Raw genomic sequence first — 57,671 nt, 5'->3', positions numbered from 1 at the left:
CTTGCGAAAACTCCACTCATTAGAACTCCGAAATATCTGATCTTGTAGACGTTTATTCCTAGAGTATCAGCAGCTTCAGGATTTTCTCCGACCGCTCTCATTTGAAGACCAAGAGGTGTTCTGTACAGTAAGAACCAGCTGGCAACAACCGCAATTACTGAGATATACGTAAAAGGACTCATAGAGCCGAAAATCTCGCCTATGAAAGGGATACCCTTCAACCAACCTGCGTCAAGGTATGGAACTCTTCCAATGAAATCGGTCTGGCCTTCGTTTCCAAAGATCGGAATCATCAGGAATGAAGTTGTTCCCTGAGCGATTATCACAAGAGCGGTAGCACTAACTATCTGATTAGCCGACCACCTAATACTTGCCCATGCGTGGAACCAGGTGAACCCCGTTCCTATGATGACGGCCATTAGTACACCGATCCAGGCGTTACCAGAAAGTAGGGTGAAGACGATCGAGGTAAAAGCTCCCATGAGCATAATACCTTCAAGAGCGATGTTCGTAACGCCGGTGACTTCGCTGTAAGTGCCTCCAAGAGCGGCGAATATTAAAGGAGTCGCAGAGAGCAAAGTGAGTTTATAGAATAGGGGGTTGACAAGTATTGCGAAGATCGCTTCGATCCAGCTCATATAGCAGTCACTCCTTTCTTTCGCTTCCACAGAATAAGAGTGGAGACAATTCTCTCAGCAGCCACAAGGAAGATTACTATCCCCTGAATGATAGATACGATGTCGTTAGGGATTTGGGCTCTAATCTGCATCGCGTTGGAGCCTGTTCTTAAGGCTGCTATCAGAAGAGCCGCAAAAATTATTCCGATTGGGTGGTTTCTCCCAATTAACGCAATGGTGATACCGTCAAATCCTCTTCCTCCTGTGAGTTCGCCGACGAATCTATGAGGAGGTACTCCAATGAGGTCGACGATTCCTGCCATACCAGCAAGAGCACCACTAATTGCCATTGTAAGAATTATGCTCTTTCTAATACTAATACCGCCATACTCAGCCGCATGCTGGTTGAATCCTACGGCCTTTAACTTGTAACCGATGGTGGTCTTCTCTATCAGGATGTACATTATGATCGCTACAGCAATGGCAATGAAAATCCCAACGCTTAGTTCAGTAGCCTGAACTTTTAGTATTACCGGAAGCTTCGATGCTTCTGCAACTTCCGGACTCTTCGGAGTACCGGAGCCGACCGCCAAGGGTCCGGTCACCATATAGGAAGCAAGGTTAGCTGCAATCCAGTTGAGCATGATCGTTGAAATAACTTCATGCGCTCCAGTGAAAGCTTTCAGAAAACCAGCTATTGATGCCCAGAAGGCACCTGCGAGCATTCCGGCTATAATTGAAAGAGGGATGGCAATAACCGAAGGAATTCCCCCGATATTCATGGCTACTATTGCACCTATTAGGGCACCCATCGTCATCTGGCCTTCAGCGCCTATGTTGAAGACTCCTGCTCTGAATCCGAACCCGACTGCAAGACCGGTTAGAATCAGGGGTGTCATCTTCATAATAGTATCTGCAAGTGCTTCCTGACTACCAAACGCGCCGTCAATCATTATGGAATACGCAGTAATTGGGTTCTTGCCGATCATGATAATAATCACGGAAGCTATCAGGAGAGCTATCAAAACGGAGACGATCGGTACTAGTAATGCGTAGATCTTGCTGGTATTCATCCTTCATCACTCCGTTCCCTAACGACTTCGGCCTTTTTATGCCCTGCCATCATAAGTCCTATTTCCTCTCTGTCGACTTCATCTGGAGTAACTTCTCCCATAATCTCTCCTTCATAGAAGACAAGTATCCTGTCAGAGAGAGAAAAAATCTCATCGAGTTCCATTGAGATCAGAAGCATGGCAATGCCCTTGCCGCGCATCGAAATCAAAGTCTTATGAATAAACTCGATTGCTCCGATATCCAGACCTCTGGTGGGCTGAGAGACTACCACAACTTTCGGTTCTATCGGAACAACGCTCAGTTCTCGGCCCACGACAACCTTCTGTTGATTCCCGCCCGAGAGGTTGCCAGCGAGCATGTTTATGTTCTTTGGTCTCACATCGAAAGCATCTACTACGCCTTTTGAGAATTCCTTTACGTTTCTAAGGTTTATGAACCCCTCTTGAGAAAAGGGCTCTTCGTCTTGTTTACCAAGGATGAGGTTGTAATAGACTGGATACTGGGCTATCATTCCCCTTCTCAGTCTATTCTCCGGGATGTGTGTCAAACCAGCTTCTCTTATTTCAAGCGCCGTTTGATTAGTAAGATCAACGCCACTCAAGTATATTTTTCCTTTCTCAACTTTCCTAAGACCGGTGATCGCCTCGATAAGCTCTGTCTGACCGTTACCTGCTACGCCGGCGATTCCCACAATTTCCCCCTGACGAACCGAGAACGAGACACCATTGACCGTATCTAAGTTTCGATTATCCTTCACATGGAGATCTTTGACTTCTAGAACGGTTTCGCCGGCGCGTTTCTCTTCCTTTTCGACTCTTAGGAGAACTTCTCTTCCGACCATCATGTTTGCAAGTTGTCTGGGATTTGTGTCTTTGGTGTTCACCTTACCGGTTACTTTCCCGAGTCTCATCACTGTCACCCTATCGGTAATAGCCATGACTTCATTTAGCTTATGAGTGATGAAAATAAGCGTCTTTCCATTATCTCTTAACACTCTAAGTATTTTGAAAAGCTCTTCGGTCTCCTGAGGGGTTAGAACGGCTGTCGGTTCATCGAAAACGAGAATCTCGGCACCCCTGAATAGGATCTTCAGAATCTCAACTCTTTGCTGCATACCAACTGGAATGTCTTCAATAAAAGCATCCACATCAACGGCTAGTCCGTACTTTTTAGACAAGTCCGTAACGATCTTACGCGACTTGTTAGTGTCCATGAACATTTTTAAGGGACCGTGCTTCGGTTCTGAACCTAGAACTACGTTTTCAGCGACAGTCAGGTTATCCACCAACATGAAATGTTGGTGGACCATCCCGATTCCTATGTCAATAGCATCCTTTGGCCCGTTGATAACTGTTTTCTTACCATTTATGAAGATCTCTCCTTCGTCAGGAGTATAAAGCCCATACAACTGATTCATGAGAGTAGACTTTCCTGCTCCGTTCTCGCCCACAAGCGCATGTATTTCGCCTTTCTTAACAAAGAAATCCACATGATCATTAGCAACAACGGAAGGGAAGGTCTTCACAATTCCTTTCATAGCTACTGCGATACCTGAGAGATCGAGGCTTTCAACGTAGCTTTCTTCCACACGCTCACCTCCATCGTTCATGATACGAAAGATCGGGAGAGGTCGCTCTCCCGATCTTTGATATCACACGATTGTGTGAATTAATTCCATTACGGAAGGGTTATATCTGGAACAACGAACGCATCGAGCTTCTCTTGAGTATCAGGAACAATAAGCGTTCCGGCTTTTAGAAGACCCTTAAGGAACTCAACTTCGCCGAGAATAACCGGTCCAACAACATCCTTAGTGTAGGTCATCGGACTAATTCCAACACCTTCATCCTTTATTCCGAGTGTCTTTGCTCCGGGTTCGAAAGTTCCGAGAGCGATACTCATAACGGCTTGATAGGAAGCCATGTCAACTCTCTTGACAGAACTTGTTAGGACTCTTCCAGGAGCCATGTAATCCTGATCAACATCGACACCAACTGCAAAGAAACCTTCTCCCTTTTCTGCTGCAGCTTCAATGACACCATTTCCACACGCGCCAGCTGCATGGAAGACAATGTCGGCGCCTTCTGCGAACTGAGCGATGGCAAGGTCCTTACCCTTCTTAGGATCGTTGAAATCCATAGTGTATCCCTGAAGCATGCTTATCGTCTTTCCGTGTATCTCTTCGTAGACTCTTATTCCGGCCTCATAGCCGTAGCGGAATCTTTCAACTGGGGGAATTGGAAGACCTCCAACGAAGCCTACCATGTTGGTCTCTGTCATGGCCGCTACCACATAACCTACCAGGAAAGCTCCTTCTTGTTCTTTGAAGAGATACGTTGCTACATTATTCGGCATGTTCTCAACAGGGTCAATGTCTATGCCTACGAAGTAAGTATCCGGGAACTGAGGAGCAACCTTATACAGCGCATCGGCCATCATGAAGCCAACTGCGAAGATAATGTCTGCTTCCTTTGCTGCGTTTGACAGATTAGGGATATAGTCGGACTGTTCCTTTGATTGTACGACTTCTCTGTCAATTCCCAGGAAGTCAGAGGCCTTGACAATTCCTTCCCAAGTTCCATCATTAAATGACTTGTCTCCGAGCCCCCCAACGTCAGTAATCATGATTACCTTCATTGCCATTACTGGGAGAGCAAACATGAGAATAAGTGAGAACACCAACAATAGTCTTAGTTTCATTCAACAACACTCCCTTTCTTATGAGATAGTAAGATCCATAGAACTGATAACACAATTATACCCGCAAAAACTACCAAAAACAAAATGTTTATCGAAGGTTCAATAGGCACACTCAGCATCGGAGAACCACCTTGGACAAAGAGATTTAGATCGCTCAGGCCCGGGAGCTGTATTAACAGGAATACTACAATTACTGCAAGGTGGATATAAGAGATAACAGGTTTCTTTACAACAAATAGCGTAATCGTCAGCAAAAAAAGAGCAACTACTAGCGCCGCAAACTCTGGAACTCTGTAGACTTTGACCGGGATTGGCAAGGGTTTGCTTTCTAGCAGCGGATCGATTCTTTGATGGTAATCGTCCAAAGCGATGGAAAGCTCAGGTCTTGATCCTAGAGTATCTTCAAGTGAAGTGGTGAAATCCTTTCTCATTGTTTGTCCAGCGTATTTGACAATTGTCTCTGAAGTGGCCAGTAATTTTGAAACGGCATTGGCGTAACCTTTGCTATTTCTGTTGCTGTCTCTTATGAAGCTATTGATATCTTTTGTGAGGTCCTGCAACTCGGATGCATATACGGCCTGGTTCTCAATAGACAAATACTCGCTAAAGGTCGGGGCCGTTACCCTCAATCTTCCGTTGGCATCTATACTGTAGGTCAACCCTGCCTCGGATGAAAAAGAGTTCAGTTTGTTGGTGATGATTATCCTCAGGACTCTTTTCAGAGTGTTCAACTCACTCGAAACAAGTGAGTTCAACTCTCTTGTCTGCAGGCTGATCATCGACTCAGGGGCAAGAAACACATCGTTCTTCAGAGTTGAATAGTAAACTGAATCGTAGAATCCATCGAAACTGTCCATTGAAAGCTCTGTTTGCTCGTTAAAAAGATTAAGGAATGGCAGAATGGCTATGAGAACAAGCATTAGCAGTTTCAAGAGCAGAACTCTGTTTCTCTTTCTCCTATTCATTAGCGAAGAAACGGTCAGAATGAACGCGAATGCAAAGGCGGGCAATGCCACTATTGAATGCAGAGAAAGATCGAAGATGCCAACAGTAATGTTACCAATGAAGAATATGTACAAGGTTTCAAGAATGATGATAGTACCTAACAGATACTTCTTGACAGAGTCGAAGAGAGTGAATCCCAGAACAACCATCAATGCGTAGGCAACAATTCTCAACCACCAGAGATCGATTTTCTTTTCAACGCTTGAAACGAGGTTGGCTGAGAGCTCGTTCCTTATCCGACCCATTATGTTTGTTTGAATGGGTATGATCTTTCTCACTTCACTGGTGATGTCGTTCTCGATTAGGCCGACCGGAGTGAATTGCTTAATTGAAAGCAGCTGGGCGCCCATCTGAATCTTTTCAAAGACTTGAGCCTTTACTTCTGGATTCTCCTCAAGGACGTCCATTAGTTCTCGATACTCAGAGTCATCTGGTTCAGTGCCAAGCTCAAACCCTGCCAATTCTTTCGGTTTCACCGGGATCGACTCCGGGAAAAAGGGAGCATAATCAATCAGAGCCATAGATCTCAGAAGCCATAGCCGGAAGAGTTCTCTCCCAGATGCCATCATCTCAGGACCGGAAATCTGAGCTAGATCCATAGCAGTCTGAATTGCTAATCTGTTTACTTCTTCATCAACAAGAGTGTCCACTCGGTACTCTTTCGAACTCAAGGTCGAGATCGTAGAGTTAAGGGCTTCAAGTATCCTGGTATCTGAAAGACTCAGAATTTCTTGTTCCGACTCTGCAGGAGCGTCTACTGCAAGGTTGAAGGAAGAAAAAGAGTTTGTTATAGTCAGTTCCTCGGGAAACGCTTCAGGTTTGCTCTTCACGAGGCCAAGAGCGAATGCTATCCACTCCTTATAGACAGTCTCTGCCATACTCCTGACTCTTGTCGTGTAGGAGTTGAAGACCTCAAGATATGCCGGCATCTCATTTAACGTATAGGTCTCAAAGGGTTTTCCTGACATGTCTGTTAGAACCCACGCAAGAAAGGCGCTATAGGCTATCCTGTCGTCGTTATCGCGAAAGTCAATGTCTGTGAAAGCTCCGAGATGCCTGGTCAGCAACCCGGCGATAGTCGTTGAACTCTCTTTCTTTTCAATGCTCCCAACCATCTGGAGTTTGTACATCCTGTAGATTGACAGATAATCAAGGTCCTGATTGAGCCTGACAACTTTGGGCAGCTGCGGCTCTTGGCTTACATAATCACTAATGTAATTCTCGAAATCCTCAATGATCACTTTCTGGCTAAAGGAAAAGGAAAGAATTGCGATTACCAGAAACACAATGACCGAGAGTATTCTATTTGGCACTCTACACCTCCAGCCCGATCACTTGTTCAACATGTTCTCAATGGCGTTGATTATGACATTAAGACCGGTAGTGTTCGCGGCCCCGTCAGGTAAAACTATATCACAAAAGTATTTCTGGGGTTCAATGAAACTTTCAAAAGACGGAGCGACAAACTTTCTATACTGTTCTATTATGCTGTCTACGGATCTACCTCGCTCTTTAGTATCACGTTCTATCCTTCTAATAAGCCTTTCATCTGCCGGCGCATCTATGTATATTGAGAAGTCGAAGAGATCCCTCATTTCCCTCTTGAACATTACCAGGAGCCCTTCGACGATAATCAGCGGTTTAGGCCGAAACTCTCTACAGATTCCTTCTTCTCGCCTGTACGTGACCATGCTATAGACTGGAACCATAATGCTTTTGTTCTGCTTAACGGATTTGAGGTGCTGTTCAAAGAGTTCAAAGTCAAAGGCTTTCGGAGAATCGAAATTGAACTCTCTCGGATCAGTTCCGGGATCCAGGTTCTTGTAGTAGTCATCCATCGAGAGAACAGCTGCTCTTTCGTTGAAGTGATTGAAGATTACGTTGGTTACGGACGTCTTTCCGGCCCCGCTTCCTCCGATTATTGAAACAAGAACCATTAAGCTCTTCTCCCTTTTCTGGAAGAACCGAATGTCATATTGAAAGCAAGTGATCTGAATGAGACAGAAATGTCAATTTCCTCATTGCTTATGCCAGGAGGCAGAGTAAGGCGGATTGGAGCGAAGTTGACAATCCCCTTGACACCCGCATTTGCCAATAAATCAGCGATGATTTGGGCCGCGTTCGCGGGAACAGTGATTACACCTATCTCTATTTGCCTTTTCTTCACAATTTCCTCTAACACTTCTGTTGATTCTATTACAAGATCGTTAGGCATTGGAATACCGATTTTGTTTGGATTGTTGTCGAAGAGCGCTTTCGAAATGAAACCGGAGTTCTCAAGTCCGGGGTAGTTGGCCAACGCCATACCGAGGTTTCCCATCCCCACTATACAGGTTTTCCACTTCTTCCTTATTCCAAGGATTTCGCTAATACTATCAAGAAGATGCTTTGTACTATAACCGACACCCCTCTTTCCGAACTCTCCAAAATATGAAAGATCCTTTCTCACTTGACTGGCTTTAATCCCGAGTCTTTCTGCCAGATCATTTGAGGATACGCTTGCCACTCCTGAGATAACCATGTTTTCCAGGCACCTGTGGTATACGGCGAGTCTCTTTATAGTAGGTTTTGGGATTTTTGTGTTATCCATTGCTGATCACCTCCCGGCAGGCGTATTTGTGAAAATTATATCACGGTTATTTACATACATCTTTTGATGGCGCCACTCAGAAAATGTGCCATAGCAACGTGCTATAATTATCCGTAGAATATCCATAATTTCGACTGGAGCGCTTTTTATGGGAAAGAGAGCAAGACTTAATAGCCAGGTAGCATCGGTAGTACTGCTGATAATTTCTCTCTTCCTATTTATAGAATCGCTTTACATTTTTAGATACATAAGAGAATCGCAGTCTACCGAATTTGAAGTCGGTTTTTTCGACCTCTCGTCTCGTCTCAGAATTCTTCTCGGTGATGAGGGGTATGTTCTTGAACCTGGTGAGCATTTGGTACTCAAGATAAGACGAAACGATAAATTGGTTGTTGAGCAAGATCTGCCCGGAAGGTATACGGTTAGGGGCGGAGGCGAGATGGTGAATGTGAGTATTCCACTGGCGGAAGTGAGTGTAAAGTGATGGGAAGCTATAGAGAAACGGAAATGGTCAATCTCGTTGTCTTCGCTTTCGGTTCATACATAGATTACAGGCTTCAGGAAATTCAACCTGTTCTTGAGAAGGAGTTTGGACCGGCAGACTATATATCGAAATCGCTGGATTTCGATAAATACACGTCTTATTATAACGATGAGATGGGATTTGGTCTTAAAGGTAAGCTGCTTTCTTTTAAGAGGCTCGTACACCCTCAACAACTTTCCCTTATAAAGAGAATTACAAACGATATTGAAGAGAAATTTGGACTGGAAGGGAAGAGAAAAGTAAATCTAGATCCGGGCTATGTTCATCATGCTCAGTTTGTTCTCGCATCAACTAAGCATTGGGCGAATCGTATTTATATCGGAGACGGCATCTCTGCTGAGATAACTCTCATTTTCGTCAATGGTGCTTTTGCACCACTTCCATACACTTATCCGAACTATCGGGATCGGGAGTATATTGAAGAACTCATGCGAATCAGGGAGCTGTACCTCTTCAAGAGAAAGGAAAGACTATGAAGTTTGGTGTTCTCTCTCTGGGATGCTCAAAGAATATTGCCGATATGGATAATTTCATAGGCATTATGAGAAGCAGGGGCCATGAGATAGTAAAAGATGCTTCGCGTGCGGATTTACTAGTTATAGACACCTGTGGGTTTATCGACGATGCAAAGAAGGAGAGCCTGGAAGAGATCTTCAGGGCCCTTTCCTACAAAGAGCACAATCCGAATCTAAGAGTACTTGCAGTCGGGTGCCTTGTTCAAAGATATTTCGAAGAATTGAAATCTGAGATCCGCGAAGTTGATGGGTTAGTTGGAGTCACAAGCCCGGCAACGCTCGCTGATCTTATCGAGAGAAACGAGGTATTCTTCATTGGTGAACCTGATGGAGTCTACGAGTACTCCACCAGAGTCGCTGAAAAATATAGTGCTTATGTGAAGATTGGAGACGGCTGCAACAGAAATTGTGCTTTCTGTTCAATTCCCAACTTCAAGGGTTTTGCGGCAAGTCGTACTTCAGAAAGCATAGTTAAAGAGACTCTTTCTTTGGTGCGACAAGGTGTGAAAGAGATCGTTCTAGTATCTCAGGACTGTACGCAATATGGTTTAGATCTGGATGAGGGAGTCACTCTTGCCGGACTTCTCGGTAAATTGAATGATCTTGAAGGAGATTTCTGGATACGGGTTCTTTATCTTCACCCAGATCATGTGGAAGATGAACTGATAGATTCGATTCTCTCGCTTTCAAAGGTGGTAGATTATTTCGATATACCTGTTCAGAGTGGTTCCGATGAGATCCTGAAGAGAATGGGCAGGTCAAAGAACTCTAGACAGTTACGCGATTTGCTCCTTGGAATCAGAGAAAAAGCACCTCATGCTGTGTTGAGAACGACAATAATGGTCGGATTCCCAGGTGAGAGTGAAGCTACATTCAACGAGACTGTCAATTTTGCAAGAAGTGTTAGGTTCGATAGACTCGGAGGCTTTGTCTACTCAAGAGAGGAAGGAACGCCAGCATTCGATAAGAAGCTTACTGTAAGCAAGAATGCGGCAAAGGAGATGCTTGAGCTTCTGCTTGACGAACAGGATCGGATTTCGGCGGAGCGCCTTTCGGACTTTAAAGGAAAGGTAGTTACTGTGTTGCTTGAGGAGAGCGGTGAGAGTTACACGCTGGGAAGAGCATATAACAGCGCTCCTGATGTTGATGGAGTGGTTGTTTTGAAGGGCCATAAGCAGGAAGGAGTTTTCTTGAAAGCCAGAATCACAGATACTTACGAGCATGACATGGAAGGTGTTGTTCTTGATGAACTTGCCTAACATTCTTACCTTGTCGAGAATGGTTCTCGCTTTACCTACCCTTCTATTGCTAATGAGTGGGAATGTCGTCGGTTACTACTTTTCATTCCTTGTCTTCGGAATTGCTTCACTTACAGATTTCTTTGACGGGAGAATAGCAAGAAAGCGTGGTCTCGTTACGGATCTGGGGAGGTTTCTAGATCAGATCTCTGACAAGATCCTTGTTACATCAGTCTTCCTGGGCTTCATGGCGATTTCGAGAGTCAGTCTCTGGTTCCTTTTCATACTGATCGTAAGAGACACGCTTGTCTCAGGGATAAGAATGGTTGCCTCGAGCAGGGGAAAAGTGATCGCGGCTGATGCTCTCGGAAAGGTTAAGACGTTCTCTCAAATGATTCTCTTGGTAATTCTCTACATGAATTTGCTATGGGAATTCCCCTCTCAAGCATTGGTGCTGTGGCTTGAGGTCTTCGTCGCAGGTGTCACGGCAGCGAGTGGAGCCAACTACCTGTTTAAGAATCTAGACATTTTCAAAGGGGGGGAGTGACTTGCGCTCTTTTATCGCAGTTGATACAGGCGACAGGGTTTCCGCTATGATAGACAGTATTTCGGAAAGGCTTAGAAGGATGGGGTTCAAGGCATCATGGGTTCCGGGAGTAAACTCTCACGTTACTCTTGCATTTCTTGACAACATAGAGCCGGAAAGACTCTCTTTACTGGCATCGATGTTGTCGCGTAGACTGAGAGGGTTTCCTTCATTCACTCTGGAAACTGGAGGCATAGGTTACTTCAAACATAAGGACTTGCCAAAGGTTATTTGGGTAGGAATTGAAAGAAATCAGAGTCTCATTAATCTACAGAGAGAGACGCGAGTAGTTCTTGAAGCAATGAATCTGCCTGTTGAAGATAATTTTAGACCGCATTTGACTGTAGGCAGGATGAAATTCAGTCCGCCAATGTGGCGGAAATTCTTGAGTACACTTGATAGTGAACGAGTGATATTTCCTGTTGGAGAAGCCACAATATTCGAATCGATTCTCTCCAGGGAAGGAGCTAGGTACAGAAAGGTCTTCACATGCAGCTTTGAAGGAGGACTGATTGAACATGCTGTCGAAGGATAAGAAAAACGCACTTGATAGAGCAATAAAAGATATCGAGAAACAGTTTGGCAAGGGTTCGGTAATGCTTATGGGAGATAAAGAAGATCAGAAGAGTATAGAAGTGATCTCAACCGGCTCACTTGCTGTCGACATTGCCCTTACAGTGGGGGGTTATCCAAGGGGCAGAGTAGTTGAGGTTTACGGTGCTGAATCGAGCGGAAAGACGACAATTGCCTTGCACGCTATTGCAGAAGTTCAGAGGCGGGGTGGGATAGCTGCCTTCATCGATGCAGAGCACGCTCTCGATATCCATTATGCGCAGAATCTTGGGGTGGATGTTGACAATCTCTTGATATCTCAGCCTGATTACGGAGAACAGGCTCTGGACATTGTTGATGGCCTAATCAGGTCTAGTGCGGTCGATCTAATTGTAGTGGACTCTGTTGCAGCTTTAGTGCCTCGCACCGAGATTGAGGGGGCGATGGGCGAACTGCAGGTTGGTCTTCAGGCTCGGCTTATGTCACAGGCACTTAGGAAGATTTCTGGGAACGTAAGTAGATCGAAGTGCATCGTGATTTTCATTAACCAAACAAGAATGAAAATCGGGGTAGTCTACGGTAATCCTGAAACAACAACCGGGGGTGTCGCACTGAAATTCTATGCTTCGGTAAGACTTGAGGTTAGGAGGGGCAGTGCTATAAGAGAAGGGAACACAGTTCTTGGAAACGAGACAACCATTAAAGTTGTGAAGAACAAAGTTGCCCCGCCATTTCGAGAAGCCAAGGTTGACATAATTTACGGGCAAGGGATCGAGCATGCAAACGAGCTATTCAATCTTGCGGTTTCTGAGAACATGATAGATAGAAAGGGAGCATGGTACGCTTACATGACTCCTGATAATAGTGAAGTAAGCCTTGGGCAGGGCAAGGCCAATGGAGTAGAATTCTTGAAGGAAAACCCTGAGCTGATGCTCGAGATTGAAAACAGGCTAAGGACGAAGTTTGGTTTGCCGCTCCTGGAAGTCAAGAAAGAGGAGAAGGAAGACGACAAGTGATGGGTTCAGATCCAATGAAAGATGCTTTGAGATATTTGAAATACAGGTTGAGGTCAAGAAGGGAAATCGAAGTACAGCTCTTCAAGAAGGGGTATTCTGAGAAAGAGATCAAAGAGGTCATTGAAAAGCTGGAAGAGCAGGGCTTAGTTAACGACGGCATTTTCGCCAGACTCTATGTAAGCGACGGACTGAATGTGCATTACAAAGGCCCGTTCAGGCTTCGACAGGAGCTTCTTGGGTTAGGAATCTCAGAAGAGGTAATTGACGATACAATTAAATTAGAACTGGACAGTTGCGACTTGAAAGAGATTGGAAAAAGAGCTGCGGGCAACACAGAATTGACTGATCCTGATAAGATAAGAAGAAAACTCTACAGAAGAGGGTTTTCCTCTTCGATAATCGATGAGATTATTGAGGAGATCAAAGAGAAATCATGAAGGGAGGGAGCTGGTTTCCTCGAAGGCTAGGTGAAAGGACCAGCGATGAGAAACTATGATGCTACTGATTGGTATAATAGCCGGCCTGGCAGCGGGTATTGCGCTGGCTTATTTTATACTCACCCCTTTGGCTGTGAAGAAGGCAAAGGATGAGCTTGAGCTTCAACTGAAATCCGCAAAACAGGATTCAGAGTCGATAATCAAGAGGGCTCAGGAAGAGGCGGATCATCTTAAGAAGAAGGCACTCTTAGAAGGCCGTGAAGAACTCCACAGGCTTCGTGAGGAGCAAGAGAAGGATTTCAAGAGAGATCGAGAAGAACTGAAGCAATGGGAAGAAAGGATTTCCAGAAGAGAAGATAACATCGATAAAAAGGAAGAAGCTATTGAGAGGACTCGACAACAGTTGGATATCGAAAGGGCTCGTGTTGAAGAGATGAAAGAAGAAGCAGAGAAGAAACTGTTCAGCCTTGCCGACCTTTCGATGGAGGATGCCAGAGAGATAGTCCTGAGGAGAGCTGAAGAAATCTACGAACATGATCTTGCTCAGAAGCTTAAGGAGATGAAAGATCACTACGACGAAGAAGGCAATCGATACGCCAAATGGGTAATCGTCAACTCAGTCCAGCGCTATGCGGCAGATTATACGGGCGATATAACTGTAAGCGCGGTAAGCCTTCCTTCCGATGAGATGAAGGGAAGGATCATAGGCAGAGAGGGAAGGAATATCAGAGCATTTGAGAAGTTGACCGGTTCGGATCTCGTGATCGATGATACACCTGAAGTTGTTGTGGTATCCTGTTTCAATCCTCTTAGGAGGGCGATCGCAAAGATGACACTGGATAGGCTCGTTGAAGATGGAAGAATTCATCCTGCTAGGATTGAGGAAATGTACGAAAAGTCAAAAAAGGAGATCTACAGTGAAATAAAAGAAGCGGGTCAGGAAGCTTTGATGAAAGTAGGTATTCCCTCGATGCACCCAGAGCTTGTCAAACTACTAGGAAGGCTTAAGTTCAGGACGAGTTACGGTCAGAACGTATTGCAGCACTCTGTTGAGGTTGCTCATCTTGCGGCTCTAATGGCTTCCGAACTGGGTTTGAACATTGACAAAGCGAAGAGGGGGGCGATCCTTCACGATATTGGAAAGGCAATTGATCACGAAGTTGAGGGATCTCATGCGATTATTGGGGGAGAGATTGCCAAGAGGTACGGGGAAAAGGTTCAGGTTGTCAATATGATACAGTATCACCATGGTGAGACGGAGGCTTTGACCCCTGAAGCGGTTCTTGTGGCCGCCGCAGATGCTGTATCTGCTTCAAGGCCAGGAGCTAGAAGGGAGTCGCTTGATATGTATATTAAACGACTTGAAAACCTGGAGAACATTGCGACCGGATTCAAGCATATAGAAAAGGCCTACGCAATTCAGGCAGGGAGAGAGATTCGGGTAATTGTAGAGCCAGAAAAGGTTGATGATCTGCTGGCCGAGAAAATGGCCGTAGATATTGCCAAGAAAATTGAAGAGGAACTCGAATATCCCGGTGTTATTAAGGTGACTGTTATAAGGGAACGAAGAAGCGTCTCTTATGCGTCATGACAGATTGACATAGGAAAAGCGGTGATATAGAATTGGAACCAGGTGCCAACGTAGCTCAACCGGTAGAGCGGCTCATTCGTAATGAGCAGGTTGGGGGTTCAAGTCCCTTCGTTGGCTCCAGATGCGCCCTTTACGGGCGCATTATTATTGGTGGTGGTGCAAATGAGTGATTTCGAGAAGGAAGTCCTCGAATTCATCAAGAAATGGGACCTAATAGAAAGTGGTCAGAAAATTCTTGTAGCAGTTTCTGGAGGGAAGGACTCAATGTGTCTTCTCAATGTTCTGATAAATCTTAAATCGGAGCTGGGAATAGACCTCTTTGCCGCAAATCTCGACCATGGTCTTCGAAGGAAGGGACCCGTCGAGGAAGCAGGTATGATTGGCGATTTCTGTCGGGCGCGGTCGGTACCCTTCTTTCACGAAAGACGAGATGTTAATGAGCTTTTGAAAAAGAGGCGCGGTTTGTCGATAGAGTCTGCGGCGAGGGAAGTAAGATATGTTTTTCTGAGAGAAGTTAAGTTGTCTATCGGTGCAGATTTAATCGCCGTAGGGCATAATCGAGACGATCTTGTAGAAAATATCCTGCTAAGAATCGTGAAGGGAACTGGCATGAAAGGCGTGATTGGACTGCGCCCGTTAGGTGGCGATTTGATAAGACCTCTGCTATTCAGCGATATGCAACGTATTATAGATTATGTTACAATTAACAGGGTTACATTTATGGAGGATGAAACCAACTCTGAGGATGATTTTGAGCGCAATTACGTTCGTCTGAGAATCATTCCGGAGCTTAGAAAGATAAACTCAGCACTTAATGAGGCCGTGTGGAGGTTCTTTGAAAACATCAATGATGGATATGCACTGATCCATGAAAGGGTTGAAGAGGTTCTGGAGCAGATCGAATTCGCAGACGGTGTTTTTTTTGTGGAGGCCTTGAAGCTTAAAGAAGTTGAAAGGGCCGTTTTGTTGGAGATGGTGAGAGAGATCGTTTCTATTCTTAGTTCTGACAAGTATCCACCCTCCAGAGAGCGAGTTGTTGCCTTTTTCGATCTCCTGATTTCTAGTAGAGGAGGGTGGACTGTTGAGTTTAGAGAAGATATCAAGGCCTCGAAGATTGGCAGATATGTCTTCTTCTACGGGGGAGAACTTAGATTCAAGCGGATCGAAAGGCAAAGTATAGACTCTCTCCCTTTCAGCCGTGAACTAGAAGGATGGAAGATTTCCCTGGAATGCAACGAAGAAATTCCGGAAGCGATGATCGAAAGATTGGACGGTGCCTTTAATAGCATATGTTCGAGCGATAAGCTCTCCTTCCCTTTGAGCTTGCGGCCGATGGATGAAAGAGACAAGATCATCCCGTTTGGAATGTCAAGAAATAAGAAAGTTATCGATGTAGTTACAGAGAAAGGTTTGAAGGGCTTCTCAAGCAGAATTATGGTTCTTGAAAACGCTTTTGGAGATATCCTCTGGATTCCAGGTGTTGTCACGAGCGAGCTTTGCAGAGTTTGCCCCTCCAGTCTCGACAGCGTAGTTTTTTGCCTTGAAAGGAGGTAGTTCTGTGGATCAAAAGCCCAAGATTGGAATGATTCTCTTCTATGTTGTTTTGGGTATATTCCTGCTAATTGCACTCAGGGGCCTATATCCAACTGAGACAAGTGTTGTAGTTCCCTACACTAAGTTTTTGGATGACTTTAATAATATTATTGATATAGTTGTTTACGATAATGGAAAAGTCGTGTACATAACAGGAGACAACCCCAGAAGATCGCTTGAGACGTATGTCCCCTCTCAGACTCTTATGACTCAAACTTTTCAGAATCACATAGACCGATTGGCGGAGAGAGGAGTAAACATCACATTCGAAAGAGGAAGCGATTCTCTCTTCTGGGTGAATCTTCTTGGAACTATGATTCCTCTCGCAATAATCGTATTCATCTGGTTCTTCTTGATGAGATCTATGTCTGGCCGCAATTCACAGGCCTTCACATTCACTAAGAGTCCGGCAAAGAAATATGTCAACACTGACAAACATGTGACTTTCAAGGATGTTGCGGGAGTTGAGGAGGCCCAGCAGGAGCTAGCCGACATTGTCAGTTATTTGAAGGATCCCTCGGTGTTCACGGAAACAGGGGCAAGAATGCCCAAAGGTATATTATTGGTGGGTCCTCCGGGAACGGGGAAGACGCTCCTTGCAAGAGCTGTGGCCGGAGAAGCAGGGGTTCCCTTCTTCTTCATAAGCGGATCGGACTTCGTCGAACTCTTCGTTGGAGTTGGAGCGGCAAGAGTTAGGGATCTTTTCACTCAGGCTAAGTCTTCAGCGCCTGCGATTCTGTTCATTGATGAAATTGACGCCGTGGGTAGGCACAGAGGAGCAGGACTCGGGGGCGGCCATGACGAGAGAGAGCAGACGTTGAACCAGATTCTTGTCGAAATGGACGGATTTGATGCTAGGACCGGAGTTGTAGTTATTGCGGCCACGAACAGACCAGATATTCTGGACAAAGCTTTGCTGCGCCCAGGTAGATTTGACAAGAAAATCTCAGTTGATCCGCCAGATCTGAAAGGAAGAACAGAGATCCTGAAGATACACATGCGAGGTAAACCTATAGACCCTGAAGTTGATGTCCAGCTGCTTGCCAGGAGAACTCCAGGGTTTGTTGGAGCGGACCTGGAGAATCTGATCAATGAAGCGGCAATTCTCTCTGCTAGAAAGAAGAAGAAGATGATTGGAATGGTTGAACTTGAGGAAGCTATCGATAGAGTTCTTGCGGGACCGGCTAAGAGATCTCGGAGAATAAACGATCGTGAGAAGAAGATACTTGCCTATCACGAACTAGGACATGCCGTAGTCGGTCTGATTCTTCCAAAAGCCTTTCCTGTGCACAAGGTTACAATAATTCCTCGCGGCACTTCGATTCTCGGCTTCACGGAAAGTCTGCCACTAGAGGACAGGTATCTAATAACTAAGTCTGAGCTGATAGACAATATGGCTCAGGCCCTGGGTGGAAGAGCGGCGGAAGATCTGGTGTTTGGCGAGATTACCACTGGTGCTGCAAGCGATTTGGAAAGAGCAAGTGCGATGGCCCGGAGTATGGTCACTCAGTTTGGAATGAGTGAGAGATTGGGACCAATCGCTTGGGGCAAAGAGGAAGAGGAAGTATTTCTCGGAAGAGAGCTCACAAGAATGAAGAACTATTCTGAAGAAATTGCCAGTGAGATAGATTCAGAGGTTAAGACAATAGTTCTGACGTGCTATGAAAGGGCGAAGAGAGTTCTTTCGGATTACAGGAAGAAACTGGATGAAGCGGCCGACTATCTTCTTCAGAAGGAGACGATTTCCGGCAAAGAACTGGCCGAAATCCTGGGACTTGAAACCGGCAACTATTATAGAGATGATATTGAGACTGTAGAGGTTGCTCCTGGGGCGACAGCAGGCGATCCCGAGATCACAAAGGAGTAGAGGTGAAAGCGAAATGTTGGATTTTGAGCGGCTGAAGTCGCTACAAGGTAAGACTTTCACGCTAGCAGTTACTCCGTCGGATGTTTCGCTTAGGTGGTCGGAACGGTATGACTTTGAACTATTGAACCTGCTGTCGACTAGTGGTTTGATGAAGATTATCCATAACTGCGGCCATTCACTGATCTCCGATTTTGAGTCAGAATCGTTGATTTCAGTGGTTTCCGAGACCTTTGTCAGGCATCAGTCTCCGATATTGATGGAAAGAGAGATGGTTGTCAACATAAAGATCGAATCTGTCTCCGACAATGCTGAAGTCTGCTTTTCGGGGTCAGTTACTCAGCTTGGTTCTGAAGCTGGTTCTTTCGAGTTTTCGCGTAAATTCATATCTGCTGATTTTCTCAGGAGAGTTTTTAGTGCGTAAACCGAGAGACAAAAGAAGCTGGAGTGAGTACGAGCAAGTCTCGAGTTTGAAATTCAGAGAGCGGTTTGTTAGGGAAGTAAGTGGATTTGGCGATGTTAGGGTAGCGCTTATTTACCCAAATTCGTACGAAGTAGGAAGTGCAAGTCTGTCTACGCACGTTTTGCTGAGAAAGCTTAACGAATTAGGCAGCGTGAGGGCTGAGAGGTTCTTTTACAATAAGGACTTCCTGAAGTACTATTCTTTTGATTCACTCACGCCGCTTGACGAGTTCAAGATTTGGGCTTTTTCTGTTCACTTTGAGCTTGATTTAATGAACGTCTTTGACATTCTTAATAAGTTTTCTGTTCCACTTAGAAAAGAGGAGAGAAATGAGTTTCACCCGGTGATCATTGCTGGTGGAGCCATGACTTACTTCAATGATAACCTCCTCACAGAAGTTGCCGATGTGGTTCACAGGGGAGACTTAAGTGAGGAGTTCCTTGATGGTCTATCCGCTGTTGACCACTGGATGCACAGAAAGGAGATAATTGCTTCTCTAGAGACGGAACATGTGACTCCTTTCTTTTCTGATGTTCTTGGTGAGAGCGTATTCATCAGTCCCGATTCAGTATTTGGAGACCGGTACCTAATTGAGGTAGGCAGAGGATGCTTTAGAAAGTGCAGGTTTTGTGTGGCTGGTCACAGATACGGAAGACCAAGATTCAGAAAGTCTGATGAGGTATTTGACTTGATGGATTCTGTAGCTGACTTCACGAATAGATTTGGACTTGTGGCAGCAACCGTTACTGACTATCCGGGTATCGATGAAGTAGCCGAACACTGTATTGAGAAAGGGTACGAATTATCAGTTTCTTCTCTTAGGCTCGATTCCGTTTCGGATACTCTAATGAAGTCACTCAGATTGTCCAATCAGAGTATTTTCACTATTGCCCCAGAAGGTGGAAGCCAGAGAATGAGAGATGCCTTTGCTAAAGGAATAAGCAGAGGAGATATCCTCAGCGCTTTGGAGCTAGGCAGAAAGCACGGTTTCCGTAGAGTGAAGATGTACTACATCTATGGAGCCGTCTTTGAAAGGCGTGAGGATAGACAAGAGATAGCCGAGATGGCGTTACAGGCTTCAAGCATGGGTTATACAAGTGTGGTTCTTAGTTTGAACCCTTTGATTCCGAAACCGGGTACTCCATTTGAAGAGATGCCGATGGAGTCTCTAAGCGGACTGAGAAAGTACGAGAAGGAGATCAGATCGGAGTTGTTGGTTGAGGGCGTAAAGCTTGATTTCGAGAGTTTGAAGGAATCTCAAGTTCAGTTTGCGCTTGCGAATATCGATAAGAGTCATTCCCGGGAGCTATTGGCACACGTGGAGCGTGGAGTTGATCCAACACCTATTCTGAAAAAATATGCAGAGGAAGTGAATTCGAAACGGAAGGAGTGGAAGAAGCATGGCAAAGAAGAGTATTCTGGTTGTTGACGATGAGCCTTCGATCGTGGAACTCCTTACTTTTAACTTGAAAAAGGAGGGCTATAACGTCCTGAAAGCATATGATGCTGAAGAAGCGCTTAAGATCGCCGAGGACAATGAAACTGATATGTTCATCGTTGATATTATGCTTCCAGGAATGGATGGGTTCGAACTGGTCAGAAACCTGAGAGCAACCGAAAAGTTCAGACAGACACCTGTTATATTCTTGAGTGCTAAGAGCGAAGAATTCGACAAGGTGTTGGGACTCGAGCTCGGAGCAGACGACTATATTACCAAGCCTTTCAGCGTGCGAGAAGTTCTGGCTAGAATAAGAGCGGTTTTCAGAAGGATTCAGCAGAGCGCACAGGCAAAAGAAGAAAGGCCAAAGAAGATACTTGCGAGAGACCTAGAGATCGATACCGAGAAATACGAAGTAAGGGTAAAAAACCGAATGGTCAGCCTTACTCCTCTGGAATTTGAACTTCTAAGATTCCTGGCAGAAAATGAGGGCAAAGTCTTCAGTAGAGACGTTCTCCTGGACAAGCTGTGGGGATATGATTACTACGGTGACACAAGAACAGTTGACGTCCATATTAGACGCCTAAGAACTAAGATCGAAGAAGATGCCTCTAATCCAAAGTACATAATCACTGTTAGGGGTAAAGGTTACAAGTTCAGAGATCCTGGAAAGGAAGATTGATCCGTTGTTCTATGCTGTCCTCGCTACTGTTGCGGTGATAGCTTTTCTCTTCTTGATTCTGTTCAGGCATGAAAGACAGAAAAACGAGAGATTAGAAGCCGCCAAAAGGCGCTTTGCGGACCTTGTAGAAGTTCCGAGAAGCGCCGAGTTTATTTTCATCTATAAGAAGGTTCAGCAGCTTGTTTCGAGCATTAAAGAGGAAGTAACTTCTTTAAATGCAAGAATCGAAGATCTTGTGACGATTTTTGATAATCTGAGTGATGCCTTCTTGATAGTATCAGAGGATGGAAGGATTGATTACGCTAATAAAGCCGCGCAAGAGCTTTCGAGCAAGAAGCTAATTGGAAGGAAGATAAGTGAAGCGATAGACAATTATTACATTGGCGATTTGTTTGAAGATTCGGTAAGAACTAGAGAGAATCAGGAATCTGAGATAACGATCTACTACCCGAAGAGAACGATAAGAGAGTGTAAGATTATGAGAGTCTCCCTGAAGAACGATGTGAGATATCTCATTCTTCTTAGGGATATTACCAAGGAGAAGGAAGTTGAGGCGATGAGAAGGGATTTCGTTGCCAATGTCTCTCATGAGCTTAGAACACCGCTAACATCTATTCATGGATATGCTGAAACGCTTGCAGAAGATGATCTTGAGGACAAAGACACAGTTTACAGATTTCTTTCAATAATCGAAAACGAATCGGCAAGAATGACAAGATTGATAAACGATTTGCTTGACCTTGAGAAACTCGAATCGGGCGAAGCCTCCTTCAGCAAGGAGGACGTAGAGCTCGGAGAAGTCGTCAAATATGTTATTCGAATTGTCGATCCCCTTGCAGGTGAGAAGGGTGTTACAGTAAATGTTGACGTAGAAGAAGGGATTTTTGTAGAAGGAGATTTCGATAGACTTGTTCAACTTCTTCTGAACCTGATCGATAATGCCGTTAAGTACACCTCCGCTAAGGAGCACGGGCCTAGAGAGATATGGCTAAGATCTTATGCTCAAAACAACCATGCAATGATTGAAGTTGAAGACACGGGTGTTGGAATACCTGAAGACTCTCTGAAGCACATATTTGAAAGGTTTTACAGGGTTGATAAGGCCCGATCAAGAAAGATGGGTGGTACAGGTCTTGGATTGGCTATTACACGCTTTATAGTCGAAAAACACGGCGGAGTAATTTCCCTTGAGAGCGAGTATGGTACAGGAACGATTCTGAAAGTTAAGTTACCACTGAAGAAGGTGTTTAAATGAGAACTTACGACATAATCATCAAGAAGAGAAACGGCTATTCCAACACTAGAGATGAACTACGATCGCTGATACGGGGTTTTGTAGATGGCAATGTTCCAGACTATCAGATGGCGGCGTGGTTAATGGCCGTGTATTTCAATCATCTTGATGCAGAAGAAAGACTTTGTCTGACAGAGATCATGACTGACTCAGGAGAAAAGATCGATCTTTCGTCCATTAGTGGCACAAAAGTCGACAAACACTCTACCGGAGGAGTGGGCGACAAAGTGACTCTGGTAGTTGGACCGATCGTTGCGGCAGCAGGATTGGTTTTCGCAAAGCTGTCGGGAAGAGGTTTGGGTCACACAGGAGGAACGATCGACAAACTGGAATCGATTCCTGGCTTCAAGACTTCACTTGATATTGATGAATTCAAGCAGCAATCAGAACGAATAGGAATTGCTCTTGCTGGTCAAACCGCACAGGTAGCCATCGCTGACAAGAAGCTCTATGCTTTGCGAGACGTTACGGCCACAGTTGATGAGATTTCACTAATCGCCTCAAGCATAATGAGCAAGAAACTAGCTATCGATTCCGATGGAATTCTTCTTGACGTCAAGATCGGTTCGGGCGCCTTCATGAAAGACCTTGAAGAGGCTAAAGAACTTGCGTTGGCGATGATAGACATTGGAAAAAGGAAGGGAAGAACCACGAAGGCTGTGATAAGCGATATGAACCAGCCACTGGGAATCGCGGTAGGAAACTCGCTTGAGGTAGTGGAAGCAATAGAAACTCTTAAAGGGAAAGGTCCAAATGATTTCAGCTCACTTTGCAGAGTGATTGCAAGCCAGATGTTGGTAGTTGGTGGTGTTGCAGACGAAGATGATGCACAAGTAATCGTTGATCGCATGATCGACTCTGGTGAAGCCATCGAAAAGTTCAACGAATTCGTAGATGCTCAAGGAGGGCCAAAGGATTTCTCGGAGAACTATGAGAGTTGTTTTGACAGGGCCGCCCTCATCGAAGAGGTTAGATCTCAGGTGAGCGGATATGTGAAATCGGTTGATGCCGAATCAATTGGATTGATCTGCATGAGGCTTGGCGCAGGGAGAGAACGAAAGGAAGATAGAATAGACCCGGCTGTGGGTTTGAGAGTTCTTAAGAAGATTGGAGACAGAGTTGAGAAGGGGGAAACGATCGCCATAGTCTATGCTAATCAAAGGGATAGGTTTGAAAGGGAAACTGTAGCAATTCGCGATTGTTTTTGTGTTTCAGAGGAGAGAGTGCAGGCTCCTCCGATAGTCTACGAGGTACTGTAGGGAGTGCATTCAATGAGACGTATCCTGTTCATTTGTTTCCTGCTAATTTCATTGGTAACTTCAGCAAAGAATCTGATCTACCTTGACGATAGAGGACAGACAAGGGTCTTCGCCGATGCGGTAGTTGTTGAGCGTTCAATGGATTTCGTAAAACTGGACATAATTGGTGAGTTGATAAGGGGGATAGTTGTTTCTCAGTCTCTTCGCCAAGAAGAGACGATAATGATTCTTCCGTCAGGGATTATCGTCTCACTTTCACATGAGACAAAAAGAGCAACCGTGGAGTTTGGAAGCGAATTTGAGAACTCACTTATTATCAGAGATAGCAAGGTTCTAGTCAACGCAGAGTTGCTTGCAGCTATTACAGACAAATCTTTCTTCAGCGAAGCAGAGGCGCTGATCCTCTATTCTCAGCCGGTAACTGTGAAGGGTATTCAAAACACACAGGAAGCGATCTATGTGACCCTTGATAGAGATGTTCTCCCGGACTTTTTCACAATTTGGTGGACCGGAAGCGGATCACTTGCCCTCACTCTGAAGCCTGCGAAAGTAGATCCATTTCTTTCATACGAAGGGATGTCTGTGACGACCGGGAGGGGATTTGTGAAAATCTCTGCTGAGAAACCGTGGTCGGACGTTGAGTATGAGATCAAAGGAATGACGCTGATTATTAGAGGTAAAAGTGGTATGGGAAGAACAATACAGCAGGAGGCCAGCTTAGATTTCGACCTAAACGTATTCGAGTCTTACTCGGGCGGCCAGAAGTTCACAATGTCTTATCTCGAAATAGACGGCTCGAAGTTCTCTTTTGGAGTTGAACTCGCTAACAATGAAATTGCAGGTCTTGAGAAGGCAACGGATACTCTGAAAAGAAGCGGTGCAGAGATAATGATTAATGGCGGATACTTTGATCAGAATCATAATCTACCAATAGGTCTCCTTGTTCGAGATGGCAAAGTGCTAGGCCTTCCAACTCTCGGAAGACCGGCGATTTACTTCACTGAAGGTGGTGAAGTATATGTTTCAAGAATGGATGTATTCTACACGGCCAAGTTTGGAGACCGTTTTCTTCAAATCACGGGAGTTAACTCTCCGTATAGAGGAGAAGCCGTCTTGTACACAGATGAGTATCGAAACAGTATCCCTGATTTTGATGACTTCACCTATCTTGTAATAAGGGATGGCATGGTTACCAAAAAGGGTTTCGTATCCCGTGTGGAGAAGGGTTCAGATGTGTTGGTTCTTTCGCCATCTTCCGTACAGAAGATAGGGAACAAGGCTTCAGTTGGAGAATTTGTTTCATTTGAGTTGTTGAATTCATATGGGAAGAAGGTAACAGGAGCTGTTGAAGGTGGTCCGATGATAATACATGGAGGCGAGCCTGTAACCAGTTACGAGCGAAACTACTATTCAGCATCTCTACTGGATGTCAGAGCTCCAAGAACGCTTGTTGGAGTCAAAGAAACCGGAGAAGTTGTTTTCATCGTAATTGATGGCTATCAGCAGACTAGCTATGGCTTAACCTTCAAAGAGATGATAGAATTCTTCAAAGACAAGGGATTTGAATCCCTCATGTGTCTTGATGGAGGGAAGTCATCGATACTATCTGTCAATGGTGAAATAATCAATTCGCCGTCCTCGGGAGTGCCTTCTCTTCCAGTAATTATAACTGGATCGCGAAAGTAGACTGAAATAGATTTGGAGGTGGTCAGATATGGACAAGATTCCTGTCGATGCCAAGAGAGACATTACACTAATTGGGCACCACGGGTCTGGAAAAACTCAAATTGTTGATGCGATGCTTTATAACGCTAAGTTGATTGATCGTATAGGCATCCTTGCAACCGATTCTGAAGAAGTTGAAAGAGAGAAGAAAGCAAGTTTCTCAATGGGGGTAACAAGTGTTCCCCACAACGATAGCAGGATATACGTCATCGATACTCCCGGTATGTCGGACTTCTATGCTGAAACTGCAAACGGAATCTTAGTGTCAGAGAACATCGTGGTGGTAATAAATTCTACTGCCGGGATTGAGATACAAACCGAAAGGTTTGGTTCGGTCGCCAAAGAGCATGGAAAAGGGATAATTGCATTCTTCAACATGCTGGACAAAGAGAGGTCCGGTTTCGCAGATACACTCGCCGATCTAGGAGACACCTTTGAGAGAACACCGGTTCTTGTGCAGCTTCCAATAGGCAGTGAAGCTGGTTTCAGAGGTCTGATTGATCTTGTGAAAATGAAGGCGTTCATTTTCGAAGATGGTGGCGTGTTCAAAGAAGAAGATATCCCGGCAGATCTCAAATCGGCTGCCGAAGAGGCTAGAACAAAAATGATCGAGGACATCGTTCAGAACGATGAGGAGCTGATGATGAAGTATCTAGAGGGAGAAACCCTCTCGACAGATGAGCTTACCTCGGCTTTCAAAAAGGCCTATCTTGCAAATGAAGTGATTCCGGTTCTTCTTGGTTCGGCAGCAAAAAATATCGGAATTTCGCAGCTACTCGATTTTGTGATCGAAGTTGGAAAGAAGCCATCAGAGACATCGCCCAAGGCAGCCACACTTCTTTCCGGAGAGAAGATAGAAGTCAACGCTACCGAAGAAGAGCCGCTTGTGGCTTACATTTTCAAGTCAGTCGTTGATCCCTTCGTTGGAAAGCTGACTTTCATGAAGATACTTTCAGGGACACTCAAACAAGGAGACACTTTCATCGTGGTTGATCAAGAATCCTTGGAGAAAGTCGGGCATGTTATGCTTCCCGAGGGTACAAAGGAGATTGAGGTAGATGAGGCTACTGTCGGGGATATCGTCAAGTTAAGTAAGCTCAAGAAGAGCGCTGCAGGTAATACGGTAGCTCACAAGGACAGACAGCTGAAACTCGAATTGCCGGAAATGCCTGAACCAATGATTTCTAAATCGATTCAGCCCAAGTCAAAAGGAGACATCGATAAGATTAGCGGAGGTCTCGCGAGACTTGCAGAGTCCGATCCTACGTTCAAGTGGGAAAACGATCCCGAAACCAATGAAACGGTTATCAGCGGTCTGGGTTCTGTGCATCTAGACATAATGATAGAGAGGCTGAAAAAACTCTTCTCCGTCGATGTCGAAGTAGGAAAGCCGAAAATCGCCTACAGAGAGACAGTGAGAAAGACCGTTGAGGCTGAGTATAAACACAAAAAGCAAACCGGTGGTCACGGTCAATACGGACACGTTCAGATCAAAATTGAGCCTAATGAACGTGGTGCCGGTTTTGAGTTCATTGATAAAATCGTCGGCGGGGTCGTTCCGAAAAACTATATCCCTGCAGTTGAGAAAGGTGTCGTTGAGGCAATGAAAAAGGGCGTGCTGGCTTCTTATCCGGTAGTCGATGCAAAAGTAACGCTTTTCTACGGTTCTTACCACGATGTAGATTCTTCAGATATGTCTTTCCAGATAGCTGCCAGGCAGGCGTTCAAGAATGGTATGGGAGAAGCCAATCCGGTAATTCTTGAACCTTTGATGGATGTCGATGTCTTCGTTCCCGAAGAAGCGACAGGGGATATAATGGGTGAGATAACTTCTAGAAGAGGCAGACCGATGGGCATGGAACCTCAAGGGAAGGGCACTTCGAAAGTCGTCGCTCAGGTCCCACTTGCGGAAATGCTTGATTTTGCTAACAAGCTGAGCTCTATAACTAGCGGAAGGGGCTACTTCACCATGAGATTCAACTCTTATCAGGAGACCCCACCAGATGTCCAGCAGAAAATCATTCTCGAACGACAGAGGGAGCTTGAAGAACAGCAGAAGTAAGGCTTTTCAGATTGACGAAGCGGGGGTTATCCCCCGCTTTCTTTTGAACGGCAGTCAAGCGCCAGATGTCAAAGATTCGAGAGAACTTGGAGGAGACAAGATGCACGTAGGTTATGTGACCTATGTATTGAGACTTTACGGAATAAGCTCATTGAAGGAAAAACGGTCCATCATAAGGCCGATCCTTAGCGACCTTCGAAGAAACTTCAACGCTTCCGTTGTGGAGACGGGAAAGCACGATTCGAAGCTGGAAGCAGAGATTACCGTAAGCATGGTTGCGTGCAAAAGAAGCGAGCTGGACTCTCTATTTCAGTCTGTTTGGCAGCGAATGATCTGGAACGGTGTCGAAGTCTATGGAGAGGAAGGAGAGATCTGGTGATAACTGGAGGTGGGGTATGAAAAGGTTTCTGATTCTAGTTGTTTTCATTATCGGAGCATTTGTCGCATTTTCTGAGCAACTCTATATTTTCAATGGTTTCTCGATTCTTACCGGGGAGGTAGCTTTTGAGAAAGGAAGAGCGGTTATTGAGGTTCCTTATGGTGTCCAGGTTCAACCAGAAACCTTCTCGGTATTTGGGGTGCCTGAGTCTACTACGATCAACTTTGTTCCAGGTGACAGCGTGGAATCGCTATACGAAAGAAATCTGGGAAGACCTGTTAAGTTTGTTTATGAAGACGGTAGAGTTGAGAGACTTGAGGTTGTCTCGCCTCTTCCAGTATTCAGAAATTCATATGGCGAAATCATCGTGAATCCAAAAGGGTATCCTGTTTTCTCCGATGAGTTCAGCCCAAACGCCCGTTTTCTGTTGAACTCCCAGGATAGCTTCAGCGGTCAGTCTTCATTTGCGTATCAAGTTAGGAACAACAGCTGGACCACGAGGTACTCGCTCTCACTTAAGGATTTCTCTCTAACGGGTCTTATGATAGTGCATCTTGAAATGGAAACCGATGAAAACGTGACTCTTGTCTCATCAAATCCAGGTTACGGTTATGCAACCAGGGACATGGCGGCAAAGATGGTAAATGAATCTTACTCAGTATCTCCTGCTACTTCCGATGCTGAGACGAGACTTTACGAGATTTCCGTTCCTCTGAAACGTGGCACCAACTATATCGCGTTTCTCTCCGAACTCTTTTCTGGAGATAAGAGGCTAGTCTTCAGAGCAAGTAGAGGCGGAAGTAGCTTCACCGGAGTTGAAATTGACGTTTATCTGAATGAAGTTCCAATTGATCTTCCGTCCGGCGTCATGGAGGTCTGGAGCGAATCTGTATACTTAGGTTCCGCAGGAATTGGAAATATTGCAAAGGGAGAGAGTGTTGTTCTTCAAAGCATAGCAAGATCAATAGAAGTTTCGGGTAGAAAGACGACTGTGACAACGCTTGGTGATTCAAAGTATAGATATTACAAGAACACTTATTACGTTAGGAACCTTTCCGAGGAGACTGTTACAGTTGAAATTGAAGACTACCTTGGTCAGAACGCCGAACAATTCCACCTGAATTGTGAAGATTGTGATTTCGAGTACATAAAAGAAACAGGTATGTGGACTTACACGGTATCGGTCGATCCAGGCGAGGTAGCGGAGGTAGAGGTTGAATATAGGGTACGATTTGCTAACTGAAGCTGTTCGTGAGAAGGCAGAAGAGACTTGCTCTCCAGAGAGACTAGAACACATTTCGGGGGTCGAGAGATTGGCAAAGAGACTCAGCGTTGTACATAACTCTGACCCTTTTAAGGCAGCACTCGCAGCCTTGTCGCACGATCTCTTCCGAGATGCGGATGGAGATGAACTTATGCGAAAGGCAGTCTCATACGGGATAGAGCCATCAGATATCGAGAGAAACTTCCCAATTCTTCTTCATGGCAAGGTTGCTGCCTGTTTTCTAAATGAAGAGTTCGGACTGCAAGGTGACGTGTTTGAGGCAGTGTACTGGCATGTCAGCGGGATTCCCGGTATGTGTATGCTTGGAAAGATACTTATGATTGCCGATATTAGCGAGGAAAGTAGATCCTTTCCCGAGGCCCTCCAGATTCGTGTGGCGGCCGAAGCAGATCTGGAAAAATCGTTTGTTGACGTGATAAGATTGAAAATAACATGGGCCGTAAAGTCGGGCAGTCTCTTGCTTCCTGAGACTGTGTGGACGTGGAATGAATTACTTGGAGGTGCCAATCATGTCTCTAATTAAGCCAAAGAAACGACGTGGTCCGAAGTTGTTGTGGCTGATCATTGTTATCTTAGTAATCGTTGCTGCCGGTGCCGGTTATGTGTATTTCACAATCAGCTCAGTCAGCGGAAGCGATGAGATGAAGGCAAGTTATGTGGACTATCTCTTCCACTGGCAGGAGGGCAATGAACACGTGTACTACTATTTGAGAACCACTGTGAGCGCCCGGACTTCTGTGGTAACTTTTCCGGTATTTGCAACGATCGAGAACTCCAAAGAGGTCCTTGATCCTCAACTTGGTGCAGAGGCAATGAGATTGGTGCATAGTTGGTTGAACACCAACAGTGACTTCTCATACTTCGTGAATCTTAGTCCTAAGCTGATAAGTGAACTCGCATCGGGATTAGGTGTGAATGCTTCGAATCCCGTTCAGCTAATTGATGCAATGGCATTAAGAGGGTTCAAGTTGTTCGATTACTGGAAGATAAATGGACTTGCAGAAACAGTAAAGGAAAACGACGGTTCCACTACTCTTACATCTAGGGGGATTGCCGTACTTCTCGACAGACTTGGAAGCTCTTCAAGGATGGCGTATCAGCTGGAAACACTAACTCAGTTTCCTTTGAAGATCTCTGTAGGGGTTGGAGGAGAAACCGTTAGCCGTCTATATCTAAAGCCCGATTCTCTTGACAGTGTGAAGAGAGCACTCTCAAACTGATGAAGTCTGTTCACTTTACCCTTGCAACAATTTCGGTTCTTCAGGTCTTTCTCTTCTTCTTCCTAGTTTTTCTGGTTTTCAGAGATGCATACGGTTCTATGACTGGAAGAGACCTTGCGGGAGAGACAGTGCTGATAGTTGGCATAGATTCTGGAGGTAACTCAAAGGCTGCCGTTGGCGGAAGAACTGACTATATTTCCATAGTCTACTTTGGATCCTCTGGAAAACTTCTCTTGAAAAGTATTCCGAGAGATACAGTTATTTCTTATGGATCTGAGAAAAGGAAGATCAATTCACTATACAACTCATTCGGAATGGAGGCACTTATCAAGGGAGTCGAGGAACTCACAGAAAGAGAAATAACCGGTTGGGTAGTTGTTGATTTCAGCACCGTGACTGAACTCACAAGGTTCACCGGTCCTATAAGAGTTGAAGTGAATTCCTTGATGCATCACGATGACTTTCAGCAGGGACTCCACATTCACTTTGAACCTGGAATACACTTTCTTGAGGGTGAAGATTTGCTCAAGTTTCTGCGTTATAGGCAGGCGGATTCTGGGGATTTGGGCCGGATAGAGAGGCAGAGACAGGTGGTGGAGCAGTTCTTGAAGAACCTTGTTAACGCAGGACCCTCAAAGATAGTCGAGATGATTGACTTCTTGCTTGAAAAGACAGATATCAGCATCGACAAGAAGTCTCTCACGGATTTCGCCGTCGGCTTTTTCACTGGACCGAGGTCTGTCAGCTTTGCCCAGATAGACTACTACATAGATGGAGAAGGTCGGATAATACCTACAGGACCGGGAAGTGATGATCCAGAACCTACAAGGGGTGCAAGCTCTTCACCAAAAATTCTTGTAGTCAATAACATTCCTGATTACAGCACTCGTTTCGGAGATTTTGCCGAGACAATAAAAGCTCAGTGGTCTGCTCAGGCAGGCGTGAAGATAGATGCAACGGGTCTAGTTCCAGAAATAAATGGGATTGAAAAGAGAGGTACATATCTCTTCATTAATACTAGAGCAACGGAAATCAGGGAGCTATTCTCTAAGGCTCATGTATATCATAGACCTATAGTAATGGTTACTTCAAGCTTTGGGGGACTGGACTACTACTACGGCCTGATCGATTCGCTTTCTGAAAACAGATTCTACCCGTCCAATTATGATGCTTATGTATTGCTTGGCGTAGGAGGAAAGTAGCTAGATGAGGAGCATTTTCAGGGATTTCACTTATGACTATTTCAGTATTCTAAGCTATCCGAAGGAAAAGTGGGGAGACTTCTGGGCTGCATACAGAGAAAAGCATCCAAGGGTACTCGAAGAATACATGTTCAAGAACAATCTCGATGACAGAACCCTCTCGGGAGAGATTGAGAAACTGGAAAGAAGGGAGATAGACAGACTTTCTCATTATTGGGAAAGTCATGGTCCTATCGAGAAAGGGAGGGTCCTTAAAAATCTTGGAAAGATATCGTCACAGCTTCACCTGGAAAGGGAAGACTTTGTGATCCACATTCTGGGTGCTCTGGGAAAACAAGAGCATCTTATCGTTCCAACGTCAAAGGGAAATGTAGTAATGATAGATCTTCTTCATTGCTGGAGTGAAGGCAACATAAAAGACTTCCCTGCCGTAGCCATGAGGGCATTGGAAGACTTCATAGAGTATTCCGAAATGAACGTTCGCATTAGTATGTCTCTGGAGGAGAAGGTACAGAGATTTGACCGTTTACTCAAGTACATAGAGATGAGCACTAAGGAATGCGGTTTTGATGAGAAGATGACGATTATCTCGAAACTTCTCGACAAGTATGTAGACTACTATAACTGGACAGGCTTCTATCTTTCCGATGGAGATAACTCCCTCATACTGGGACCGTATGTGGGCGAACCCACCGAACACGTCAGGATAGGCTTTGGTAGCGGAATTTGCGGCCAGGCGGCCGAGACGAAGAGTGTATTTCTCATACCAGATGTTTCACAGGAGACCAACTATCTTTCGTGCAGCGCGCGTACCAAGTCAGAGATCGTACTACCCTTGATTGTCGATGAAACAGTCATAGGTGAACTGGATATTGACAGTCATTTTCAAAACAGTTTCAATGATATTGATCGGGAATTTCTAGAAAAAACTTGCAGACTCCTCATAGAAAGCTGAAAGCGCCTATTATTGGGCAATATGGTTTTGTAACGTTATTAAACTATAAATGACATTTTATCTTTGGCATTCCTTCATAGTATCGATGCTACAATAACTTGATTATTTTATAGGAGGGATGCCGTAGTGCACATTACCCCTGAGGTAAGAAAGGCCGCAAGAGAAGTAAAGACACCATTCTTGATAATGGATATGGATTACGTTAGAAACAACTATTTCGACATTGTAAGCCATGTTAGGAATGTTCAGGTGTTTTACGCGGTTAAAGCGAACTCACACCCCAGGATTATCGAGACTCTTCGGGACCTCGGCAGTAATTTCGACGTAGCATCGCGCGGAGAGATTGAGAAACTCCTCTCGCTTGGAATTGGTCCAGAAAGAATGAGTTTTGGGAATACGATCAAGAAAGTAGAGGATATTGCATACGCTTATTCCGTTGGAATAGACTACTATGCTGTCGACTCGGAAATGGAAGTGGAGAAGATAGCCGCCCACGCTCCCGGAAGCAAAGTGTACGGAAGAATCGCTACCAGCGGCGGCGATTGCGACTGGCCTCTGTCAAGAAAGTTTGGAACCGATGTGAACCATGTCATTTCAATAATGGAATACGCCGATCAGCTTGGACTTGACGCTTACGGAGTAAGCTTCCATGTTGGTTCTCAGAATTACAACGTCAATAGCTGGGACGACGCCATAAGAGATGCCTCGGAAGTATTCAAGACTCTGCGCTCTAAGGGTATAAATCTCAGGATGCTGAACCTTGGTGGAGGGATGCCGGTTAAGCACGTCAGAGAAATCAAGTCTGTCAAGGCATATGGTGATATTATTAACAAAGCACTCGACAAGTACATGTCTTCAGTTTCTAATCTCGAGCTCTTCATAGAACCAGGAAGATCGATGGTTGGGAATTCAGCGATTCTCGTAAGCCAGGTGATCCTCAGAAGCAAGAAAGGTAATGAAAACTGGGTCTACATAGATGCAGGTGTCTTTCACGGCCTCACGGAGACAATCGAAGGGTTCAGATACGAGGTCCTTACCGAAGGAAAGGTTGATGACACAAAGATCTCTTTTCATCTTGCGGGACCCACATGTGATTCCGTGGATACGATCTATCATGAAATCGATCTTCCGAAGAACATTGGTTACGGAGACATATTATACTTCATCAATGCCGGTGCTTACACAACCGAGTATGCTACTAATTTCAACGGTATTGACGCTCCCCGAGTTCTCTTTGTAGAAGACTTTGTGGATGCTGAGATGCATATCGACGGCGACTTCATAGAATGAAAGAGCCCCGAAAGGGGCTCTTATTGTAATGTCAAAGAAATCTTCTCAAGCGTTCGAACTCCTCTTCTGAAAGTAGATCACGTCTGTAGAGCTCCCAGAGAACTTTTGAGGCTACTTCCTGATCCTTTAGACTGCTCAGCTCACTTCTCAACTGAACGATTCTCAACGTTCTCTCTTCTGATTTCACGTTTTTGAGATCGTTCAGAACAGGAATATACCTTACAAGAATATCTCTGGAGAACTCTTCGGGACTCTTCTCCTTCACCTTCGTAAAGACTTTTCTAGTACGGGCGAATCTAGCATAAGCAGGCTTTGCGAACCAACCGATTATCGCACCGGCCACAAGGCCACCAATATGAGCTGCGTTGCTTATCCCTGGAATACTGAAGCCGAGAAACAAGTTGATCAATATGATAGGAAGTAGGGAGTACCCGGTTATCGAGCGTAGCGCGACAGGAGTGTCATCTTTAAGTCCCAAAGTGAAAAGGATACCTACGAGTCCGAAGATAGCGCTGCTCGAGCCAATAGTGAATGCATTAGAAAACGCAGCAGCACTCAGGCTCCCGCTAATTCCCGTAATGAAGTAGAAGATAAGGTACCACTTCATACCATAAACTCCTTCAACTATGTGTCCAAGCTGAAATAGAGCCCACATGTTGAAGAGAATGTGCATCAGATTTCCATGAAGGAAGAGAGCGGTCAGAGGGGTGTAAATGAGGCCATTTGAAAGAGCAAACCTGCTCACCCCGCCATAAACCGTTATCAAGTCGCGATAACTGATACCCTGTGGGCCCCTGAAAAGCCCCATGATCATAACAAAAAGATATACGACGACATTTATTATTATCAAAGTTATGGTTGCACTTCTGAATCGGATCAATTTCCTTCCTCCTGCTAAACTAAAAGTCTTGTGAGCCTGTTGAACTCATTTTCCGTAAGTAACTGCTTCGAAAGTAGATTATTGAGCAGAGATAAAGCCTGGTCGGATTTCAGATCGCCCAGATCTCTGAATAGAGAAGCGATAATCTCTTTTCTTCTTTCGCTTTCGCCGGTCGTGGCAAGACTGGAAGAGTATTTGTCCAGGATTTCTTTGTCTTTCGTTTTTGGACTCTCTATTCTCTCTTGCTGTTGCTCCTGAATCGCCTTTTCCTTAAATGAAATATCTAGCTCGTCAAGCTTACTCTCGATCTGGTTGTGAAATCTTTGTATAGCGGCCAACCTGTATCTCATGAACCAGCTAAACAGGCCGTAGGTTACGAGCGTGAAGACTACCATCACAACTATAGACAGTGGCTTGACAATCAACTCAGGGATGTTCCTGTGTTTGCTCTCAAGTGACTGTATCTTCATCTCGTCGTTGTACAGCATTGTGATCAGCTTTCCGTAAAGAAACAGAGAAGCGATTCCTGTCAAGAAGAACAACCAGCTGGAAAGAACGTAGCCAGTGCCGAGCAGCGTCATCAGTTCTTCCACGCTGGGGACATCGAGGTTGATGTCTATGTTTTCAACAATGGCCTTGACGATATAAAGACCCGTCAAGTTCATTGTCAAATAGCTGGCGGAGTACAGAATTACCCAGACTCTGGAATTACTTGTGATTTTGAGCTCAAGAATTTGCTCCGGCTTAACGAGGCCCTTCGTTTTCATATTCTTTATGTGTCTATCGCGATTCCAGGCAAGAATATACCAGATATAGAGGCTTATTGTCATTCCGATAACCGACATCGTCATCGACACGGCAGCACTCGAAAAGAAGATCGAAGCGTAAGTTAGGAAACCTCCTAAAAAAAAGATATATGGAGGAAGCTTTATCATTTTTTCGGTACCATCTCTTTGGTGAGATCTACCGTAACTGTTTCCGATTTTTTATATAGAACCATCCCTGGCTTAGCTCCTTTGGGCTTTCTTATGTTTTGAACTTCGGTATATACTACTTCCACCTTCCCAGATTGCTTTCCTCTTGAATACATTGCTGCAAGAAAAGAGCCGTAATGGAGAGCATCTGAAGTGATCTCTTTTCCCGCTCTCTTAAGTATAACATGGGCTCCGGGAATGCCTCGGGCATGAAACCACAGATCATTCCTGGAAGCGTTTTTCGTTATGTCGTCATTCTGAAGATTGTTTCTTCCCACGAGGTACTTCATTCCATCTCTTTCGAAGACTCTCGGTCCGTACTTCTGAACCTTCTTTTTCTTCTTTCTTTCGCTCTTGCCTTTGTGAATTATTCCTGCTTCTTCCAATTCCGATGAGAATTCCTGAATATCGTCAATTGTTTCTGCCTGAACGATCATCTCTTTCAGCTGCTCCAAGTAATCGCTTTCAGCACGAAGTATTCTCAGCCGTTTCTTCACTTGAAACTCTTTCCGCTGTGACTTGCTGAAGTACTTGAAAAAGAGTTGTGCGTTTTCCGATGGCGTCAGTCTCTTATCGAGCGATATTCTCACCTTGCTAGAGCTTTCCCAGTCATCAAGCTCCACTTCTGACTGTCTTTCCTTCAACCGGTAAAGATTTGCGACGAGTAGCTCTCCGTATCTTCTGAATTCTTCATAGTTTTCCACTTCTGCAAGCTCTTTCTCAAGCTTCTCGGCTAATAGGAAGAGTCGCTTTGAAGCTCTCTCGATTTTTCTGAGAATCGTTGACTTTCTCCTGTCAATCTCGGTTTCAACCCCTATCGATTCAAGAGTCTTGCTGATCGCCAGGGATGCCGGAATCTTCTCACAATGACCCTTGAAATCAAGAGGGATTGGAGAAAGCTCATTTCCGTTCTTGGCTTCAAGAGTGAAAAGAAAGTCGTCACTGGAGTTGTCTACCAGACTCTTCAAGAATTCGGCAGTCTCGCGGAGCCTTTCCTTTCCAAGTGCAAGAGGAGGAACGTCTTCAAGTTGAAGATATCCGACTATGTTTTCAGTTGTTGCTCGTGAGAGGCCAGTAAAGGATACGCTGATTGCCTTCGAAAGAATCTGATTAGACTCTTGAAGGGTGGAGACAATTTCTTCAGCTGACAGTTCTCTCAAACACCTTCCGGGGCTTTCGGGAGAATAATACTTAAGTCCTCTAACCAGAGACCTCTTAGAAGTAATCATCTCTTTGAATGTCTGCTCTATCAAGCCTTCTTCATTAAGCACTATCATATTCGAGCCCGGGCCAATGAATTCAGTTACAATAGAGTACTTCGTCCTTTCGCCAAAGGCATCCCTTCCTTCAAAGTCTAGCCTCAGTATTCTGTCCATTTCCTTCTGTTCTATTCCTGTGACAAAGAAACCGTTCAAATGTCTTCTCAAGAAGATGCTGAAAGGGGTTTCTAGCGACGGGGAGTTCCGATCTCTTTCAGATGCAATTACATATGGAGAAGAGGGGTTTACGGAAATCTCGATTCCCATCTTTGACAGCTTAAGAAAGAATTCCGTCTTTCCAATCTGATATACCTGCCGAAGCTGCGTTCCAAGACCAGTTGAGATCTCTGCTAAGACTCTCTGAAGAGTCAACCCGTCGAATACCATATTCTATTCAGCTCCTCTGAACTAATGAACCTGTACTTTCCAATTCTGCCTTGAAAAAGCGAGAAGATGGTTGATCCTGATCCTGTCATCATTGTAACGACTGCATTAGGCTTCTCCAACGAGGATTTCGAATAATGCTCTTTGATCTCCGCAAAGCGACTGAAGATAGGATTCTGAAATGAATTTAGAGAAAGATTCTTTATCCCAAGGCTATCATGAGCCTTCAGAGCTTTATAGTATTGCTCGGCCCCTCTCTCATCAATTCCAGGAAAGAAATCCCCTTCATCTATTAATCTGTATGCCAGTACTGTCAAGACCTCAACCTCCGGAAAGCTCAAATCAACGGAATATCCCGTTACATCGCCAGGATAACTAAGAATCTCGCCTCTTCCCGAAACTATTGCTGTTCCACCTCTAAGAAAGAAAGGGACATCGCTACCGACCATCGATGCCATTTCAATCACTCTTTCAGGTTCGATTTCGAATATCTGAGCAAAGAATCTCAGTAAAGAAGCGGCATCTGAACTACCTCCACCCAAACCTCCTCCTGGAGGAATCCTCTTCTTCAGTTCCATTCCAATTTCGATCTTTCTCCCAGTCTGCCTTTCAACTTCAGTAAGCGCTTTGTGAAGAGTGTTCTCTTGATTCCAGCTTATGTTGGTATTGCATTTGAAGTAAGTCTCACTAACTCCTGGAGTAAGGATCAGCTCATCAAATAAATCTATTGTCTGGAAGACGGAGCTTATGTTATGAAATCCGTCACTTCTCCTCTTATCTACCGCAAGATACAGGTTTATCTTTGCCGGACATTTCAACGAGACAGAAGATATCCCAAAACGATTTGAGACCATGTTTCCATCTTCTCCCTATATTTGTAAAGCATTGCCAGGTGGACCATCTCACCCGTGAACTTTTCTACTTCGTTAAATCCGTTGAAATCCACCTCTGCCAAGTATACAATACCCATGTGGACCCTGCTTACAGCCGTCTGAAGGTCATTCAAGATTCCCAAGTATTCAATTGAGTGAATTTCCACCGAGACTTCTTCTCGGATCTCCCGTTCGAAGCCATTCTCAAATGCCTCCCAGGGATACGCTCCGTCTTGTGGATTGATGTGACCCCCGACACCTATCGAATACATGTCGTGAAGACGCGCTTCTCCTTGCTTCTTAGTTCTCTTCATGAGGAGGTGTTCATTTCCATTCTTGAAGACCGCATAAGGTATTATTTGCCTCATTGATTCATCGTGCTCTGCATCGGAACGCGGTACGAACCTTCCGAATCTCCTGACGCGTTCTCTAATTTCATCCAAAGGAAGAGCCAGCAACCCGTTACGGGTTGCCAGCTCTCCTAGACAATCAACATCGACTACGAGAACTCTCTCTTCCAAGCCTTTCTCCTTTGCTACCAGATCATCTCAGCAGCTTTGATTACATATGGATCATTTATTACCTGGGGTTCTACACTGTCAAAATTCATAACTACAACTGCAAAATAACTATCCTCACTCCAAAGTGTTCCATATTTCGATTCATGAAGGTACGCTACTGCGGGAACAATTGCCTCTTCTCGAAAATCGCCGCTTGCTTCAGAAAGAGAGAATTCATTTTTAATATTATATATATGAGTTGCTCTGTAACTTGAACGATCGATTTTCACAAGATATATTAGTGTGTCTGGACTATCCAGAACAGCCTGAGAAACGTTCAGTGATACTATCCAGTCTTTGGCTCTCCATCCTGAATCTAGTCCTACAAGACTCTGCGGCTCGATTCGCATCTTGAATCGGTTGTGATCAATATCCACAAGCTTAAACCAGTTCTCCATGGTTGTAGAAACAGATGTCGAGGTGCTGTTTACAACGTAGTCAGCATCGCCATGAAACACCACTTGTGCAGCCGGAAGAATGCTTTCATTTTTAGGGTATACTCCCCAACCGATTCTGTTGTAGTAAGCAGTTGAGTGCAGAGCCTTGCTGAGTTTAAAAAACACAGGAGTCCTTGCCGAACTTGATCTACCACCATCCAAATAATCCTCAAACCACAAGTCTGGTGTATTGAACCCAAGACTCTTCTCGAAGACCTCAACCAATACATCGGGTATTTCGCTTACGTGTTTCGTAATCTCTGAGCTGTAGTTCGCATGATCTCCACTTGCACTGGTTCCAGAGATTTTTGCGGTAATCTTGATTTCGAAGTTTTCGTAAACAGGAAGGTAAACGACAACTTTCGAGTTTCTGTCGCTCGGGATTATTTTAACCAGGTCATTTCTCGGTATCCAATTAAAACTCCCTTGAGGTTTGGCATCTACTGACCACTGGTAGTTCGACGATTGATCTGGCATGAATAATAGTGCGTTGGCTTCAATAACGACCGGCTTTCCGGGTTCCCATCCGATTCTCTGCGCTAGAAGCAGGATGGTTCCTTTAATTGGGAAACAAGAAGAAACTGTGAACGCAACTACTACTAATACACCCAATACCAAGAACAACTTCGCTCTTTTCATTTCGATCCCCTCCCTTTCAGGTATTTCCTGACAAATTCATCTTCCTCTTCTTCAGCAAGACCGTCCAGTCTCGCACAGAACAGTCTGTCAAGCGCTTCCCTGATCTCCGGTCCTTCTTTCATGCCGTATTTCTCTATTAGCGCGTTTCCGTCGATTGTCAATCTTGTTTCGCTCAATCTCTTCAGATAAGAGAAAAACAGGAGGTCATAATCATTATCGAGATGGCTGTCAATGAAGTTCAGGGTTTCCGGTTTCCTTGTTCTAAGCAAAACATGAAACTGAGAAGGCGTTTTGGGCTTCTCATTTACTATTCTACCAGCAGTGTCTATTGCATCAGTAAGCCTGTCGAGAAAGTTTCTCGTAAGTCCGTAGCGTTCGATACACCATTCAACAGCCTCATTATCGCTATTTCTAAGCATAATCATCAAGAGAGTGTAGAATATTTTGTCTTCTCCTATAATCGAAGCGTTTCTGTCTCTTCTGCAGAAGTACCTGTAAAGCATTATATCGGTTTCTCTATCAAATTTCGACTGTGGGAAGAGCTTCTCAGTTACGCCAAACCCCGAAAGCCTTCTCAAAGCCTTCAAAGGAAGAGGTTCATAGAGAGTCTTAATCAACTCATCCCTAAGCCGTTGCCCTGTCACTCTATCAAGATAGCCTTCGGCAGCGCACTGCTTCAGTAGTTCGGCAGTCCTCACTTCAATTTCGAATCCAAAGCGTTGTTCGAACCTAACTGCTCTGAGAATTCTGGTTGGGTCCTCAATAAAACTAAGTGGATGCAGCGCCCTTATCACTCCTTTTGAAAGATCCCTTCTTGAACCAAAAAAATCGATCAGTATCCCAAACTCTTCCTGGTTAAGTTTCACTGCCATTGCGTTTATTGAGAAGTCCCTTCTATATAGATCTTTCTTGATCGTGCTCATTTCCACTTCCGGAAGCATTGCAGGCTTCTTATAATACTCAGTTCTAGCGGTAGCTACGTCGATTCTCAGCCCGTCGTTGAAGAACATCGAGCTTGCAAGGAACTCTCTGTGCTCTACGATCTTGATGTTGAAATATTTCTTGAAAGTCTCGGCAAAAGCGTTTGCGTTTCCCTCAACTACAACATCCAGGTCAAGATTCTGTTTGTTAAGAAGTAAATCTCTGACAAAACCCCCAACGATATATGTCGGCATATTCAATTCGCTCCCGACCGCTCCAAGAAATCTCAACATAGTTACTATTCGCTTTTCCACACGTTCCTCAATGAGATCTTCGATAGGAAACTTCGAATAACTCTGATCACTGTCATTGCCTCCAGGGTCGATTATCCTCTTTCTTCCAAAAGCGCTTTTCAGCAAATCAGTTCTAGTAACGATTCCAATTAGTATGCCGTTGTCGATAATCAGTATTGCGGTTGTATCGTTCTCTACCATCTTGTCAGTCGCCGATTGAACTGAATCATCAGCAGAGGCTGTAACGAAAAAGCGGTCCATGACTTCGATTATTCTTCTTGTTGCAAGTCCGTGGCGAACGGCTTTTTCAACGTTTCTGTACTTCGAGACACCCACTATCTTTTCGTGGTCTACCACTGGAAGTGTGTGATGACCGGTTCTGTGCATTATCTTGAAGACGTCCTCCACTTTCATCTCGGCTAGTACTGTTCTTACAGGAGAAGACATTATCTCCCGGACCTTTATAAGACGATCAATGTTGTCTTCGAAGTTCCTGATTATCTTTTCTTCGGCATCTTCAACAGAGCAAGCTTCAAAGTAGCCGAGAGTGTAAGACCCGCCGCCGTTCCTTAGAACTCCCTCGAGTTTTGCCGTGTCTAGACTCATGTATCGTGATCTCATTGTGAAATAGACTCTGCTTTTGGTCTCGAGCAAGACCACTAGATTCTCGACCCCCAGAAACGACCAGAGCTTCTCCACAACGAGACTGAAGCCGCCGGGTAGAGAGTCTCTCTTTGCAGTTGCGATATTGACTTCCACGCCTCTGACAAGTTTGCTCTTCAAACCCAGGATCAATGATTCAACAAGTCTCTGCTGGGCTGAACTTAACCTGTAACCAGAGTAAACTCCCAGGTCGTCCGGCTGGGCACCGATATCTATAAGCCACGCTGCCGTTCTGAGGTCCTGTGCTTTGGTCGAGGCATGGGTGAAGTTTCCCGTTTCCCTGTAGATGGCCGTTGCAAATAGAGTTGCCTCATTTCGGGAAATCTCCTTCTTCTTCTTCCGCAATTGGTTGCACAGTAGAGTAGTGCAGGACCCCAGTTCTCTGAAAACTCCGATCTGATTGCCCGAAAGACTTGTCCTGTGATGATCGAAAAACCTTAATTCTGTGTTCTTTCCGATTACTCTTTGCAAAGAAGAGGGAATCCTCTTTATATCTGATGTGTCAACAATAACCACAGAGGAGAGATCGGAGATCTTCAGCTCGTTGATGTAGTAGAAAGACAGCAGAAGACTTTTCGAAGAAAGGAAGCTCTTCAACGCAGGAACAAGCTGTCCTCCAAAGACGATAATGTGATCTGGATAGAGCTTCTGAGCTGCAACCGCAGATGCGAACGCATCGAAATCCGGATTACGGTGAGTTGTTATTACTTTCAAAGATGTTCCACCTCTTAAGTTTTTCGTAAAGCGTGCTCTTGCTTATCCCGAGAATCTTCGCAACTCTTGTTTTGTTTCCTTCGTTTCTCTCAATTAGCCAGTATATGTAGCGCCTCTCCAGCTCGTCGAGAGATACTTCTTCGAATCTAAAATCGTCTTCGAGAACTTGCTTACGTTCGGGAGTTGTCGAACGGGAGAGGCTTTTCAAGGTACCGTTCACCGCAAGGATTGACAACAGCCTGTTACGTAGTTCACGCACATTCCCTGGCCAATCGTAGTCCTTCATGCTTTCGGTAAACTCTTCGGGTACTTTTGAGATCCTCTTCATGCCAAGCTCGTCACAAAGCGTAGGCAAAAAGTGACTAATCAGAAGTGGGATATCTTCTCTCCTCTCCCTTAAGGGGTCAATCTTCAATCTCACGACGTTCAGTCTGTAGAAGAGGTCACTTCTGAAGACACCTTCAGCCACGGCGATCTCCAGGTCTCTGTTCGTTGCCGCTATTACTCTCAAATCAAGCTTGCGAGAATTGGTACCTCCCAGTCTCTGGCTGCTAGATGTCTCAAGCACTCTCAAGAGCTTCACTTGCATAGGAAGCGGCATCTCCGATATCTCGTCCAGAAAGAGTGTTCCGCGATGAGACTCCTCGATCAAGCCGGGTTTTGAGTTCATTGCTCCGGTGAAGGCTCCTTTCTCATAACCGAAGAGTTCGCTTTCGAATAGATTCTCAGGAATAGCACCGCAGTTTATCGGAACGAACTTCTTTCTTCCGCTTTTTTGATGAATGGTTCTTGCAACGACTTCCTTTCCGGTACCGCTTTCGCCTTCAAGGAGGACTGTCACCTTCTTCGGAGCAATCATTTCAATCGTTTCCTTCATGCGAATAACGCTTTTGCTATTTCCAAGTATCTCTACGGGTGGTTCCGCAACTACCATTTCTGCAAGGTTATCTCTCTCCCGAGAAACCTCCGAGAACTCTATTGCTCGCTTCACTTCAAGGAGTGCGTGAGTCAAGTCGAAGGGTTTCTCAAGGAAATTGAAGGCGCCATTTCTTACGGCTTCAATTGCAGTGTTGATGTCTCCGTGTGCTGATACTACTATTACAGGTGCATTCGCCGAGGCCTCAGGAAGAATTTCAAGTCCCGAACCGTCGGGCAGTCTCACGTCAAGAATCAGACAGTCGAAGATTTCTTCGGATATCTGCTTTTTTGCCTGCGCCAGGTTATATACCTGTACAACTTCGTATCCCTCTTCTTCCAATGCTGCACCCAGCAGTCCGTTGAAAGCGAGATCATCGTCAACCAATAGAATTCTGCTCTTCATTTACTTGCCTCCTGAAGGTCAAAGCAAATACTGTTCCCCTTCCGGGTGCGCTCCTCATTTTCAATCTTACATCGTTCTCTTCGCAGAAACTGTGGACGAGGTACAGTCCGAGCCCCGATCCCTCTGACTTAGTTGAGAAGAAAGGTTTGAATATCTTTTGCTGAGCCTCTAAGTCTATTCCCTTTCCGTTGTCGGCTAGAATCAGCGTCAGAAGTTCTCTTGATGCCCTTACTTTTACGAGGATCAGACCTTTTCCATGAGTAGTTGCTTCAACAGCATTCATGAAGAGGTTTTTTATCACATTCTCGAGTCTACCCTTTTGTATCAACACAGTTCCCTTATCAAGAGAGACTAAACTAAGCTGAATCTTTTTTTCGGAGAAGATTGATGACATAAAGCTGGCGATTTTGCTCACCTGCTCTGACAGATCGACTCTTTCAAACTCTTCTCCATATCTGAAGATCTGTAGAATACCCCCAACCCTGCTTTGAAAAGAATTTAGCTCTCTCGACAGAGTCTCAATATATTCAGCTTTATTTGTTCTCTTGAACAGATCAAGTGCCAGTCTAACATTTGCGAGAGGTTGCTTGAGTCCATGTGCAAGGTCGGCGACTGTCTGAGCGTCTACTGCGTATCTTCTTGTCTTTTCAAGAAGCTGTTTTGTCTTCCACTGACTGGTCTTGTCGGTAAGAGTAAGCAAGAAGCCGCTCTTTTTCTTATGTGCTACTGAAACTTGGTAGCGTTTTCCGAGTTTCTTACTGTAAACTTCGTACTGCCCTTCTTGAAGAGGAAAGATTAGGCCTGTTCTTCTTGTGAATCTGTCAATTCGCAGATACCTGGCACCCTGGCTTCCATAGGAAAAACTCTTGATGAATGCCTCGTTTACTAGGTCGAAATTCCCTTTCTCGTCAACCGAAACAACGGCAATATCGAGAGTATTAAGGAGTTCCGAGTAATCCATGTATAGTTTCTCATAGTAGTTTCTCTCTTCTTCCACCTGGAGAGAGAGATTCCTGTAGAAACCATATATCTCGTTGAACTGACCATCAAGCTCTCCAATAGTCTTTTTCTCACCTGTACGGACAAGTCTTATTAGCCTCTCGAGTTGCCTAACTAGTGTGAAATAAACGGTAACGGTCGATGTGGCCGCCAAAACAACTACTAGAAAAACTCTCTCGAGACTGAAACCGTATAAGAGGGAGAACAGGAATCCTGCGCCCAGCACTACTCCGCCTACGATGTAGTGATAGCCTGGTTTGAACAGACCTCTATCAGACTTTGACAAGCGTTATGGGTTCTCCTTCTTCAATAGAAAGGAAATGCTGTGCGCTTCCCTTGTTCACAGTTATCTCCAAAAAACCGGCTGAATCGAAGTGAGCCATCAGGTTTCCCGGGTTGACATCGTAGTAAGTGTTTCCAAAGGTCAGCTTGAAGGGTCTTCTCCCTTTAACTATCTCAAGAGTATCGCCTTCTTCCAGATCCTTTCCAAGAGATGCTGGAATATTGGTCTCGAGATTCCCAAAGTGATCATAGAAGGCGGTCTCTCCCATAATCGTATTTCCATCTCTGACAGGCTTCTTGTATTTCAAGTACTCGAAGTTCATAAGTCTTGAACCAAGCTTTTCTGGCTCGACTCCCGCATCCACATAGGCTGCCACTGGAGCGAAGATATCTCTACCGTGGAAGCTTCTAGAACTGCCTCTGTGGTATTCTCTGTTTTCCAATTCACGAATCTCGTGAATACCATACTCTTCCCCAACAAATGTGAACAAACCGTTGTCGGGGCCAACAAGCCGCCTTCCATCCTTAAGAATCATCATTATTGGCTTTCTCGAAGTTCCCACGCCGGGATCGACAACTGCGAGGAAGACTGCATCCTTGGGAAGATCCCGTATTACTCTTTGCACGACGTATGCTCCGTGTTTAATGCTGAAAGGTTTGATATCATGGCATATATCTATTATCTCGGCCTTTCTATTTACTTCTTTAATCGCGGCTTTAGCTACACCAACATAATAGCTGCTTAGTCCCCAGTCACTCAAAAATGCTATCACAGTTATCCCTCCATATTAGGACGATAGAAGAGAATACTCTTTCTACGCCTTCTGATTCCAGCTTATAAAGATTTGAATCGATCTTACAGTCTGTGGCTCCGAAGCCGGGAACTTGTTTGCCGTAATTCGAGACGAACCGGGAAAGCTGTTCTTCTCTACGGTGCTCAGATGGAAGTAGCAACACTGCAACAACTTCTGCCTTTTCTCTCAGGAAATCGATGTGCCAGTGCCGTTTCTTTCGCTCAACGAGGTGCCTCTTAACTCGTTCTGAAAGAGATTTCATTGCCGATCCAACGTAAAGATAGTATCCCATTTCCAGAGACCAGGCCTTTCCACGAGAAGAAATCTCTTCCGGCTCCTTCAAAAAAAGTAGAATCAAATAGTTTCCCTTATTTTGATACATGATGTAGATATTATACGACAACAAGTTAGTTAGATAAGGAGATGGCAGCGAACGGAAGAGGAGCATAATATATAATTTACTAGAGGTGATTTGAATGGCTTTTGTTGAAGTGAAGAGGGACAGTATCGCAGAGAATGTAAGAAGGATTAGGGAACTGGCTAAGAACAATGGGGTAGAAATTGCCGGAGTGACTAAGGTCGTGTGCGGCGATCCCAGCATAGTAGATGTACTGTTGAAGAACGGCATTTCTGAAATTGGCGAGTCAAGGCTGGAGAACATATCGAGGATTAAAGGCTCTGGAATGAAGGCCGATTACCTCCTGCTCAGACTTCCTGAACAGGCTAGATTCAGGGAAGTAGTGGAGCTAGTAGACACGGTTCTGATAGGGAATTTGGAGACTTTGGTCAGACTCAATGAAGTATCGACTGAAAGCGGCAAAGATTTGAAATTCATATATATGATCGATACCGGAGACCTCAGAGAGGGAGTCATGTATTACGAGGCTGAGGCAATTCTTATGAAGGCATTCGAGATTGTCGGAACGAATCTCGATGGAATTGGGACAAACCTCGGGTGTTTCGGCGGAGTGATAGCCTCTCCCGCCAAATTCGAGATACTTTTAGACCTGGGAGAGTCGCTTAGAAAGGCAACCGGATACTCCATGAGGAGATACTCAGCAGGAAACACCGCTTCGCTTCCTCTTCTCGAAGATGGAACGCTTCCCAGAGGCATAAATCACTTCAGATTGGGTGAATCTATCATGTGTGGAACAGATGTCACTAACAACCGAAGAGTTCCGGGAACCCTACAGAACACATTCACTCTCGTAGGAGAGATTATTGAACTTGCAGAGAAGCCCTCCATACCAATTGGCGATATCGGTCATGATGCCTTTGGTCGGATTCCAAGGTTCGTAGATAAAGGGAAGAGAATGAAGGCAATACTTGATCTTGGTGAACAAGATGTGGTTCCCTCCGGATTGACACCTTTGGTAAGTGGATGTGAAATAATTCATGCTTCGAGCGACCATCTGATAGTGGATGTAACCGATTCCGAGAAGTCCTTTGCTGTTGGTGACTCGATTCCCTTCAGAATGTCTTACGGAGCTCTGTTAAGAGTTATGACATCTCCCTATGTGAGAAAGGTGTACTTATGATAAAGCTTCTGGAAAAGAGCGATCGGAGCAGAGTGGAGGAGATCGTAAAGACGATCTGGGAAGGAGATGACTATATCCCCTTGGTTTTTGACAAGTGGGTAGACGACCCCTCTTGCTATTTCATGGGTTTTTGGAGTGAAGGAGGATTAATTGGAATAGATAATCTAAGGCTATTCTCCGACAAAGTGGGCTGGATGGAAGGAATGAGAATAGACCCCGCCTTTCAGGGAAGGGGATACGGGAAAGAGTTGGGCAAAGAGATGTTGCAGTTGACCAGAGATCTGGGGCTTGAAAGGCTGTATTTTGCAACTTACTTTGACAACACGGCTTCGATCAAGATGAACGAAGCTTTTGGCTTCGAACGAATAGCTGTCTTCACAAATCTGGAGAAGGAGATTGACGAATTGACTCCCTTTTCCATCAATCTTCTGGAAAGCGACGAGATTCCGGAAATCGATGATCACATCAGCGAAGACTGGTCATTTATTCCAAAAGAAGTTCCAAAAAAGACCAGTTTCCTGATACATCCTGTGCAACTTTCAGATGGCGCTAACTGGGCGGTTTTGTCGATAAACTCCAAGTTCAGTGATTGTCTTGACATCAATTTCATTGAAATGGAGGACAGGGAGAGTATTGAGGTTTTCGTGAAGGAGCTTGTTTGTTACGCTAGGGCGAGAGGTTTCGGCCGTATGCATACCATGGCCAGCGAGGATTTTGATCTAGAACCCTTTCTACTGAATGGATTCAAACCTTTCGAGAGAACAAAGGATGTATTTCTCTATTACGCCGATGGTTCAACTCTTCAAATCTGATCTCCATAAGTCATTTTGGACTGTATCTGGTGATCGTGTACTCGGCGATCTTGGATAGTTTTTTTCAATTCGAGAAGAGATGGTGTTGAGCTGAGTGTAGAGCTGAATGGCTGTTACAAACTCTGATTGCGTCAGTTTCGGATCTAGAGCCCGGGGTATCCTACAATTACCAGGACGGTTTCTGATGGCTTCAATTGTCGGGACTCAATGCAATAATGAAATCTACGCAAAGAGTCAGTTCTGCTTTGATTGCAATCTTTGGTATGATTCGATGATTGGAGTCTGTATCAAGATTCTTCCTCTTTCATAAAGACACACTCTGAAGATGAGATGGAAGATGAAGGTCGAAAGTGACAAGCGGATCCAAGTGATGGCAATAGCCCTTATGACATCAGAGCTGAATCAAAGTGCAAATCAGAAGCCCCACAGACACCACCCTCTCTGTTTGGATACAGAGAGCTTCATTCTAGGCAATAAGGTCCGCTTTCATGAGCTTTAAAGTTTATTGAGAGATGGAACACCGTCCTATTTCTTCTTCACTTACATTCTTAGCCATTCATGGCCTGGTCTCGAGCCAATTGAATTTCCGCCATTTCTCGAAAGATGCGAACCGGGTTTGCATAGGAGCGGTTTGAACAGGGAGATTAGGGGGGTTCTCGAGTCCGGAACTCTGGAGAAACTCCAGGAAAGCCAGAAGCCGCTATGGAATGAAGTTGAGAAAGACGCTATCGAAGCTTTGGTCGGTAATAGTATTGAGAGAGTTAGTGGCGGTTTTTTGGAATAGTTACAAAGAACTTGTTTTGCTCCAAATCCGCTTTTCCCTGAACTTGTTTCTCTTGGTGCATCTGGATCTGACGGGCTCTACAGTATTGCAAGATATCCAGGCAGAGCGACCGAGAAGTGGCCCTATGAGCCAGGGGTCACGGCGCCCGATGAAGAATTCTTCAGTTATCTTGAGAACTTCGTCTGGTCTAGAATCGTTGCTTTTTACGAGTTCTGTCACCCGCGTGCAGATCTCTTTCTCTCGCGGAACGCCGAACTCGTCAAAAGACTCGAGCACTCACCTTTCGCGCTTGGAATTCTCGAGTCTTACGGAGAGAAGTATCCTTCCCGGGAGGATATGTTCGCCGAGTTTCTTATCTTCGGGATGACATATGCCTATCTGCTGGACGAATTTGGAGAGGAAGTTGCAGAAAGCTTCCGTAAGACCATGGAAGACAAAGCAGGCTTCACGATGAGCAATGTTGTTGGAAGACAGCTTCACCTTTACCTGAAAGCTTCAAAAGAAGGGAGAGCTATGAAGTTTGAAGATGAGCTTGCCGAGATTTCGGCACAGAATAGACAGCATCTTCTCGACAGAGCTCTGAGTGTTAACTGAGAAGGATCGCCTAGAGTTCTCTAGCCTTTGACAGAGCCCGCAAGAAGTCCTCTCAGGAAGTATTTACCAAGCAGTACATAGACAACCAGCGTTGGTAGAGCAGCCAGCAGTGCTCCAGCCATCTGAACATTCCATTCAACAACCTGACTCCCGGCAAGATTGACCAAAGCGACTGTAATTGGCTGCTTTGTGGGATCACTCGTTACAGTTACCGCGAAGAGAAACTCGTTCCAGATATTAGTGAACTGCCAGATCACAACTACTACGAAGCCGGGTAGAGAAATTGGAAAGAGAACTTTCAGGTAGGTCCTGAATATACCGGCGCCATCTATTCCAGCCGCTTCAATTAGCTCCGTAGGTACTTCACTGTAGTAATTGCGGAAGATCAAAGTTGTTATCGGCAATCCATAAACTACATGGACCAAAATCAATCCCCAAAGTGAGCCGTAAAGACCTATGTCTTGCAGGAAACGAATAAGAGGGAAAAGGACACTCTGATAAGGAATGAACATCCCGAAGAGAACTAGAGCGAAAAGCAAATCGGAACCTCTGAATTTCAGTTTCGATAAAACGTAACCGTTAATAGAGCCAATTATGGCTGATAAGAGCGTTGCAGGAATCACCAAAATGAATGAATTCCTCAGGTTAGGAGCGAGACGGTTGAAAGCCTTTGCGAAGCCATCAAGAGAGGGTTCCTTAGGCAGGAACCACATTTTCTCCAGGCCGACTTCTCTGAGAGGTTTGAGACTTGTCGCCAGAAGGACATAGATTGGCATCAGAAAGAACAATGCAAATACAACCAGAAGAATGTAAGTGACGATTTTCTTGATCATACCCTCTTCTCCTTTCTGAAAGCCGAGGCAAGATATGGGATAATTACAACGGCGACCAACAAGAGCATAATGATAGCTATTGCCGATCCAGTTGCGTATTTGTTTGCTCTGAAAGTCGTTTCAAACATATACAGCGCAGGCATATCGGTAACGTTGTTTGGCCCGCTTCCGGTCATCGCATAGACCAGATCAAATATCTTCAACGATATGTGACCGAGAATGATCATCGCACTCAAAGTGATCGGCCTGAGAATAGGAAATTTGATTCTCCAGAAGATCTGCCAGCCCGTCGCTCCATCCACTTCAGCTGCCTCGATCAGATCTTGCGATATTCCGCGCAACCCTGCAAGGTACATTGCCATAGTATATCCTGACATTTGCCAGACAGCGGCAACTATTACAGGAATAAGCGCAACATTGAAGTTCAGGAAGCTCTCCGTACTTGTGAACCACTTCCACTGCAAGAGATCGAGCCCAACAATATCGAGAAGAAGGTTCATGCCCTGAGGGCTATTTGGAAGTATTCCAGGAGCGAATATCCATCTCCAGACGGCACCGGTTACTACAAACGATAGCGCCATCGGGAAGAGATATATGTTTCTGAATATACTGGATGCCTTGAGGTTTCGATCGATGAGTGCAGCAAGAATTATCCCTAGAATCAAGCATCCCAGTATGAAGAATAGAGTGAAATACAGGGTGTTCCATAGATCCGTCTGGAATCTCGGATCTTCGAAGAGTCTCAAGTAATTTCTTAATCCGACAAATTCAAATTCGCCTTTAAGGAGTCTCGCGAAACTATTCCAGTTGGAAACAGACGTTCTGATCGTCTGACCGATGAAAAAATAGACGAAGATTCCTATTGCTGCGAATGTTGGTGAAAGAATCAGGAAGGAGATAATTCCACGTCTTGTCTTCCTCTTGATTTAGAACACCCCCAAATAAGGGGCCTGCTACTTGCAGGCCCCTACTAACAAGGATTAATCAATATAGTCTTCAGCGGCATTTCTTATTGCTCTCATCAAGGCCGCTCTGTCCTTTGTGGTTATGAAGATGTTCACTGCATCGTTCAACTCCGTAACGAACCCTTCCGGAGCGGCTGATCCATGGGCAATAGAGGGACATAGAGCGTTGGTCGAGAAATCCTCCATCGACCAGATGAGATAGGGATCATAGAGAGACTTGTCTGCATCGAGTCTTGCCGGAATCGAACCCTTTATCGGGTTGAAGGCATCCTGCCCTTCTACCGAAGCGACAATTTCCAACCACTTGAGAGCATTCTCTCTGTTTGGTGCGTTCATAGGCAGTCCAAAAGTATCCGTAACAACCATGAAGGAGCCCTCTGTTCCTGGAACTGCCATCCAGCTGAACTCTACTCCCGGTGTCCAGCCAAGCGTCTTCAGGTAACCTTCTGCCCAGTCTCCCATTACATTGAACGCTGCCTTTCCTTCAAAGACCATTCTTGTTGCGTCCTGCCAGGTGAGAGCGGCATGATCTTCATTCACATACTTGATCAATTCTTCAAACACGACTATTGCTCTTTCAACCCCCGGGTCACTGAAGCTTGTCGCGCCGTTCCACAAACCATTATAACCATCAGGTCCGAGAGTTGAAAGCAAGATCGTCTCAAAGAGATGCCCAGCTTCCCACTTGTCCTTGTCTCCTAGCGATAGGGGTATATACCCTGCTTCCTTAATCTTTGCACATACTTCAAGGAAGCCGGGTACATCGGTAGGCACTTCGTCGATTCCCACCTTGCGGAGGATTTCATTGTTTATGAAGACCACGTTTCCTCTGTGCACGTTAACAGGAATCGAGTAAACCTCGCCTTCGTAGCTACAGATGGTCATAATGTCCTCAGGGAACTTGTCAAGAATTCCCCAGCTTTCTAGAATAGCGGTAAGAGGTTCCATCATTCCCGTAACAACGTACGTGTCGATCAACTCCATGCCCCCATGGACCTGGAATGAATCGGGAGGATTACCACCGAGCATTCTGGTCTTCAAGACTGCCTTAGCATTCGTTCCTGCTCCGCCGGCAACCGTTGCGTTGATTATCTCTACGTCTGGATACTTCGCTTTGAAGACATCGTAGATTGCAGCTAGTCCTTCCTCTTCCCCTCCTCCGGTCCACCAGCTGAAGATCTCAACACTTCCCGAAGAAAAAAGCAGACTTACGGACAAAAGAAGAACTGCCAACAAACACTTTTTCATCTAAACACCCCCTGTTATTCGGCATAAAGCCGATTGATAGTCTTCTTCGTCCCTCAAACCGAGTACAGCTCACTAGATATTATACTACGGTTAATATTGCAATAAGCATTTGCTTTGAAAAAGGTTCCAAAAGGTCCTGAATGAGACACGTCTTTCTGGAACATGTACAGCAATTTGACTGAGCGACGCATTTGTTTGTTTAACTGTCCATAAGTTGTCTACATGGTCTCGAGTTTCTGAGCAGCAGTAAATTAGTGGTATCATTTACTAAACGACGACTGGGAGGGATTGGTTTGTCTGCAGTGAATATCTGCATAATAGGTGCAGGAAGCGCAGTGTTTTCGCTTAGGCTAGTGAGCGATATTTGCAAGACAAAGGGACTTCACAAAAGCAAGGTAACTCTAATGGACATTGATGAGGGAAGACTTGAAGCGGTGCATGTTCTAGCCTCGAAATTAGCTGAAGAGATGAAAACTGATCTCAAGTTTTCGAAGACAACGGAGCTAGAAGAAGCGGTCGCGGGAAGCGACTTCGTGATTAATACGGCTCTAGTAGGTGGACACGGATTCCTGGACAGAATCAGGGCCATCGGAGAGAAGCATGGTTACTATAGAGGGATAGACACACAGGAATTCAACATGGTTTCAGACTACTACACACTGACAAATTGGAATCAGCTTTCGTTCTTTTTGAAGATTGCCGAGACAATGGAAAGACTGGCGCCGGAAGCATGGATGCTTCAGGCGGCTAACCCGGTATTCGAAGGGACCACGCTCATAAGAAGAAAATCAAAGATCAGAATGATCGGATTCTGTCACGGTCATTACGATGTTATGGAAGTTGCAGAGACCCTTGGTGTTCACAAAGATGAATTAGACTGGCAGGTTGCCGGTGTCAACCACGGAATATGGCTCAATAGGTTTAGAAGAAGAGGAGAGGACTTGTATCCATTATTCGAGAAATACGCTTCGAAATTCGATGCGAGTGAGTTCAGGCCGTCTAATCCTTTCAATATTCAGATGTCTCCCGCGACGATTGACATGTATTCATTCTATGGTCTGGTTCCTATTGGAGATACGGTTCGAAACAGCGGCTGGAAGTACCATTATGATCAAGATACTCTGGAGAAGTGGTATGGAAGTCCGTGGGGAAGTCCCGACTCAGAACTGGGATGGAAGTGGTACAAGGAGCAGCTGGGTGAAGTCACGAACGCAACCCTAGCTCTTTCGAAAGCTATCGAACAGTTCCCCGGAGCGAGTCTGGAGAAGCTAATAATCGAGGGATCGAAAGGTCTTTCGGGGGATTTCGCAAGAGAAGCTGCCCAACTATATGATAGAAACTCAATGAGCGGTGAGCAGCATATACCTTTTATCGATGCGATTGTCAACGGAAACTCTGCGAGATTCATTGTCAACACTCTTAATCAGGGTGCGATTAAAGGGATTGATGACGATGTTGCCGTTGAAGTTCCGGCAATCGTCGATAGTGATGGAATCCATATAGAAGAGATTGAACCTGCCTTGCCTGAGAGAGTTGTTCAATGGTATCTGAAACCAAGAATACTGAGAATGGAGTGGGCACTTGAGGCATTCAACGAAAGAAATCCCGAACTCATAATCGAAATACTGTTGAGAGATCCTAGAACGAAATCCTACGAACAGGCCAAAGCGGTTGTCGGGGAGATATTCGATTCAGAAGGTGAATATGTATAGATAGATGAACCTGTTCTTTCAAAAACTAGATGATCACATGAAAATGATCTCTTCTCTTCTTGGCGTGAATCTTCAACAGATGCCCCAGCCGAGTCATTTGGAAAAAGTATTTGGGTGACGGAGTGATTACTATTTCGGAAATTGAACGCTGTCCATGGTCGGAAGTAGACGAATTGTATATTGAATATCATGATAGAGAATGGGGAGTTCCAGTTCATGACGACAAGAAGTGGTTTGAGTTCTTAATTCTTGAAGGGGCCCAGGCTGGCCTTAATTGGCACACTGTGCTCAAAAAGCGAGAGAGCTATAGAGAAGCCTTTGCTGGATTCGTTCCTCGGGTGGTGGCTGATTTTGGAAGTGGCGAAGTCGAAGAGTTGTTCAAGAACGCGGGTATAATCAGGAACAGGAGAAAGATTGAATCGGCAATAAACAACGCAAAGAGATTTTTAGAGATTGAAGCTGAATTTGGCGCTTTCGATACTTACATCTGGGGTTTTGTCGGAAATAGACCTATAGTCAACAAATGGGAAAGTCTTTCTGAGATTCCGCCTCTCACCGAAAAGTCCGCTGAGATATCTCGCTCACTCAAACAGCGCGGATTTACTTTCGTTGGGCCGACAATCGTCTATGCTCTTATGCAGGCAACCGGGTTGGTGAACGATCACTTAGTGCATTGTTTCAGGTATACAGAGGTGTGGGACTGACCCGTCAGCTTCTATGCCTCGCCAAGATTGATGGTATAGTATCTCTTGCCTATTGACGACTTCACGAGGGATTCAAGTGAGCTGGCTTCATGCAGAGGAGATCTTCGCTCTTATTGATCTGGTAGATTCCGGTAGAGGTTCTTGCGAGGAGAAAGCGAGTAAGGTTCTCGATTCACCTCTTTCGAAGATGTTTACACAGTTTCGTGTGCACGCTTCGGAGGCAAAGGAATGCTTGCTTGCTGCCATTTCCCGGAGGGAGGATCTTTCGGGTCTTTCGAAGGATTGCACAGAGCTCATAGTTGGACAAGATCAGGGAGAGAAGGCCCGAGTTGAGGGTCTTTCTGGATCTAATTGTGAAAAACGAATCAAAGATAAGATCTTCAGCCATCTCAAAGGCGAAGATGTACCTTCCGGATCAAGCGTCCTTTGAGGGTTTTAACGTCTATCTCATTCCGATGCCTTACAATGCGAATGCCGATCATAGGGGAGTCTAGTTCGATCCTGTTTTTGCCCTGGATATAGGTTTCGATGCGATTGAGTAAGTTCTGGCTCACGAAACACATCGGAAGAAACTCTATCACTGACGAAAGGATTGTGTTTGACGAGACTCCTCTTGATCAGCTCGTGTAGAGATATGTGAGTGTGGAGTGCGAAGGAATAGCGAACTTTGTTAGTGATTCATCTAAGATACCTGCGATGAGACGTGTTGCACTGTCGAGATCGAAAGTCATGGAAGGTTTTGAGAAACATCTCGAGTTGCTTCAGGAAGTCTTCCTTAGTCTTGTGCAGAAGAGTATTTCCGACGATGAAGCTAGAATGATTATGGAGAGAAGTTGGTTCGGTATCGGTAGTTTGGTTCCGGTGGGGATGAAAATGGCCATGGAAACAAAGAAAGAGGTAGGCAAGAAAAGACTTGTGGAGACAGTTGGCGGCACAGTCGCATTTCTAGAAGCATACCAGGAGGCGGCACTGAAAAAATCTTACTACCTCCTGGAAGACGAAACATTTCACAAATTGAGAACACTACTCAAAGCTTAGGGGCATATCAGAGCATAGAAGCAAATTCAGAACCGAACTCTCTGCAGTCGGTCAAGTTTGCGTCGTCGGGGGACCACATTTTCTTCAGGCCAGCCTGGACTACTTCAAATCCGGCTTCTTCAACCATCTTTCCCAGGACTTCTACTGATTCTCCACTCCATCCATAAGTGCCGAACACCGCTGCCTTCTTGTTCTTAAAAGCCAGCCCCTTCACTTCATGAAGCATGCCGGAAAGAGGTGCGAGGATTCCCTTATTGACTGTCGGAGAGCCAAAGAGAACAGCCTTCGACTTGAATATCTCTGTTACAATGTCGTTTTTGTCTGTTTTTCCAGCGTTGTAGAGTTTCAAAGCCGTGTTTTTGCTTACTCTGCCTATACCATCGGCAATGGCTTCAGCCATCATCTTCGTGCCTTCCCACATAGTATCGTAAACGATAGTCACCTGATCTTCCTGGTAGTCGTTTGCCCACTGCAGATACTTTTTGACTATCTGTGTCGGATCTTCTCTCCAGATAATCCCATGGCTAGGGCATATCATGTTCACCGGTAAATTGAAGGAAAGAACTTCTTCTATCTTTCTTATTACGAGCTTGCTGAAAGGAGTTAAAATGTTGGCATAATACTTCACTGCCTCTTGATACAGCTCGGCTTGATCCACAAGATCGTTGTACAGAAGCTCTGTGGCGTAGTGCTGTCCAAATGCGTCGTTGCTGAAAAGAATCGCGTCACCATCCAGGTACTCAAACATTGAATCTGGCCAGTGAAGCATAGGCGCTTCCACAAAGGTTAAGGTCTTCTTGCCGAGAGTGAGAGTGTCGCCCGTCTTCACTGTCACGAAATTCCAGTCCTTATGGAACTGCCCTTTAAGAGACTTCACCGCATTAGCCGTGCAGTAGATTGGCGTGTCTGGAATCTCTCTCATTAGTGCAACGAGACCGCCGCTGTGATCAATCTCCCCATGGTTCGCAATGACATAGTCAATCTCGGACAGATCAATCTCCTTCTTCAGGTTCTCCACAAATTCCTCTGCAAAGGGTGCCCATACTGTATCTATCAGGGCTGTCTTCTCGTCCCTTATTAGGTAAGAGTTGTAACTTGACCCTCTGTGAGTCGAATAATCTTCTCCGTGAAACTTCTTAAGTTCCCAATCGATCTTGCCGACCCAAGTTACACCATCTGTAATCTTCCTTCCCATATCGACACCTCCCGTTTGTTCATTAATACTCTACCAAAAGTGACAGCTTTACTCGGTAACATTTGTTACGTGTACTTGAGTCTTATGTTGAAGGGACTCTTCTCCTATATTGCTCAGAAAGAGTGATGATGCCATTATCTGAGAGCATGAAGTTACCCGTCTCTTGACTGTGTCACTCACTTCTGCTTGCTCAGCGAAGAGCTCTGTTCATTATCCTCTATTCTTGCTGGTCTTGCCGGGTCAATGTCTGAACTGAAAGTGAAGAGATCTTCACTGTCAAGGTGGAAGGTCTGGCAGTATATGTCCGATCATGATAATCTTGAAATGTGAAATGTTTCTATAGGGACTGCCGGAAATTGTGATTTCTTACAGGCATTTGCGAAAAAGGGACTTGCGATAGGAGTGGAGATTTGAAAAGGTTAACAACATATCTGTTTGATCTTGATGGGACGCTAAGTTCTGTTTCTGACGAGGATTTTGCCAGACGTTATTTTCAGCTAATAGCAGACTTTGCTGAGGGTAGAGTCGATTTCGAAAGATTTATGGCATCCCTGCACACATCGCTGAAGAGTCTTTTCGGTGAAAGAGACGGACTCATAAATAACTACGATCATTTCATGGAGAATTTTACCGATTCTATGGGGCAGTGTGACAGGAAATGGTATGAACTGTTCTTCAACGGCTTTTATGACAGTGAGTACAACAGGCTTCGGGAACTGATTGTACCGCGCGAAAGGGTTGTTAAGTCACTTAAAAACCTGAAAAGGGCAGGAAGCGAGATTATTATCGCCACAAATCCGATATTCCCCGAGAAGGCTATTAACAAAAGATTACAGTGGGTAGGATTAGAAAGCGGATTCATCGATTATGTAACTACAATGGAAAACTCTCATTATGTGAAACCCGATGTTAGATACTATCGTGAGATTCTTGAGATAAATAACCTCGAGGCAAAGAACTGCGTGATGATTGGGAACGATATTACCATGGACGGTGTTTGCACGGCTGCAGGAATAGAATACATAGATGTATCTTCAATAGAAGCTATCTGGAAAACAACCTAGACTGCACTCCTGCCAC

General features: G+C 45.0%; 55 protein-coding genes and 1 tRNA gene (1 of these 56 running past the window's edge). 34 read left to right on the top strand and 22 right to left on the bottom strand.

Going from position 1 to position 57,671, the window contains the following annotated elements:
* The 7 genes from B3N33_RS02755 to B3N33_RS02725 form a co-directional block, all read right to left on the bottom strand.
* Nucleotides 1–638, bottom strand: partial view of an ABC transporter permease gene (locus B3N33_RS02755; protein WP_214061198.1) — the 5' portion only. 322 nt of this gene lie to the left of the window's left edge; 638 of the gene's 960 nt are visible here — the first part of the coding sequence; its start codon is at nt 636–638; its stop codon lies beyond the left edge, outside the window.
* Entirely contained in the window at nt 635–1,690 is a 1,056-nt protein-coding gene (locus B3N33_RS02750) for an ABC transporter permease (RefSeq protein ID WP_214079315.1), read from the bottom strand. Before B3N33_RS02750 ends, B3N33_RS02755 begins: the two co-directional genes overlap by 4 nt.
* Entirely contained in the window at nt 1,687–3,228 is a 1,542-nt protein-coding gene (locus tag B3N33_RS02745) for an ABC transporter ATP-binding protein (RefSeq protein WP_214079368.1), read from the bottom strand. Before B3N33_RS02745 ends, B3N33_RS02750 begins: the two co-directional genes overlap by 4 nt.
* A gap of 140 nt (nt 3,229–3,368) precedes the next feature.
* The gene (locus tag B3N33_RS02740) at nt 3,369–4,391 is read right to left on the bottom strand and encodes a BMP family lipoprotein (RefSeq protein WP_099830655.1); all 1,023 of its coding nucleotides are present in this window, start codon (nt 4,389–4,391) and stop codon (nt 3,369–3,371) included.
* The gene (locus B3N33_RS02735) at nt 4,388–6,709 is read right to left on the bottom strand and encodes a hypothetical protein (protein WP_214079316.1); all 2,322 of its coding nucleotides are present in this window, start codon (nt 6,707–6,709) and stop codon (nt 4,388–4,390) included. The genes B3N33_RS02740 and B3N33_RS02735 overlap by 4 nt, the downstream gene beginning before the upstream one ends.
* A gap of 18 nt (nt 6,710–6,727) precedes the next feature.
* Nucleotides 6,728–7,333, bottom strand: coding sequence for a uridine kinase (gene udk / locus B3N33_RS02730; protein WP_099830657.1), 606 nt, complete (start codon nt 7,331–7,333; stop codon nt 6,728–6,730).
* Complete coding sequence (locus B3N33_RS02725; RefSeq protein WP_214079317.1) at nt 7,333–7,986, bottom strand: redox-sensing transcriptional repressor Rex; 654 nt, start codon at nt 7,984–7,986, stop codon at nt 7,333–7,335. Before B3N33_RS02725 ends, udk begins: the two co-directional genes overlap by 1 nt.
* A gap of 148 nt (nt 7,987–8,134) precedes the next feature.
* Between B3N33_RS02725 and B3N33_RS02720 the strand changes: the two genes are divergently transcribed.
* From B3N33_RS02720 to B3N33_RS02600, 25 genes are all read left to right on the top strand, one after another.
* A complete protein-coding gene (locus B3N33_RS02720; RefSeq protein WP_214059767.1) occupies nt 8,135–8,470 on the top strand; it encodes a hypothetical protein in 336 nt (111 codons plus the stop codon).
* Nucleotides 8,470–9,006: a DUF4416 family protein gene (locus B3N33_RS02715; RefSeq protein WP_214079318.1), complete on the top strand. Its 537-nt coding sequence runs from the start codon at nt 8,470–8,472 to the stop codon at nt 9,004–9,006. The genes B3N33_RS02720 and B3N33_RS02715 overlap by 1 nt, the downstream gene beginning before the upstream one ends.
* Nucleotides 9,003–10,304 carry a 30S ribosomal protein S12 methylthiotransferase RimO gene (rimO, locus tag B3N33_RS02710; RefSeq protein WP_214079319.1) on the top strand — a complete coding sequence of 434 codons (1,302 nt, stop codon included), beginning with the start codon at nt 9,003–9,005 and terminating at the stop codon, nt 10,302–10,304. Before B3N33_RS02715 ends, rimO begins: the two co-directional genes overlap by 4 nt.
* Nucleotides 10,291–10,830, top strand: coding sequence for a CDP-diacylglycerol--glycerol-3-phosphate 3-phosphatidyltransferase (pgsA, locus tag B3N33_RS02705; RefSeq protein WP_214059770.1), 540 nt, complete (start codon nt 10,291–10,293; stop codon nt 10,828–10,830). The genes rimO and pgsA overlap by 14 nt, the downstream gene beginning before the upstream one ends.
* Before the next feature lies 1 nt (nt 10,831).
* A complete protein-coding gene (gene thpR / locus B3N33_RS02700) occupies nt 10,832–11,404 on the top strand; it encodes an RNA 2',3'-cyclic phosphodiesterase (protein ID WP_099830662.1) in 573 nt (190 codons plus the stop codon).
* Nucleotides 11,388–12,437, top strand: coding sequence for a recombinase RecA (recA, locus tag B3N33_RS02695; protein WP_099830663.1), 1,050 nt, complete (start codon nt 11,388–11,390; stop codon nt 12,435–12,437). Before thpR ends, recA begins: the two co-directional genes overlap by 17 nt.
* Entirely contained in the window at nt 12,437–12,874 is a 438-nt protein-coding gene (locus tag B3N33_RS02690) for a regulatory protein RecX (RefSeq protein WP_099830698.1), read from the top strand. The genes recA and B3N33_RS02690 overlap by 1 nt, the downstream gene beginning before the upstream one ends.
* 55 nt (nt 12,875–12,929) lie before the next feature.
* Nucleotides 12,930–14,465, top strand: a complete 1,536-nt coding sequence (gene rny, locus B3N33_RS02685; RefSeq protein WP_099830664.1) for a ribonuclease Y — start codon at nt 12,930–12,932, stop codon at nt 14,463–14,465.
* 44 nt (nt 14,466–14,509) lie between these two features.
* Nucleotides 14,510–14,585, top strand: a tRNA-Thr gene (locus B3N33_RS02680).
* Nucleotides 14,586–14,627: 42 nt separating this feature from the next.
* Nucleotides 14,628–16,019: a tRNA lysidine(34) synthetase TilS gene (tilS, locus tag B3N33_RS02675; protein ID WP_214079320.1), complete on the top strand. Its 1,392-nt coding sequence runs from the start codon at nt 14,628–14,630 to the stop codon at nt 16,017–16,019.
* 4 nt (nt 16,020–16,023) lie between these two features.
* Nucleotides 16,024–17,925 carry an ATP-dependent zinc metalloprotease FtsH gene (gene ftsH, locus B3N33_RS02670; protein WP_292592127.1) on the top strand — a complete coding sequence of 634 codons (1,902 nt, stop codon included), beginning with the start codon at nt 16,024–16,026 and terminating at the stop codon, nt 17,923–17,925.
* Between the two features lie 13 nt (nt 17,926–17,938).
* Nucleotides 17,939–18,346, top strand: a complete 408-nt coding sequence (locus B3N33_RS02665) for a thioesterase, FlK family (RefSeq protein ID WP_214079322.1) — start codon at nt 17,939–17,941, stop codon at nt 18,344–18,346.
* Nucleotides 18,339–19,814: a B12-binding domain-containing radical SAM protein gene (locus tag B3N33_RS02660; RefSeq protein WP_214079323.1), complete on the top strand. Its 1,476-nt coding sequence runs from the start codon at nt 18,339–18,341 to the stop codon at nt 19,812–19,814. The genes B3N33_RS02665 and B3N33_RS02660 overlap by 8 nt, the downstream gene beginning before the upstream one ends.
* Complete coding sequence (locus B3N33_RS02655; RefSeq protein ID WP_214059776.1) at nt 19,786–20,505, top strand: response regulator transcription factor; 720 nt, start codon at nt 19,786–19,788, stop codon at nt 20,503–20,505. The genes B3N33_RS02660 and B3N33_RS02655 overlap by 29 nt, the downstream gene beginning before the upstream one ends.
* 4 nt (nt 20,506–20,509) lie before the next feature.
* A complete protein-coding gene (locus B3N33_RS02650; protein ID WP_214059777.1) occupies nt 20,510–21,760 on the top strand; it encodes a sensor histidine kinase in 1,251 nt (416 codons plus the stop codon).
* On the top strand, nt 21,757–23,058 hold the full coding sequence (locus tag B3N33_RS02645; RefSeq protein WP_214059778.1) for a thymidine phosphorylase: 1,302 nt from the start codon (nt 21,757–21,759) through the stop codon (nt 23,056–23,058). The genes B3N33_RS02650 and B3N33_RS02645 overlap by 4 nt, the downstream gene beginning before the upstream one ends.
* A gap of 12 nt (nt 23,059–23,070) precedes the next feature.
* Complete coding sequence (locus tag B3N33_RS02640; RefSeq protein ID WP_214079324.1) at nt 23,071–24,744, top strand: phosphodiester glycosidase family protein; 1,674 nt, start codon at nt 23,071–23,073, stop codon at nt 24,742–24,744.
* A gap of 28 nt (nt 24,745–24,772) precedes the next feature.
* Nucleotides 24,773–26,845 (top strand): elongation factor G, encoded by a 2,073-nt coding sequence (gene fusA, locus B3N33_RS02635; protein ID WP_292592125.1) that lies wholly within the window; start codon nt 24,773–24,775, stop codon nt 26,843–26,845.
* The gene (locus tag B3N33_RS02630) at nt 26,826–27,224 is read left to right on the top strand and encodes a DUF503 domain-containing protein (protein ID WP_292592124.1); all 399 of its coding nucleotides are present in this window, start codon (nt 26,826–26,828) and stop codon (nt 27,222–27,224) included. Before fusA ends, B3N33_RS02630 begins: the two co-directional genes overlap by 20 nt.
* Nucleotides 27,225–27,240: 16 nt before the next feature.
* Nucleotides 27,241–28,467, top strand: a complete 1,227-nt coding sequence (locus B3N33_RS02625) for a hypothetical protein (protein ID WP_292592122.1) — start codon at nt 27,241–27,243, stop codon at nt 28,465–28,467.
* The gene (gene yqeK, locus B3N33_RS02620; RefSeq protein ID WP_214079327.1) at nt 28,439–29,032 is read left to right on the top strand and encodes a bis(5'-nucleosyl)-tetraphosphatase (symmetrical) YqeK; all 594 of its coding nucleotides are present in this window, start codon (nt 28,439–28,441) and stop codon (nt 29,030–29,032) included. The genes B3N33_RS02625 and yqeK overlap by 29 nt, the downstream gene beginning before the upstream one ends.
* On the top strand, nt 29,019–29,729 hold the full coding sequence (locus tag B3N33_RS02615; RefSeq protein WP_292588485.1) for a hypothetical protein: 711 nt from the start codon (nt 29,019–29,021) through the stop codon (nt 29,727–29,729). Before yqeK ends, B3N33_RS02615 begins: the two co-directional genes overlap by 14 nt.
* Nucleotides 29,729–30,931 (top strand): LCP family protein, encoded by a 1,203-nt coding sequence (locus B3N33_RS02610; RefSeq protein ID WP_214079328.1) that lies wholly within the window; start codon nt 29,729–29,731, stop codon nt 30,929–30,931. The genes B3N33_RS02615 and B3N33_RS02610 overlap by 1 nt, the downstream gene beginning before the upstream one ends.
* A 4-nt stretch (nt 30,932–30,935) precedes the next feature.
* Nucleotides 30,936–31,886 carry a GAF domain-containing protein gene (locus tag B3N33_RS02605; RefSeq protein WP_214079329.1) on the top strand — a complete coding sequence of 317 codons (951 nt, stop codon included), beginning with the start codon at nt 30,936–30,938 and terminating at the stop codon, nt 31,884–31,886.
* 126 nt (nt 31,887–32,012) lie between these two features.
* Complete coding sequence (locus B3N33_RS02600; protein WP_214060420.1) at nt 32,013–33,176, top strand: type III PLP-dependent enzyme; 1,164 nt, start codon at nt 32,013–32,015, stop codon at nt 33,174–33,176.
* 31 nt (nt 33,177–33,207) lie between these two features.
* Here B3N33_RS02600 and B3N33_RS02595 read toward each other — a convergent pair whose 3' ends face one another.
* From B3N33_RS02595 to B3N33_RS02545, 11 genes are read right to left on the bottom strand one after another with little or no spacing between them, the layout of a single operon-like run.
* Nucleotides 33,208–34,056, bottom strand: a complete 849-nt coding sequence (locus B3N33_RS02595; protein WP_214079330.1) for a rhomboid family intramembrane serine protease — start codon at nt 34,054–34,056, stop codon at nt 33,208–33,210.
* A gap of 14 nt (nt 34,057–34,070) precedes the next feature.
* The gene (locus B3N33_RS02590) at nt 34,071–34,991 is read right to left on the bottom strand and encodes a hypothetical protein (RefSeq protein WP_214079331.1); all 921 of its coding nucleotides are present in this window, start codon (nt 34,989–34,991) and stop codon (nt 34,071–34,073) included.
* A complete protein-coding gene (locus B3N33_RS02585) occupies nt 34,988–36,676 on the bottom strand; it encodes an Rqc2 family fibronectin-binding protein (RefSeq protein WP_292592118.1) in 1,689 nt (562 codons plus the stop codon). Before B3N33_RS02585 ends, B3N33_RS02590 begins: the two co-directional genes overlap by 4 nt.
* Nucleotides 36,658–37,527: a 4-(cytidine 5'-diphospho)-2-C-methyl-D-erythritol kinase gene (gene ispE, locus B3N33_RS02580; protein ID WP_214079333.1), complete on the bottom strand. Its 870-nt coding sequence runs from the start codon at nt 37,525–37,527 to the stop codon at nt 36,658–36,660. The genes B3N33_RS02585 and ispE overlap by 19 nt, the downstream gene beginning before the upstream one ends.
* Nucleotides 37,488–38,066: an NUDIX domain-containing protein gene (locus B3N33_RS02575; protein WP_292588499.1), complete on the bottom strand. Its 579-nt coding sequence runs from the start codon at nt 38,064–38,066 to the stop codon at nt 37,488–37,490. The genes ispE and B3N33_RS02575 overlap by 40 nt, the downstream gene beginning before the upstream one ends.
* A 14-nt stretch (nt 38,067–38,080) precedes the next feature.
* A complete protein-coding gene (locus B3N33_RS02570) occupies nt 38,081–39,181 on the bottom strand; it encodes a hypothetical protein (RefSeq protein WP_292592116.1) in 1,101 nt (366 codons plus the stop codon).
* On the bottom strand, nt 39,178–41,772 hold the full coding sequence (locus B3N33_RS02565) for a CBS domain-containing protein (RefSeq protein ID WP_214079336.1): 2,595 nt from the start codon (nt 41,770–41,772) through the stop codon (nt 39,178–39,180). The genes B3N33_RS02570 and B3N33_RS02565 overlap by 4 nt, the downstream gene beginning before the upstream one ends.
* Nucleotides 41,747–43,093, bottom strand: a complete 1,347-nt coding sequence (locus B3N33_RS02560; protein WP_214079337.1) for a sigma-54-dependent transcriptional regulator — start codon at nt 43,091–43,093, stop codon at nt 41,747–41,749. Before B3N33_RS02560 ends, B3N33_RS02565 begins: the two co-directional genes overlap by 26 nt.
* Nucleotides 43,068–44,378 carry a sensor histidine kinase gene (locus tag B3N33_RS02555; RefSeq protein ID WP_214079338.1) on the bottom strand — a complete coding sequence of 437 codons (1,311 nt, stop codon included), beginning with the start codon at nt 44,376–44,378 and terminating at the stop codon, nt 43,068–43,070. Before B3N33_RS02555 ends, B3N33_RS02560 begins: the two co-directional genes overlap by 26 nt.
* Entirely contained in the window at nt 44,365–45,147 is a 783-nt protein-coding gene (locus B3N33_RS02550; protein ID WP_099830689.1) for an SAM hydrolase/SAM-dependent halogenase family protein, read from the bottom strand. The genes B3N33_RS02555 and B3N33_RS02550 overlap by 14 nt, the downstream gene beginning before the upstream one ends.
* Nucleotides 45,128–45,526, bottom strand: a complete 399-nt coding sequence (locus tag B3N33_RS02545) for a GIY-YIG nuclease family protein (RefSeq protein WP_292592113.1) — start codon at nt 45,524–45,526, stop codon at nt 45,128–45,130. Before B3N33_RS02545 ends, B3N33_RS02550 begins: the two co-directional genes overlap by 20 nt.
* 118 nt (nt 45,527–45,644) lie before the next feature.
* Between B3N33_RS02545 and B3N33_RS02540 the strand changes: the two genes are divergently transcribed.
* The 4 genes from B3N33_RS02540 (at nt 45,645) to B3N33_RS02525 (ending at nt 48,896) form a co-directional block, all read left to right on the top strand.
* Nucleotides 45,645–46,706, top strand: coding sequence for an alanine racemase (locus tag B3N33_RS02540; RefSeq protein ID WP_214079340.1), 1,062 nt, complete (start codon nt 45,645–45,647; stop codon nt 46,704–46,706).
* Nucleotides 46,703–47,518 (top strand): GNAT family N-acetyltransferase, encoded by an 816-nt coding sequence (locus B3N33_RS02535; RefSeq protein ID WP_292592111.1) that lies wholly within the window; start codon nt 46,703–46,705, stop codon nt 47,516–47,518. Before B3N33_RS02540 ends, B3N33_RS02535 begins: the two co-directional genes overlap by 4 nt.
* Nucleotides 47,519–48,134: 616 nt before the next feature.
* Nucleotides 48,135–48,302: a hypothetical protein gene (locus B3N33_RS02530; RefSeq protein ID WP_214060240.1), complete on the top strand. Its 168-nt coding sequence runs from the start codon at nt 48,135–48,137 to the stop codon at nt 48,300–48,302.
* A gap of 336 nt (nt 48,303–48,638) precedes the next feature.
* Nucleotides 48,639–48,896 carry a hypothetical protein gene (locus B3N33_RS02525; RefSeq protein WP_292588516.1) on the top strand — a complete coding sequence of 86 codons (258 nt, stop codon included), beginning with the start codon at nt 48,639–48,641 and terminating at the stop codon, nt 48,894–48,896.
* Nucleotides 48,897–48,916: 20 nt separating this feature from the next.
* Here B3N33_RS02525 and B3N33_RS02520 read toward each other — a convergent pair whose 3' ends face one another.
* From B3N33_RS02520 to B3N33_RS02510, 3 genes are read right to left on the bottom strand one after another with little or no spacing between them, the layout of a single operon-like run.
* On the bottom strand, nt 48,917–49,729 hold the full coding sequence (locus B3N33_RS02520; protein WP_099830523.1) for a carbohydrate ABC transporter permease: 813 nt from the start codon (nt 49,727–49,729) through the stop codon (nt 48,917–48,919).
* Nucleotides 49,726–50,655, bottom strand: a complete 930-nt coding sequence (locus B3N33_RS02515) for a sugar ABC transporter permease (RefSeq protein WP_349680353.1) — start codon at nt 50,653–50,655, stop codon at nt 49,726–49,728. Before B3N33_RS02515 ends, B3N33_RS02520 begins: the two co-directional genes overlap by 4 nt.
* 54 nt (nt 50,656–50,709) lie before the next feature.
* A complete protein-coding gene (locus B3N33_RS02510) occupies nt 50,710–51,942 on the bottom strand; it encodes an ABC transporter substrate-binding protein (protein WP_214079342.1) in 1,233 nt (410 codons plus the stop codon).
* Nucleotides 51,943–52,235: 293 nt separating this feature from the next.
* Between B3N33_RS02510 and aglA the strand changes: the two genes are divergently transcribed.
* From aglA to B3N33_RS02490, 4 genes are all read left to right on the top strand, one after another.
* Nucleotides 52,236–53,654 carry an alpha-glucosidase AglA gene (gene aglA / locus B3N33_RS02505; RefSeq protein WP_214079343.1) on the top strand — a complete coding sequence of 473 codons (1,419 nt, stop codon included), beginning with the start codon at nt 52,236–52,238 and terminating at the stop codon, nt 53,652–53,654.
* Nucleotides 53,655–53,794: 140 nt separating this feature from the next.
* Complete coding sequence (locus B3N33_RS02500) at nt 53,795–54,358, top strand: DNA-3-methyladenine glycosylase I (protein ID WP_180977929.1); 564 nt, start codon at nt 53,795–53,797, stop codon at nt 54,356–54,358.
* Nucleotides 54,359–54,711: 353 nt separating this feature from the next.
* Entirely contained in the window at nt 54,712–54,852 is a 141-nt protein-coding gene (locus B3N33_RS02495) for a hypothetical protein (RefSeq protein WP_292588540.1), read from the top strand.
* A gap of 148 nt (nt 54,853–55,000) precedes the next feature.
* Nucleotides 55,001–55,396 carry a DUF5700 domain-containing putative Zn-dependent protease gene (locus tag B3N33_RS02490; RefSeq protein ID WP_292588524.1) on the top strand — a complete coding sequence of 132 codons (396 nt, stop codon included), beginning with the start codon at nt 55,001–55,003 and terminating at the stop codon, nt 55,394–55,396.
* 7 nt (nt 55,397–55,403) lie between these two features.
* Here B3N33_RS02490 and B3N33_RS02485 read toward each other — a convergent pair whose 3' ends face one another.
* Complete coding sequence (locus B3N33_RS02485; RefSeq protein WP_292588525.1) at nt 55,404–56,591, bottom strand: anaerobic nitric oxide reductase flavorubredoxin; 1,188 nt, start codon at nt 56,589–56,591, stop codon at nt 55,404–55,406.
* Between the two features lie 410 nt (nt 56,592–57,001).
* On the opposite strand from B3N33_RS02485, the gene B3N33_RS02480 reads away from it, so the two are divergent.
* Nucleotides 57,002–57,655, top strand: coding sequence for an HAD family hydrolase (locus B3N33_RS02480; protein WP_292592108.1), 654 nt, complete (start codon nt 57,002–57,004; stop codon nt 57,653–57,655).
* The last annotated feature ends 16 nt before the right edge of the window (nt 57,656–57,671 follow it).

This window comes from Mesotoga sp. UBA5825 (assembly GCF_002432955.1).
Taxonomy (GTDB): Bacteria; Thermotogota; Thermotogae; order Petrotogales; family Kosmotogaceae; genus Mesotoga.
This window is presented reverse-complemented; position numbering and strand designations above follow the sequence as displayed.

Excerpts from the sequence above, each read along its gene's own strand:
- B3N33_RS02750 (WP_214079315.1), bottom strand. The coding sequence starts at position 1,690 with ATGAATACCAGCAAGATCTACGCATTACTAGTACCGATCGTCTCCGTT.
- rimO (WP_214079319.1), top strand. The coding sequence starts at position 9,003 with ATGAAGTTTGGTGTTCTCTCTCTGGGATGCTCAAAGAATATTGCCGAT.
- B3N33_RS02605 (WP_214079329.1), top strand. The coding sequence starts at position 30,936 with ATGAGGAGCATTTTCAGGGATTTCACTTATGACTATTTCAGTATTCTA.
- B3N33_RS02640 (WP_214079324.1), top strand. The coding sequence starts at position 23,071 with ATGAGACGTATCCTGTTCATTTGTTTCCTGCTAATTTCATTGGTAACT.
- B3N33_RS02485 (WP_292588525.1), bottom strand. The coding sequence starts at position 56,591 with ATGGGAAGGAAGATTACAGATGGTGTAACTTGGGTCGGCAAGATCGAT.
- B3N33_RS02625 (WP_292592122.1), top strand. The coding sequence starts at position 27,241 with ATGAAAAGGTTTCTGATTCTAGTTGTTTTCATTATCGGAGCATTTGTC.
- tilS (WP_214079320.1), top strand. The coding sequence starts at position 14,628 with ATGAGTGATTTCGAGAAGGAAGTCCTCGAATTCATCAAGAAATGGGAC.
- B3N33_RS02540 (WP_214079340.1), top strand. The coding sequence starts at position 45,645 with ATGGCTTTTGTTGAAGTGAAGAGGGACAGTATCGCAGAGAATGTAAGA.
- B3N33_RS02570 (WP_292592116.1), bottom strand. The coding sequence starts at position 39,181 with ATGAAAAGAGCGAAGTTGTTCTTGGTATTGGGTGTATTAGTAGTAGTT.
- udk (WP_099830657.1), bottom strand. The coding sequence starts at position 7,333 with ATGGTTCTTGTTTCAATAATCGGAGGAAGCGGGGCCGGAAAGACGTCC.
- B3N33_RS02585 (WP_292592118.1), bottom strand. The coding sequence starts at position 36,676 with ATGGTATTCGACGGGTTGACTCTTCAGAGAGTCTTAGCAGAGATCTCA.
- B3N33_RS02535 (WP_292592111.1), top strand. The coding sequence starts at position 46,703 with ATGATAAAGCTTCTGGAAAAGAGCGATCGGAGCAGAGTGGAGGAGATC.
- B3N33_RS02510 (WP_214079342.1), bottom strand. The coding sequence starts at position 51,942 with ATGAAAAAGTGTTTGTTGGCAGTTCTTCTTTTGTCCGTAAGTCTGCTT.
- B3N33_RS02525 (WP_292588516.1), top strand. The coding sequence starts at position 48,639 with ATGTTCGCCGAGTTTCTTATCTTCGGGATGACATATGCCTATCTGCTG.
- B3N33_RS02615 (WP_292588485.1), top strand. The coding sequence starts at position 29,019 with ATGTCTCTAATTAAGCCAAAGAAACGACGTGGTCCGAAGTTGTTGTGG.
- pgsA (WP_214059770.1), top strand. The coding sequence starts at position 10,291 with ATGAACTTGCCTAACATTCTTACCTTGTCGAGAATGGTTCTCGCTTTA.
- recA (WP_099830663.1), top strand. The coding sequence starts at position 11,388 with ATGCTGTCGAAGGATAAGAAAAACGCACTTGATAGAGCAATAAAAGAT.
- rny (WP_099830664.1), top strand. The coding sequence starts at position 12,930 with ATGATGCTACTGATTGGTATAATAGCCGGCCTGGCAGCGGGTATTGCG.
- B3N33_RS02690 (WP_099830698.1), top strand. The coding sequence starts at position 12,437 with ATGGGTTCAGATCCAATGAAAGATGCTTTGAGATATTTGAAATACAGG.
- B3N33_RS02610 (WP_214079328.1), top strand. The coding sequence starts at position 29,729 with ATGAAGTCTGTTCACTTTACCCTTGCAACAATTTCGGTTCTTCAGGTC.
- B3N33_RS02655 (WP_214059776.1), top strand. The coding sequence starts at position 19,786 with ATGGCAAAGAAGAGTATTCTGGTTGTTGACGATGAGCCTTCGATCGTG.
- B3N33_RS02740 (WP_099830655.1), bottom strand. The coding sequence starts at position 4,391 with ATGAAACTAAGACTATTGTTGGTGTTCTCACTTATTCTCATGTTTGCT.
- B3N33_RS02560 (WP_214079337.1), bottom strand. The coding sequence starts at position 43,093 with ATGAAGAGCAGAATTCTATTGGTTGACGATGATCTCGCTTTCAACGGA.
- B3N33_RS02665 (WP_214079322.1), top strand. The coding sequence starts at position 17,939 with ATGTTGGATTTTGAGCGGCTGAAGTCGCTACAAGGTAAGACTTTCACG.
- B3N33_RS02725 (WP_214079317.1), bottom strand. The coding sequence starts at position 7,986 with ATGGATAACACAAAAATCCCAAAACCTACTATAAAGAGACTCGCCGTA.
- fusA (WP_292592125.1), top strand. The coding sequence starts at position 24,773 with ATGGACAAGATTCCTGTCGATGCCAAGAGAGACATTACACTAATTGGG.
- B3N33_RS02720 (WP_214059767.1), top strand. The coding sequence starts at position 8,135 with ATGGGAAAGAGAGCAAGACTTAATAGCCAGGTAGCATCGGTAGTACTG.
- B3N33_RS02520 (WP_099830523.1), bottom strand. The coding sequence starts at position 49,729 with ATGATCAAGAAAATCGTCACTTACATTCTTCTGGTTGTATTTGCATTG.
- ispE (WP_214079333.1), bottom strand. The coding sequence starts at position 37,527 with ATGGTCTCAAATCGTTTTGGGATATCTTCTGTCTCGTTGAAATGTCCG.
- B3N33_RS02590 (WP_214079331.1), bottom strand. The coding sequence starts at position 34,991 with ATGATAAAGCTTCCTCCATATATCTTTTTTTTAGGAGGTTTCCTAACT.
- B3N33_RS02745 (WP_214079368.1), bottom strand. The coding sequence starts at position 3,228 with ATGAAAGGAATTGTGAAGACCTTCCCTTCCGTTGTTGCTAATGATCAT.
- B3N33_RS02645 (WP_214059778.1), top strand. The coding sequence starts at position 21,757 with ATGAGAACTTACGACATAATCATCAAGAAGAGAAACGGCTATTCCAAC.
- B3N33_RS02715 (WP_214079318.1), top strand. The coding sequence starts at position 8,470 with ATGGGAAGCTATAGAGAAACGGAAATGGTCAATCTCGTTGTCTTCGCT.